Source organism: Collinsella sp. LCP19S3_F2 (assembly GCF_052121015.1).
In the GTDB taxonomy this organism is placed as follows: domain Bacteria; phylum Actinomycetota; class Coriobacteriia; order Coriobacteriales; family Coriobacteriaceae; genus Collinsella.
Map to the genome: position 1 here is coordinate 230,686 of NZ_JBQKFA010000002.1, position 57,671 is coordinate 288,356.

At 60.1% G+C, this 57,671-nt stretch carries 47 protein-coding genes, 1 tRNA gene and 1 pseudogene (1 of these 49 running past the window's edge); 39 read left to right on the forward strand and 10 right to left on the reverse strand.

The window, feature by feature from the left end:
• Both nifJ and arcC read left to right on the forward strand, forming a co-directional pair.
• Positions 1-3,300 carry the 3' portion of a pyruvate:ferredoxin (flavodoxin) oxidoreductase gene (gene nifJ, locus ACTQX9_RS02655; RefSeq protein WP_441540410.1) on the forward strand. Its footprint begins 240 nt before the window's first position, so 3,300 of the gene's 3,540 nt are visible here — the last part of the coding sequence; its start codon lies off the left edge, out of view; it ends in the stop codon at positions 3,298-3,300.
• Between the two features lie 683 nt (positions 3,301-3,983).
• Positions 3,984-4,946, forward strand: coding sequence for a carbamate kinase (gene arcC, locus ACTQX9_RS02660; protein ID WP_006235166.1), 963 nt, complete (start codon positions 3,984-3,986; stop codon positions 4,944-4,946).
• 311 nt (positions 4,947-5,257) lie between these two features.
• Here the strand turns inward: arcC and ACTQX9_RS02665 are convergent, their stop codons facing one another.
• Entirely contained in the window at positions 5,258-6,253 is a 996-nt protein-coding gene (locus ACTQX9_RS02665; RefSeq protein WP_441540411.1) for a C39 family peptidase, read from the reverse strand.
• 360 nt (positions 6,254-6,613) lie between these two features.
• On the opposite strand from ACTQX9_RS02665, the gene ACTQX9_RS02670 reads away from it, so the two are divergent.
• The 10 genes from ACTQX9_RS02670 (at position 6,614) to ACTQX9_RS02715 (ending at position 18,199) form a co-directional block, all read left to right on the forward strand.
• Positions 6,614-8,065, forward strand: a complete 1,452-nt coding sequence (locus ACTQX9_RS02670; RefSeq protein WP_427728889.1) for an APC family permease — start codon at positions 6,614-6,616, stop codon at positions 8,063-8,065.
• A 131-nt stretch (positions 8,066-8,196) separates the two neighbouring features.
• Entirely contained in the window at positions 8,197-9,474 is a 1,278-nt protein-coding gene (locus ACTQX9_RS02675) for a metal-dependent hydrolase family protein (RefSeq protein WP_154518625.1), read from the forward strand.
• A gap of 117 nt (positions 9,475-9,591) precedes the next feature.
• Positions 9,592-10,977 carry a sensor histidine kinase gene (locus tag ACTQX9_RS02680; protein WP_441540412.1) on the forward strand — a complete coding sequence of 462 codons (1,386 nt, stop codon included), beginning with the start codon at positions 9,592-9,594 and terminating at the stop codon, positions 10,975-10,977.
• Positions 10,978-11,017: 40 nt separating this feature from the next.
• Positions 11,018-11,752 carry a LytR/AlgR family response regulator transcription factor gene (locus tag ACTQX9_RS02685; RefSeq protein ID WP_154518631.1) on the forward strand — a complete coding sequence of 245 codons (735 nt, stop codon included), beginning with the start codon at positions 11,018-11,020 and terminating at the stop codon, positions 11,750-11,752.
• Between the two features lie 92 nt (positions 11,753-11,844).
• The gene (locus ACTQX9_RS02690) at positions 11,845-12,789 is read left to right on the forward strand and encodes a zinc dependent phospholipase C family protein (RefSeq protein ID WP_441540413.1); all 945 of its coding nucleotides are present in this window, start codon (positions 11,845-11,847) and stop codon (positions 12,787-12,789) included.
• A 101-nt stretch (positions 12,790-12,890) separates the two neighbouring features.
• On the forward strand, positions 12,891-14,150 hold the full coding sequence (locus ACTQX9_RS02695) for an MFS transporter (protein WP_427719512.1): 1,260 nt from the start codon (positions 12,891-12,893) through the stop codon (positions 14,148-14,150).
• A gap of 170 nt (positions 14,151-14,320) precedes the next feature.
• Positions 14,321-15,508, forward strand: coding sequence for a glycosyltransferase (locus ACTQX9_RS02700; RefSeq protein WP_441540414.1), 1,188 nt, complete (start codon positions 14,321-14,323; stop codon positions 15,506-15,508).
• Positions 15,505-16,848, forward strand: coding sequence for a histidine kinase (locus tag ACTQX9_RS02705; protein WP_441057233.1), 1,344 nt, complete (start codon positions 15,505-15,507; stop codon positions 16,846-16,848). Before ACTQX9_RS02700 ends, ACTQX9_RS02705 begins: the two co-directional genes overlap by 4 nt.
• 72 nt (positions 16,849-16,920) lie before the next feature.
• A complete protein-coding gene (locus tag ACTQX9_RS02710) occupies positions 16,921-17,637 on the forward strand; it encodes a LytR/AlgR family response regulator transcription factor (RefSeq protein WP_154518646.1) in 717 nt (238 codons plus the stop codon).
• A gap of 94 nt (positions 17,638-17,731) precedes the next feature.
• On the forward strand, positions 17,732-18,199 hold the full coding sequence (locus tag ACTQX9_RS02715; RefSeq protein WP_441540415.1) for a YfcE family phosphodiesterase: 468 nt from the start codon (positions 17,732-17,734) through the stop codon (positions 18,197-18,199).
• Positions 18,200-18,264: 65 nt separating this feature from the next.
• On the opposite strand, the gene ACTQX9_RS02720 is transcribed toward ACTQX9_RS02715, so the two are convergent.
• Together ACTQX9_RS02720 and ACTQX9_RS02725 are read right to left on the reverse strand one after the other, a co-directional pair.
• Positions 18,265-19,116, reverse strand: a complete 852-nt coding sequence (locus ACTQX9_RS02720; protein ID WP_441540416.1) for an IS3 family transposase — start codon at positions 19,114-19,116, stop codon at positions 18,265-18,267.
• Positions 19,117-19,136: 20 nt separating this feature from the next.
• Entirely contained in the window at positions 19,137-19,634 is a 498-nt protein-coding gene (locus tag ACTQX9_RS02725; protein WP_441540417.1) for a transposase, read from the reverse strand.
• 432 nt (positions 19,635-20,066) lie between these two features.
• On the opposite strand from ACTQX9_RS02725, the gene ACTQX9_RS02730 reads away from it, so the two are divergent.
• From ACTQX9_RS02730 to rbr, 4 genes are all read left to right on the forward strand, one after another.
• Positions 20,067-20,144: transfer RNA gene (locus tag ACTQX9_RS02730), tRNA-Asp, on the forward strand.
• A 338-nt stretch (positions 20,145-20,482) separates the two neighbouring features.
• The gene (locus ACTQX9_RS02735) at positions 20,483-20,968 is read left to right on the forward strand and encodes an RrF2 family transcriptional regulator (RefSeq protein ID WP_154518481.1); all 486 of its coding nucleotides are present in this window, start codon (positions 20,483-20,485) and stop codon (positions 20,966-20,968) included.
• 21 nt (positions 20,969-20,989) lie between these two features.
• A complete protein-coding gene (locus tag ACTQX9_RS02740; RefSeq protein ID WP_441540418.1) occupies positions 20,990-21,895 on the forward strand; it encodes an adenine glycosylase in 906 nt (301 codons plus the stop codon).
• 113 nt (positions 21,896-22,008) lie between these two features.
• Positions 22,009-22,548: a rubrerythrin gene (gene rbr / locus ACTQX9_RS02745; protein ID WP_154518486.1), complete on the forward strand. Its 540-nt coding sequence runs from the start codon at positions 22,009-22,011 to the stop codon at positions 22,546-22,548.
• Between the two features lie 239 nt (positions 22,549-22,787).
• Here the strand turns inward: rbr and ACTQX9_RS02750 are convergent, their stop codons facing one another.
• Positions 22,788-22,973, reverse strand: a complete 186-nt coding sequence (locus tag ACTQX9_RS02750; RefSeq protein ID WP_154518490.1) for a hypothetical protein — start codon at positions 22,971-22,973, stop codon at positions 22,788-22,790.
• Positions 22,974-22,999: 26 nt separating this feature from the next.
• Here ACTQX9_RS02750 and ACTQX9_RS02755 point away from each other — a divergent pair, with 26 nt between their 5' ends.
• The 7 genes from ACTQX9_RS02755 (at position 23,000) to ACTQX9_RS02785 (ending at position 30,847) form a co-directional block, all read left to right on the forward strand.
• Positions 23,000-23,422, forward strand: coding sequence for a hypothetical protein (locus ACTQX9_RS02755; protein WP_154518493.1), 423 nt, complete (start codon positions 23,000-23,002; stop codon positions 23,420-23,422).
• A gap of 123 nt (positions 23,423-23,545) precedes the next feature.
• Entirely contained in the window at positions 23,546-24,076 is a 531-nt protein-coding gene (locus ACTQX9_RS02760; protein ID WP_441540419.1) for a DUF6036 family nucleotidyltransferase, read from the forward strand.
• Positions 24,073-24,636 carry a hypothetical protein gene (locus ACTQX9_RS02765; protein ID WP_441540420.1) on the forward strand — a complete coding sequence of 188 codons (564 nt, stop codon included), beginning with the start codon at positions 24,073-24,075 and terminating at the stop codon, positions 24,634-24,636. Before ACTQX9_RS02760 ends, ACTQX9_RS02765 begins: the two co-directional genes overlap by 4 nt.
• A 51-nt stretch (positions 24,637-24,687) precedes the next feature.
• The gene (locus tag ACTQX9_RS02770; protein ID WP_441540421.1) at positions 24,688-26,043 is read left to right on the forward strand and encodes a DNA recombination protein RmuC; all 1,356 of its coding nucleotides are present in this window, start codon (positions 24,688-24,690) and stop codon (positions 26,041-26,043) included.
• Positions 26,044-26,170: 127 nt separating this feature from the next.
• On the forward strand, positions 26,171-27,973 hold the full coding sequence (locus ACTQX9_RS02775; protein WP_441540422.1) for an ABC transporter ATP-binding protein: 1,803 nt from the start codon (positions 26,171-26,173) through the stop codon (positions 27,971-27,973).
• A gap of 63 nt (positions 27,974-28,036) precedes the next feature.
• Positions 28,037-28,699 carry an endonuclease III gene (gene nth, locus ACTQX9_RS02780; protein WP_441540423.1) on the forward strand — a complete coding sequence of 221 codons (663 nt, stop codon included), beginning with the start codon at positions 28,037-28,039 and terminating at the stop codon, positions 28,697-28,699.
• Between the two features lie 159 nt (positions 28,700-28,858).
• Positions 28,859-30,847 carry an InlB B-repeat-containing protein gene (locus ACTQX9_RS02785; protein WP_441540424.1) on the forward strand — a complete coding sequence of 663 codons (1,989 nt, stop codon included), beginning with the start codon at positions 28,859-28,861 and terminating at the stop codon, positions 30,845-30,847.
• 212 nt (positions 30,848-31,059) lie between these two features.
• On the opposite strand, the gene ACTQX9_RS02790 is transcribed toward ACTQX9_RS02785, so the two are convergent.
• From ACTQX9_RS02790 to ACTQX9_RS02800, 3 genes are all read right to left on the reverse strand, one after another.
• Positions 31,060-32,049, reverse strand: a complete 990-nt coding sequence (locus ACTQX9_RS02790) for an FHA domain-containing protein (RefSeq protein WP_441540425.1) — start codon at positions 32,047-32,049, stop codon at positions 31,060-31,062.
• A gap of 35 nt (positions 32,050-32,084) precedes the next feature.
• Positions 32,085-34,094 (reverse strand): DUF6273 domain-containing protein, encoded by a 2,010-nt coding sequence (locus tag ACTQX9_RS02795; RefSeq protein WP_441540426.1) that lies wholly within the window; start codon positions 34,092-34,094, stop codon positions 32,085-32,087.
• Positions 34,095-34,238: 144 nt separating this feature from the next.
• Positions 34,239-35,195: an FHA domain-containing protein gene (locus tag ACTQX9_RS02800; protein WP_441540427.1), complete on the reverse strand. Its 957-nt coding sequence runs from the start codon at positions 35,193-35,195 to the stop codon at positions 34,239-34,241.
• Positions 35,196-35,517: 322 nt separating this feature from the next.
• On the opposite strand from ACTQX9_RS02800, the gene mfd reads away from it, so the two are divergent.
• The 4 genes from mfd (at position 35,518) to ACTQX9_RS02820 (ending at position 41,810) form a co-directional block, all read left to right on the forward strand.
• On the forward strand, positions 35,518-39,150 hold the full coding sequence (gene mfd / locus ACTQX9_RS02805) for a transcription-repair coupling factor (protein ID WP_441540428.1): 3,633 nt from the start codon (positions 35,518-35,520) through the stop codon (positions 39,148-39,150).
• A 56-nt stretch (positions 39,151-39,206) separates the two neighbouring features.
• Positions 39,207-40,070 carry a phosphatase PAP2 family protein gene (locus ACTQX9_RS02810; protein WP_441540429.1) on the forward strand — a complete coding sequence of 288 codons (864 nt, stop codon included), beginning with the start codon at positions 39,207-39,209 and terminating at the stop codon, positions 40,068-40,070.
• A gap of 45 nt (positions 40,071-40,115) precedes the next feature.
• Positions 40,116-41,141, forward strand: coding sequence for a threonine aldolase family protein (locus tag ACTQX9_RS02815; protein WP_118271027.1), 1,026 nt, complete (start codon positions 40,116-40,118; stop codon positions 41,139-41,141).
• Positions 41,142-41,219: 78 nt separating this feature from the next.
• A complete protein-coding gene (locus ACTQX9_RS02820; RefSeq protein ID WP_441540430.1) occupies positions 41,220-41,810 on the forward strand; it encodes a GNAT family N-acetyltransferase in 591 nt (196 codons plus the stop codon).
• A 21-nt stretch (positions 41,811-41,831) separates the two neighbouring features.
• Here the strand turns inward: ACTQX9_RS02820 and ACTQX9_RS02825 are convergent, their stop codons facing one another.
• Positions 41,832-42,554 carry a GntR family transcriptional regulator gene (locus tag ACTQX9_RS02825; RefSeq protein WP_427747834.1) on the reverse strand — a complete coding sequence of 241 codons (723 nt, stop codon included), beginning with the start codon at positions 42,552-42,554 and terminating at the stop codon, positions 41,832-41,834.
• Between the two features lie 206 nt (positions 42,555-42,760).
• Between ACTQX9_RS02825 and ACTQX9_RS02830 the strand changes: the two genes are divergently transcribed.
• The 9 genes from ACTQX9_RS02830 (at position 42,761) to ACTQX9_RS02870 (ending at position 51,949) form a co-directional block, all read left to right on the forward strand.
• Entirely contained in the window at positions 42,761-43,753 is a 993-nt protein-coding gene (locus tag ACTQX9_RS02830) for an SIS domain-containing protein (RefSeq protein ID WP_117648180.1), read from the forward strand.
• Between the two features lie 283 nt (positions 43,754-44,036).
• On the forward strand, positions 44,037-45,119 hold the full coding sequence (locus ACTQX9_RS02835; protein WP_441540431.1) for a DMT family transporter: 1,083 nt from the start codon (positions 44,037-44,039) through the stop codon (positions 45,117-45,119).
• A gap of 183 nt (positions 45,120-45,302) precedes the next feature.
• Positions 45,303-46,226, forward strand: coding sequence for a PTS mannose/fructose/sorbose transporter subunit IIAB (locus ACTQX9_RS02840; RefSeq protein ID WP_441540432.1), 924 nt, complete (start codon positions 45,303-45,305; stop codon positions 46,224-46,226).
• A 36-nt stretch (positions 46,227-46,262) separates the two neighbouring features.
• Positions 46,263-47,057 (forward strand): PTS mannose/fructose/sorbose/N-acetylgalactosamine transporter subunit IIC, encoded by a 795-nt coding sequence (locus ACTQX9_RS02845; RefSeq protein ID WP_154518546.1) that lies wholly within the window; start codon positions 46,263-46,265, stop codon positions 47,055-47,057.
• A gap of 13 nt (positions 47,058-47,070) precedes the next feature.
• Positions 47,071-47,904: a PTS system mannose/fructose/sorbose family transporter subunit IID gene (locus ACTQX9_RS02850; protein WP_441540433.1), complete on the forward strand. Its 834-nt coding sequence runs from the start codon at positions 47,071-47,073 to the stop codon at positions 47,902-47,904.
• Between the two features lie 198 nt (positions 47,905-48,102).
• A complete protein-coding gene (locus ACTQX9_RS02855) occupies positions 48,103-49,086 on the forward strand; it encodes an SIS domain-containing protein (protein ID WP_441540434.1) in 984 nt (327 codons plus the stop codon).
• 157 nt (positions 49,087-49,243) lie between these two features.
• On the forward strand, positions 49,244-49,873 hold the full coding sequence (locus ACTQX9_RS02860) for an HAD family hydrolase (RefSeq protein WP_154518552.1): 630 nt from the start codon (positions 49,244-49,246) through the stop codon (positions 49,871-49,873).
• Between the two features lie 206 nt (positions 49,874-50,079).
• Entirely contained in the window at positions 50,080-51,087 is a 1,008-nt protein-coding gene (locus ACTQX9_RS02865; protein WP_441540435.1) for a YitT family protein, read from the forward strand.
• A gap of 142 nt (positions 51,088-51,229) precedes the next feature.
• On the forward strand, positions 51,230-51,949 hold the full coding sequence (locus ACTQX9_RS02870; protein ID WP_427719478.1) for a GntR family transcriptional regulator: 720 nt from the start codon (positions 51,230-51,232) through the stop codon (positions 51,947-51,949).
• A gap of 24 nt (positions 51,950-51,973) precedes the next feature.
• Here the strand turns inward: ACTQX9_RS02870 and ACTQX9_RS02875 are convergent.
• Positions 51,974-52,039, reverse strand: a pseudogene (locus ACTQX9_RS02875) (hypothetical protein); the annotation flags it as partial.
• A 329-nt stretch (positions 52,040-52,368) separates the two neighbouring features.
• Here ACTQX9_RS02875 and ACTQX9_RS02880 point away from each other — a divergent pair.
• The 3 genes from ACTQX9_RS02880 (at position 52,369) to ACTQX9_RS02890 (ending at position 56,216) form a co-directional block, all read left to right on the forward strand.
• Positions 52,369-54,345 (forward strand): RecQ family ATP-dependent DNA helicase, encoded by a 1,977-nt coding sequence (locus tag ACTQX9_RS02880; RefSeq protein WP_441540436.1) that lies wholly within the window; start codon positions 52,369-52,371, stop codon positions 54,343-54,345.
• A 2-nt stretch (positions 54,346-54,347) separates the two neighbouring features.
• The gene (locus ACTQX9_RS02885) at positions 54,348-55,103 is read left to right on the forward strand and encodes a GntR family transcriptional regulator (protein ID WP_441540437.1); all 756 of its coding nucleotides are present in this window, start codon (positions 54,348-54,350) and stop codon (positions 55,101-55,103) included.
• A gap of 144 nt (positions 55,104-55,247) precedes the next feature.
• Complete coding sequence (locus ACTQX9_RS02890; protein WP_441540438.1) at positions 55,248-56,216, forward strand: SIS domain-containing protein; 969 nt, start codon at positions 55,248-55,250, stop codon at positions 56,214-56,216.
• 381 nt (positions 56,217-56,597) lie between these two features.
• On the opposite strand, the gene ACTQX9_RS02895 is transcribed toward ACTQX9_RS02890, so the two are convergent.
• Positions 56,598-57,575 (reverse strand): L-lactate dehydrogenase, encoded by a 978-nt coding sequence (locus tag ACTQX9_RS02895; protein WP_441540439.1) that lies wholly within the window; start codon positions 57,573-57,575, stop codon positions 56,598-56,600.
• Positions 57,576-57,671 lie beyond the last annotated feature (96 nt).

Sequence of the window (57,671 nt, forward strand, 5' to 3'; positions counted from 1 at the left end):
ACCACCACCTACACGGCTTCTCAGGGACTGCTCCTGATGATCCCGAACATGTACAAGATCGCGGGCGAGCAGCTCCCGGGCGTCTTCCACGTCTCCGCGCGTTGCGTCGCTTCCCACGCCCTGAACATCTTTGGCGATCACTCCGACGTCATGGCCTGCCGCCAGACCGGTTTCGCCATGCTCGCCGAGGGCAACGTCCAGGAGGTCATGGACCTCTCGCCGGTGGCTCACCTTGCCGCCATCGAGGGTAAGACCCCGTTCCTCAACTTCTTCGACGGCTTCCGCACCAGCCACGAGATCCAGAAGGTCGCCATGTGGGACTACAAGGATCTTGCCGAGATGTGCGACATGGACGCCGTCCAGGCTTTCCGCGATCACGCGCTCAACCCTGAGCACCCGCACACCCGCGGCAGCCATGAGAACGGCGACATCTTCTTCCAGAACCGCGAGGCCTGCAATAAGGTCTACGACGAGCTCCCTGCCGTCGTCGAAGGCTACATGAAGAAGATCAACGAGAAGCTCGGCACCGATTACGGCCTGTTCAACTACTACGGCGCTCCCGATGCCGATCGCGTCGTCGTGTGCATGGGCTCCTTCTGCGACGTGCTCGAGGAAGTCATCGACTACCTCAACGCTCACGGTGAGAAGGTCGGCCTGGTCAAGGTTCGCCTGTTCCGTCCGTTCTCCATCAAGCACTTCGTGGACGTTCTCCCCGAGACCGTCCAGAAGATCGCCGTCATGGACCGCACCAAGGAGCCGGGTTCCATCGGCGAGCCGCTCTACCAGGACGTCGTCTCCGCTCTCTACGAGGCCGGCAAGACGGGTATCAAGGTCGTCGGCGGCCGTTACGGCCTGGGCAGCAAGGACACGCCTCCCGCGTCCGCGTTTGCCGTCTTCGAGGAGCTCAAGAAGGACGAGCCCAAGCGCGAGTTCACCATCGGCATTGTCGATGACGTGACCAACCTGAGCCTGCCCGAGGCCGAGGATGCGCCCAACACCGCAGCTCCCGGCACCATCGAGTGCAAGTTCTGGGGTCTGGGTGGCGACGGTACCGTCGGCGCCAACAAGAACTCGATTAAGATCATCGGCGACCACACCGACAAGTACGTTCAGGCCTACTTCCAGTACGACTCCAAGAAGACCGGCGGCGTTACCGTCTCGCACCTGCGCTTTGGTGATTCCCCGATCCGCTCGCCGTACTACGTGACCAAGGCCGACTTTGTCGCTTGCCACAACCCCAGCTACATCGTCAAGGGCTTCAAGATGGTCCGCGACGTCAAGCCTGGCGGCACCTTCCTGGTCAACTGCCAGTGGAGCGACGAGGAGTTCGCCGAGCACATGTCCGCCGTGGCCAAGCGCTACATCGCGAACAACAACGTCAACGTCTACCTGATCGACGCGATCGACCTGGCCGCCAAGGTTGGCATGGGCAAGCGCACCAACACGGTGCTCCAGTCCGCCTTCTTCGCGCTGGCCAAGGTCCTGCCCGCCGAGGACGCCCTGCAGTACATGAAGGACGCGGCTACCAAGTCCTACATGAAGAAGGGCCAGGCCATCGTCGACGCCAACCACAAGGCCATCGATGCCGGCGCTACCGCCTTCCGTAAGTTCGAGGTTCCGGCCGACTGGGCTACCGCCGAGGACGCCGCTCCTGTCGAGCTTTCCGAGGAGACCAAGTCCGCTATCGCCCAGCAGGTCAAGAACCTGCTCGAGCCCATCGATCGCATGGATGGCGACAGCCTGCCCGTTTCTGCCTTTGTCGATTGTGCCGACGGTCAGTTTGAGCTGGGCGCCTCCGCATACGAGAAGCGCGGCGTCGCCGTGGTCGTTCCTCACTGGGACGAGACCAAGTGCATCCAGTGCAACCAGTGCGCCTATGTGTGCCCGCATGCCACCATCCGTCCGTTCGCGATGACCGAGGACGAGGCTGCCGCCGCGCCCGAGGCTACCCGTACGCTCGACGCCATGGGTCCCAAGGCCAAGGGCATGAAGTTCACCATGGCTGTGTCCCCGCTCGACTGCATGGGCTGCACCAACTGCGCCAAGGTCTGCCCCAAGGGCGCCCTCGAGATGGTTCCCACCGAGCAGGAGATGGATCAGCAGCCCGTTTGGGACTACATGGTCAAGAACGTCTCCGAGAAGAAGGAGCTCATCGCGGCCAACGTCAAGGGCAGCCAGTTTAAGCAGCCCTACCTGGAGTTCTCTGGCTCCTGTGCCGGCTGCGCCGAGACCGCTTATGCACGTCTGGTGACCCAGGTCGCCGGCGACCGCATGTTCATCTCCAACGCCACCGGCTGCTCCTCCATTTGGGGCAACCCCGCTGCCACCGCTCCTTACTGCAAGGACAAGGACGGTCACGGCCCGGCGTGGAACAACTCCCTGTTCGAGGACAATGCTGAGCACGGTCTGGGCATGGCCATCGGTTACGAGGCCGTCCAGAATAAGCTGATCGCCGCCACCCAGGAGCTCATCGCCGCTGACGGTCCGTCTGACGAGCTCAAGGCCGCCGGTCAGGCTTGGATCGACTCCGTCAACGACGCCGAGGCCTCCAAGACTGCTGCCGCCGCCTACGTTGCCGAGCTCGAGAAGTGCGGCTGCGACGCTTCCAAGGCGATCCTCGCCGACAAGGCTTACCTCACCAAGAAGTCCTTCTGGATCTTCGGTGGCGACGGTTGGGCCTACGACATCGGCTTCGGTGGTCTGGACCACGTCCTGGCTTCTGGCCACAACGTCAACGTCTTCGTCTTCGACACCGAGGTCTACTCCAACACCGGCGGACAGGCCTCCAAGGCTTCGAACCTGGGCCAGGTTGCTCAGTTCGCCGCTGCCGGTAAGGTGACCAAGAAGAAGTCTCTGGCCGAGATCGCTATGAGCTATGGTTACGTCTACGTGGCGCAGGTCGCCATGGGCGCTAACCCGGCTCAGACTCTCAAGGCCATCCACGAGGCCGAGGCCTACGACGGCCCGTCCCTCATCATCGGCTACAGCCCCTGCGAGATGCACTCCATCAAGAAGGGCGGCATGCAGAACTGCCAGGCCGAGATGAAGAAGGCTGTCGAGTGCGGTTACTGGAACCTCTTCCGCTTCAACCCCGAGGCTGCTGCCGGCAAGAAGTTCTCGCTCGATTCCAAGGAGCCCGCGGGCGGCTATCAGGAGTTCCTGATGAACGAGGCCCGTTACGCTTCGCTGACGCGTTCCTTCCCCGAGCGCGCCGAGGAGCTCTTCAAGGAGAACGAGCAGGCCGCTATGGACCGCTACGCTCACCTGCTGAAGCTCAAGACGGTGTACAACGAGGCCTAGGTCTCCCACCGCAGGATCTGAGGGCTAACCTTCGCGGACGTCCTCGGACATGAAAGAACCCCCGCTGCGCACTACGTGCGGCGGGGGTTCTTTCGTCCTGCGGAATGTCCGCGAAGGTTAGCCCTCAGATCCTGCTACGACTACGTCCTCGGATTGTGGGGCTGAATGAAGGACGTGGCTGAGGGGGCCTTTTGTCCCCTTCGCTGTTTCGCGGCTTTGCCGCGAAAGTCGCGCCACTTTGGGGATGGATGGAGGTTTTAGCTGTTGTTGCCTTCTGTCCCCGTGCTTTGGGGCTGGTTGCTTTTTGGAGCTCGTCTATATTCCTTATGCTGGATGAAAAGCCCCATGTTTTTGTTGGGCTGCATACTCGTCTTAAAAATGTATAGAATCTCGTATAGTGCGAGTAAGATATTGCGCTGTCTGTTTTGTGTTTAGCAAAGATATAGTTTGCATAATCTGGTCTAATCCCTGCTATATCAAAATAAAGTCGCACGTAAATAGCTTAGATATGCTTGAGCTGGGCATCTTTACGCTGAACGGGTAAAAACGACCGTTCACCGTTCAACTGTTTTCAAAATGAATAAAATGAGCGATAAAGAGAATATAAACCTTAATAAACTCGCGTATTGCACGAACGTGGGTTATTAATGGGATGTAGGCCTTTTACAGAAAGGATTCCAGCAATGTCTAAGCCTCTTGGCAAGCCCGATCGTATTGTCGTCGCCCTTGGCGGCAACGCCCTCGGCAACAACCCCGTCGAGCAGATCGAGGCCGTGAGCAACACCGCCCACGCACTCCTCGGCCTCATCGAGCAGGGTAACGAGATCATCATCACCCACGGCAACGGCCCGCAGGTCGGCATGATCCAGAATGCCTTCGCCGCCGCCCACGACGCCATCGGCACCCCCGAGATGCCGCTGCCCGAGTGCGGCGCCATGTCCCAGGGCTACATTGGTTATCACCTGCAGCAGGGCATCGGCCGCGAGATGCACAAGCGCTATAAGCGTTGGCACGCCGCCACCGTCGTCACCCAGATCGAGTGCGACCCGGATGATCCTGCGTTCAAGAACCCGACCAAGCCGATCGGCCCCTTCTACACCGAGGAGCAGGCCAAGGAGTTCATGGCCGAGGATCCCTCCAAGGTCTTCGTCGAGGATTCCGGCCGCGGCTGGCGCCGCGTCGTCGCCTCCCCCGATCCCAAGAAGATCGTCGAGGCCGACTCCATCCTCAACCTGCTCGACAACGAGTTCATCGTCATCGCCTGCGGTGGCGGCGGCATTCCCGTCGTCCGCGACTACGAGAACAAGGGTTGCTACAAGGGCGTTCCCGCCGTCATCGACAAGGACCTGGGCGGCGAGCTGCTGGCCGAGGACTGCGACGCCGACGTTCTGTTCCTGCTGACCGCCGTTGAGCATGTCGCCATCAACTTTGGCAAGCCCAACCAGGAGGAGCTCGAGGACCTCACCGCCGACGAGGCCGAGCGCCTGGCCGACGAGGGCCAGTTCGGTAAGGGTTCCATGGAGCCCAAGGTCCGCGCTGCCATCAAGTTCGCCCGTTCCCGCAAGGGCCGCACCTGCATTATCGGCGCCCTGGACAAGGCCGCCGAGACCATGGCCGGCCTCTCCGGTACCCGCATCCACGAGTAGCCTCTACTCTGTTGCCTCTCTTGTGGGCGCCAGGCAAAGCGCCCACAAACTAGCCTCTCTTCATGAGCCCCGCAGTCCGCTCCGACTGCGGGGCTTTTGCTATTGAGGTGACTGTTCATGAGAAGCGCTGAAGACCGCGGAAACCCGGCACTTGGGGACGTTCCTTTTCTGCCGGCATCTTGGGACAGTCCTTTTCGGCAGCGCGAGCGGTCGTCTGCAAAGACCGTCCCCAGTGGCTAGTCATTTAATGGCTGGTCATTTAAGTCTGTCCCCAATGACTAGTATTGGCCATTTAAGTCTGTCCCCAATGACTAGTAGTAGGCCCACATGGTTTCGATTTCGTTGAGGACTTCTACGATGCCCCAACGGCGGGCGCTACGGCTGGGCGAATTGGGATCGTAGACACCGATTCGGTCGGCGTCGTCAATGCCGTAGAGGACGATGTAATGACCCACGTTGGTAAACATGCCGGGACGCACGACGGCGATTACGGGAGCACCCGAGCGCAAGGCCTGGGCCATCGAGTCTCGGTCGTTGTAGAGCTGCGTCCCGTTAAGCCCCAGCTGCGCGGCGCCGCTCGTCATAAACGACCACTCGGTGGCACCGGTGGGGGCATAGTTGCCCGCCTCGGAAAGGGCGCACATATCGACCGGCGTCATATCGGTGCGCCCCGTTTTAAAGATGTAGATCATGGTGAGGCAGGTGGGTCCGCAGCCGTTTTGGCGGATAGTTCCGCCGGCGTAGGGCAGCTCCGACCATGCGGGGTCGATCTGGTAAATATGCGGCATGGTGCCGGCACTCCACTGCGAACGTGGGGTCGAAAAAGCAAACGAGTAGCCGGGTGCGACTGGGGCTTTGAGGAGCTTTTCCTCGGCGGTGGGCTCTAGGCCGGCAGAGCCATGCGAGGCACACGACCCCAGATACACAAATGCCAGACATGCCATGATGGAGCACAGGGCAAGACAGAGACGATGAATCTGCGGATTGGCGGCCTGGCCGCGTCCCAGCGGCCGTGGCTGCTTTGCGCCGCGTCCGCCGCGGGGCTTCGAAAAGAAACGGCTGATGTGATTGTCAGACTTTCGCCGATCGATTTTCTGCCGCCGAGGCACTTCGGCCCGGCGTTGACGGGTGCCCGAGCGTGGGCGATCCGCCTGACGCGTGCTGGTATTCTGCAGCATAGACGACGAGGGGCGATCCTGCGGACGCTGCGGCCCGTCGTTGTCAAAAACACTCCTGGATGCTGGCGTGGTACGCCCGGCAAGGCGAACGTTTCGCTGTCGTTCGCCGCCGTTGTATTCGTATGCCATTTGCACCGCCTCGTCTCATGTATAACCCGTCCATCCTACAAAAAAGACGTGCAGCAAATGAGGACATACACCAAAACCTCGGTAAGCGGCATGGACGGGAGCGAGCCTGGCGTCATAAAGCGACGCCCTCCGCGAGCGATTGAGTCGCGTCATCAAAACGGACGCCCGCACCGAGTGGCGCCCCTCGCCGTTCGTCCCAAAAACGGCGCCGCTCGTTTTGCAGTTCTGCCTTCGGTCGAGCTGCGAGTGGCGTTGCTGTGCCAAGGCCGTATCTTAAAGCCATGAAATAAAAAGTGCGCGGCAAAACAGGCCGTGCAAGGGGTGACGCCAAGGGGCGTCAGAAAGGAAAGGAGGGGAACAATGGCGGACAAGAACGCAGAAGTTGCAGTCGAGGATACCGGCGGCATGAAGAAAACGCTTTCGCTCTGGAACTTCTTCACCATCGGTTTCGGTGCCATCATCGGTACCGGTTGGGTTCTGCAGGTCGGCGACTGGATGGTCGTGGGCGGCGGTCCCGTTCCCGCTATGATCGCATTCCTCTTGGGTGCAATCTTCCTCGTGCCCGTCGGAGCTGTTTTCGGTGAGCTTACGGCTGCTATCCCCATCTCGGGCGGCATCGTCGAGTATGTCGATCGTAGCTTTGGCCGTACACTGAGCTACATTACCGGTTGGCTCCTGGCCCTGGGCAACGGCATCCTGTGCCCGTGGGAGGCCATTGCCATTTCGACTCTCGTGTCCGAGATGTTCGGTAGCCTGCCCGGTCTTGAGTGGCTGCGCGCCATCAAGCTGTACACCATCCTGGGCGCCGACGTTTACCTGTTCCCGACGCTGATCGCGCTCGGCTTTGCAGTCTACGTCATCTTCCTCAATTTCCGCGGTGCCAGCTCGGCCGCCAAGCTCCAAGCCTTCCTGACCAAGGCCCTGCTCTGCGGCATGCTACTCGCCATGGGCGTCTCGCTGTTCACCGGCTCGCCGAACAACGCCATGCCTGTGTTCTCCCAGGTCGCCGGTGCTGGCGGCGGTAAGGCCGCCACCGAGGGCACCAGCCTGTTCGCCGGTATCGTGTCGGTCCTGGTTCTGACCCCATTCTTCTACGCCGGTTTCGACACCATTCCTCAGCAGGCTGAGGAAGCAGCCGAGGGCCTTAACTGGAACAAGTTCGGCAAGATCATCTCCCTGGCCCTGCTGGCCGCCGGCGGCTTCTACATGGTCTGCATTTACTCGTTCGGCACTATCCTTGACTGGCATGAGTTTGTTAAGAGCCCGGTTCCCGCGCTTGCCTGTCTTAAGGGCATCAACATGCTCCTGTACCTGGCCATGCTCGTCATCGCCACGCTTGGACCCATGGGCCCGATGAACTCCTTCTACGGCGCCACGAGCCGCATTATGCTCGCCATGGGCCGCAAGGGCCAGCTGCCCGAGAAGTTTGCCGAGGTCGATCCCAATTCCGGCGCTCCCAAGCTCGCCTGCGTCGTTCTGGCCATCATCACCGTCGTCGGTCCGTTCCTGGGCAAGAACATGCTCATCCCTCTGACCAATGTGTCGGCTCTCGCCTTCATCTTCTCTTGCGGCATGGTCGCTCTTGCCTGCCTGCGCATGCGCTTCACCGAGCCCGACCTACCTCGTCCCTACGAGGTGCCCGGCGGCAAGTTTGGCATCAGCCTCGCCATCGCTGCCTGCGCCATCATCATCGGCCTGCTCGTGATTCCGTTCTCTCCCGCCTCCCTCAACATGGTGGAGTGGAGCATCGTGATCGGCTGGTTGGCTATTGGCCTGGCTCTCATGGCTTTCACCAATTCCCGTAAAAAGTAACGCCGAGCCGGGGCGGATTGGGTGCGCGGTGCCCTCTCTCCCGCGTACCGAACCCGGCATCACTTGGGTAGCTTTGTGAGGCCTTAACCCAACACGGCCTCACCCACTATATGGATCCATAAGGAGGAACCATGTCCACTAAGTATGCAATCGTTGGCGGCAAGCTCATCGACGGTACCGGTGCCGAGCCGGTCGAGAACTCCCTCGTTCTCGTCGACGATAACGGCAAGATCGAGTACGCCGGTGTTATGCAGGACCTTCCCGAGGGCGTTGAGGTTATCGACGCCGCCGGCAAGACTGTCCTTCCCGGCCTGATCGACACCCACCTGCACTTCTCGGGCAACCTGACCGACGATGACACCGATTGGGTCATGCAGCCGCTCCTCGAGAAGCAGGCCGTCGCCGTCAAGCAGGCCTACGACTGCCTCACCCACGGCCTCACCACCGTCTGCGAGATCGGCCGCTTTGGTATCCAGATTCGCGACTGCATCGACAAGGGCGTCTTTAAGGGTCCGCGCGTTCTGGCCACCGGCCTCGGCTTCTGCCGTGTTGCCGGTCACGGTGACTCCCACCACTGCACCCAGGAGCTCAACAAGGAATCCCATCCCTGGGGCGACCAGGTCGACGGTCCTTGGGATCTGCGCAAGGCCGTCCGTCGTCGCCTGCGCGAGAACCCCGATGCCATCAAGATCTGGGCTACCGGTGGCGGCATCTGGCGCTGGGACTCCGGTCGCGACCAGCACTATTGCTCCGAGGAGATCCAGGCCGTGGTCGAAGAGGCCAAGATGGTCGGTATCCCCGTGTGGAGCCACTGCTACAACAACCACGCCGCCGCCTACGATTCCGTTCGCTTTGGCTGCGAGCAGCTGATTCACGGCTTCGATATCGATGAGCGCACCATGGACCTTATGGCCGAGCAGGGCACCTTCTTCACCCCGACGATCGCCTTCCTGCCCACCTGGTACGCCACCTATCCTCCCGTCTACGTCCCCGAGCTGCACGACAAGTACGAGGGTACCCTGGTCGAGAAGGAGCTGCAGCGCAACTATGACTGCCTGCGCGAGGCCAAGAAGCGCGGCGTCGTCATGACGATCGGCTCCGACTCCTTCTCCTTCGTCACCCCGTACGGCACCTGCTCCATCGAGGAGATGTACGAGTTCGTCGACAAGATCGGCTTCACCCCGGTCGAGACCATCACCTGCGCCACCCTCAACGGTGCCAAGATGTGCCACATCGAGGACGAGACCGGTTCCATCGAGGCCGGCAAGTGCGCCGACCTGCTGGTCGTCAACGGTGACGTCGCCGCCGACATCCACGTGCTCAACACCGACAACATGGACGTCATCATGAAGGACGGCTGGATTGTCGAGGCCGGCACCTTCGGCGAGCCAAACAAGTACAGCGCCTAAGCTACCGTTTGTCGATGGCTGGATGTAAAACACAGTTTTTGATTGCATAATGCAATGGAGAGGGTCGCTTGCGGCCCTCTTTATTGCTATCGGTACTACGGACAAGAGGGGATGACGGTGGATTTAAACAGGCTGAATCTGGGCAAGAGTTACAACTCTACCAAGGTCTTTCGTACGGCCCAGCATGTGGTTCAGGCCATCCTACTCGGTGTTGTCGTTCCGGCGCTTATCTTGCTGCTTATCTGGGATTTAACCGATAATCCCAATCCCGTTCCAGGCGTTGTCGTTATTGCCGGCCTGGTCATGCTGTGCTTCTTCTTCTCGTATGTCTTTGTGGTCCCCGATGACCTCACATCGAGCGCAACCGACCGCACGCTCGCCATCGCATCAAAAATATTTGCCTACACGTCGCGCGGCCTTACGCCCGAAGCGGCCCTGGGTGCCTCTAAAATTATCCTGTCCGAGACCATCGCTTCTGCCATCTGCTTTACTGACGGCAGGCAGGTGCTGGCAAGCTGGGGCGAGGACTCGGCAAAGTGCCCTGCCGGAACCCCGGTAGTGCTCAAGACCACGCTCAACGTGATTGAGACGGGCGAGCAGAGCGTGTTTTCGCGTGATGCCTCCAATGAGACGGGCGGCTATTTTTCCCGTCTGCGTGCCGGTATTGTCGCGCCGCTTAGCGTGCGTGGTCATTGCGTGGGCACACTCGAGCTGTATTACCCACGCCTGAGCAGCATCGATATGCGCCAGACGGCGCTTGCCTCGGGTTTCGCCGATCTCATTTCCACGCAGCTCGCCAGCTTTGAGCTCGAGCGCCAAGATGAGCTCACGGCCCGCGTTGAGCTCCGCGCTCTGCAGTCGCAGGTCGATCCGCATTTTCTATTCAATACCATTAGCACGATCGTTTCGCTCGTTCGAACCGAGCCCGACAAGGCACGATCGCTGCTGATCGACTTTTCCAACTACTATCGTCAGACGCTTTCTGACTCCGATACGCTCACCACGCTCGAGCACGAGGTGGAACAGGGCACGCGTTATATCAATCTTATGCAGGCCCGGTATGGCGACGGCCGTCTGCGCGTTTCGGTCGACATCGACTTTGAGGTGCGCGACAGCCTGGTGCCGCCGTTTATCTTGCAGCCGCTGCTCGAAAACTGTATCAAGCATGCGCAGCGCGAGACCGAGCCGCTTTCCATTCGTGTTAGGGCTTTTGAGACCGATGACGGCTTGGAGATCATCGTCGAAGATGACGGCATCGGTATGAGCGAAGAAGTCTGCGCGCATCTGTTTGAGCAGCATCGCCGAGAGGAGCCCGAAAGCATTACCGCCGACGGCTCCGTCAAGCGAGGCTGCGGCTTGGCGCTCTTCAACGTGCTTCAGCGCATCCATTTCTTTTACGGAGAAGATTCTGGCATGCGCGTGAAGTCCCAGGAGGGCGTGGGAACGCAGGTCATCGTTGAGTTGAACGGCGAGCCGCATGAGCCGGCGCCGCTAACGGTGTAGCACGCGGTTGGATTGAGAGAAAAAAAGAGGGGAAGCGCATATGTCCGAAGGCTGGAATATCTTGGTGGTTGATGACGAGCCCCCAATTAGGGCTGAGCTACGCTATCTGTTGGAAAAGGATGCGCGTGTGGGCCAGATTGCCGAGGCGGGCAATGTCACCGAAGCCGTGGAATCGATTCTGTCGAACAAGCCCGACGTGCTGTTTTTAGACATTACCATGCCCGGTCGCTCGGGAATTGAGCTTGCCGAGACGCTTCAGAACCTAAAGACACCGCCGGTCGTGGTGTTTGTGACGGCATTTGCCGAGTATGCGGCCGATGCCTATAACCTCGATGCCGTCGATTACATCGTAAAGCCGGTCGAGGATGCTCGCCTGTCAAAGGCGCTCGATAAGATCGAGACCGCCCTGGGCGCTCGCCGTGTCGTCCATGCTCCGCGCCAGCCTTTGCGCCTGACGGTGGATCGTGGGGGTAAAAAGGTGTTCATTCCCGTGGCGGATGTCTGCTACTTTGAGGCGCGCGCCGATTTTTGCAACGCCGTCTGCGCCGAGGGAACATATCTGATCAATGAGTCGATTTCATCGCTCGAGCGGCGCCTGGCCTCCGAGGGCTTTATCCGTGTCCACCGCAGCTATCTGGTCAATTTGGAAGACGTGCACAATGTCGAGATCGGTTCTACGGGTCTTATGGAACTCAGGCTCGATCGCGTAACCTCGACGGTGCCCGTGTCCCGTCGTCGCGCTGCCGAGGTTAAGGCGCGCCTGGGGCTTGTGTAGACGGTCCGCATGCCATCGTTTGCCGACGCAGGTTTGGCATGGGCGCGCGGTGGGCATAATGGGTGACATCGAATGAAATCGAAAGGATCATTATGCCTGCGCTTATTACGCATCATCTGTTTGGCGAGGAAAGCATCGATCGTCTGCCGCAGGGCGTCATTACGTCCGACGAGGAACGCATTGCCTTTATCCTGGGCAACCAGGGTCCCGACCCGTTTTTCTTCCACATCCTGACGCCGCGCGTTTCCGACTGCACGCTGCTGGCGCAGGCCATGCATCGCTCGCGCATGTCGCGCCAGTTCTCGTGCCTGCGCGACGGCGTGTCCCATCTGCTCCCGCGCGATGCCAACTTGGGCCGCGCCTTTGCGCTGGGCCTGCTGTCGCACTACGTGCTCGACCGTAACGCCCATCCCTTTGTCTACGAGCAGCAGTTTGGCATTGTCGAGTCCGATCCCGAGCTGGGGGATTCGGGCAGCCAGGTCCATGCGGTGCTCGAAAGTGACCTGGACGTGTTGATGCTGCAGCTCAAGCGCGACGGGGCCACGGTCGAGGACTATCCGCCGGCGGGCGAGATCGTCACCACCGACCGCATCAATCGCGTGGCCGGCGTGCTGATGAGCTATGTTGCCGGGCGCGTGTACGGTATCGATATCCCAGCGGGGGAGTACGGTGCCGCCGTTGCCGACATGCAGCTGCTCTATCGCGCCATTGAACCGGCGGGCTCGGCCAAGACGCGTGCAATTGCCCTGGTCGAGGGCCTAGTACACGACTACTCCCTGCTCGATGGCCTTGCTCACCGCGTGACGACCGAGCCGCCCGAGCGCACCGGCAATCTGGGCCATCTGACGTGGAAGAATCCCTTTACCGATGAGGTCTCGAACGAGAGCTTCCCCGAGGTCTTTGACCGCGCGCTGGCCGATTACGAGTGCACGGTCACCCGCTTTATCGAGACCGGCGATATGGAGGCCGTGACCAACCACGTCAATTACAGCGGTCGCGTGCTCGGCGCTGACGAAGAGTTCGACCGCGAGGGGTAGGGTTCGTGCGTGTCCCTTTGCCGAATCCTTACCGGTGCCTCTGTGCAATTGGGGTACGATGAACTGACTGCATATCGGGCGAATACGAAGGGTCCCTGTCCATGAAATACACCAAGCTCGAGCGTAACTGGGTTATGTACGATGTGGGCAATTCGGCCCTCGTGTTGCTCAACACTTCGGTGGTGCCCATCTACTTTAACGCCATCAATACCGGTGCTTCCTCGGCCGACCTGGTGGTCGCTTGGGGTAGCGCGCAGACGATTGCCTCGCTGGTCATTGCCATGCTCATGCCCATTCTGGGCGCGCTTGCCGATTACGCCGGCAACAAGATTAAGTTCTTCTTGGGCTTCTTCCTCACGGGCTTGGTGCTTTGCCTGGCGCAGGCTATCCCAATGTCCGCCATGGCATTTTTGACCGTGTACGTGCTGTGCACCATCGGCCTTAACTCTTCTATGACGTTCTATGACGCCATGCTGCCCGACATTACCACTGACGAGCGCATGGACGCCGTGTCCAGCTCGGGCTATGCCTGGGGCTACATCGGTTCCACTGTGCCGTTTATCATCTGCCTGGCGCTTATCATGGGTGGTCCCGCTCTTGGCGTCCCCACCATGCTGGCAACGCGTCTGTCGTTTGTCATCACTGGTGCCTGGTGGCTCATCTTTACCCTGCCGCTCATTCGCACCTATAAGCAAAAGTACGGTCGCGAGCGCGGTCCCGAGGACACCATCGGCCACATCGTGGGCGGCGTGTTCTCCGAGGTCGTACACACCATGCGCGAGATCGCCCACAACAAGACCGTGCTGGTCTACATGATCGCGTTCTTCTTCTACATCGACGGTGTGCACACGGTCATTTCCATGGCAACCAGCTACGGTTCGGCTCTGGGCATCGACTCGACCCAGCTGGTACTGGCCCTGCTCGTTACACAGTTCGTGGCCTTTCCGTCCGCCATCATCTACGGCAAGCTCGCCGGACGCGTGGGCACGCTCAACATGATCCTGGTGGCGGTCGCCGCCTACATGGGCATTGTGCTGTTCGCCGCGTTTTTCCTCAAGACCGCCTTTGAATTCTGGGTGCTTGCCATTATGGTCGGCCTGTTCCAGGGTGGCGTGCAGGCACTCAGCCGTAGCTACTTTGGCCGCATCATCCCCAAGGAAAAGTCCAACGAGTACTACGGCTTCTTTGACATCTTTGGGCGCTATGCAAGCGTTATGGGCACCTTTCTGGTGTCGGTCGTCACCTCGCTGACCGGCAACCCGTCGCTGGGCGTTCTTTCCATTGCTGTGCTGCTGGTCGTTGGCTTTATGCTGCTGGCCCGCCTGTCTCGCATGACTCGAGCGGCAGAGCATGCCGCATAGGAGCGAGCGGCTATTGTGCCTGTCTGCGGTACTCTTTTGGGGTTATCCGCAATAAACATTGCGACTTGCGAGCAATGATTTGCCCAAGTGGGTATGATGGAATCAGCTAGGTCGCGGGGCGTCGCCTGTGTTTGGCGGCGCCTCGTTTTTGTGTTGCAGGGAGGGAAGGCATGAACGCCACGGTTGTGATTCCAACATATTGGGCGGGCGATGATGCCCATGCAAACGCTCCCGGTGTCTATGACCACTCGACGAATCTCAACGCCGCCAATCCCGAGCTCGATCACTGTCTTGCTTCGCTCGAGCAGGTACGCGATATTCCGCGAATCATCCTTTTGGTGGTCTGTCCCATCTCGGCCACGGCGGATGTGTCGAAGCGCGTACGCGAAATCGTCGACGCGCACCCTACGCTCAAAGTTACCGTAGTCACCAATACCCAGGCATCGCGTATCGCCGACCGCGTAGCGCAGATTGCGCCCAAGGGTTCGGGAGAATGCGTGAGCCTGCGTGGCTATGGCGCCATCCGCAATATGGGACTTGCCTGTGCCGCCGTGCTGGGTCACGATGCCGTCATCTTTTTGGATGACGACGAGACTGTCATCGATGCCGACTTTATGAAACGCGCGACTTACGCGTTGGGGCAGCAGACGCGTCAGGGCCTGCCGATCTTGGTTAAGAGCGGCTACTTTTACGATCGAGACGGATCGCCGCTGGCCCCCACGGACAAGGTGGGCATCTGCCACCGTTGGTGGACCAAGCGTATTGAGTTCAATCGCTGGATGAAAAAGGCGCTCTCGGGCACCCGTATTTCGCGTTCAAACTATGTGTGCGGCGGCCTTATGGCCCTCCATGCCCGCGCCTTTACCCGCGTGGCATTTGACCCGTTTATCACTCGTGGCGAGGACCTGGACTACCTCTTTAATATGCGCATGTTTGGCTACGACGTATGGTTTGATAACGAGTGGACCGTGCGCCATCTGCCGCCCGAGTCCGAGAAACGCTCGCCGCGCTTTATGCAGGACGTGTACCGTTGGTACTACGAACGTGCCAAGCTAACGTTTGCCGCGCACCAGAAAGAGCTCGTTCCCGTTACAGCCGCGTCTCTCATGCCCTATCCGGGCCCGTGGATTTCGCGCGAGCTTGACGATCGCGTGCGTAAGACTGCCATGGTCCGCAGCATGTTTACCCGCGAGCACGAGGGATACCTACGCATTTGGCGCCACGGTATTGACGAGGCCAGGACCTACGCACGCCAAAACGCCGCAAGCTACCTGCGTTTCCAGAGCTTCTGGCCCAAGATTATGGATGAGCTCTGGCGTGACGCCCAGCTGACCAGCATCCTGGAGGGGACTGAATGATCGACCGCCGCGCCCAGCGCGATAGTTCAATGTCAATCTTTCGCATCATTGCCGTATCCTGCGCCATTTGTGTGCTGGTGTACTTTGTTTTTGCCCTGGCGACTGGAATCGAGCCAATCGCGACCGTGGTCGCCTGTACGCTGCTATGCATCTTCCTGTGTATCTTTATCTTTTTGACGCTCAATCCCGATTCGGTTCGCTCGCAGTACACCGAGGAGACGCTCTCGGTGGCCTCGGCCATGCTCGAGGACATTAAAGGCGGTCTGACGCAGGAGTCAGCACGTCTGGTGTGCCAGCGCATTTTGCCCGAGACACGCGCCATGACAGTTGCCGTTACCGACGAGAGCAACGTACTGGCCTGCGCGGGCGAGTTTGAGGAAAAGCTGCTGCCCAATTCTCCCATTCATACGCTCGCCACGCGCTACGTTATCGAACACGGTATCGTCCAGTCGTTCAACCGCGTGGTGGACGTGGTGGGTTCGGATGGCTCACACAACCAGGTCCCCGCTGGCATCATCGCACCCATCAAGGTGGGCGACCGCACCGTCGGCACGCTCAAGTTCTATTACAAGACCCTGCGTGCCGTCGACCGTACCCAGTATGCGCTCGCCTCGGGTTTTGCCGAAATCCTGTCCACGCAGCTCGCCATTCACGAGCTCGAGGTGCAAAAGGAGCTCACGGCCCGTGCCGAGGTGCGTGCCCTGCAGGCGCAGATTAACCCGCACTTCCTGTTCAACACGCTCAACACCATCGCATCGTTTACGCGTACCGACCCGCTGCGGGCCCGCGAGCTGCTGCGCGAGTTCTCTTCGTTCTATCGCGCAACGCTCGACAATTCGGGCTCCCTCATTCCCGTGTCGCGCGAGGTCGCACAGACCAAGCGCTACCTGACGTTTGAGAAGGCGCGCTTTGGCGAGGATCGCGTGCTGGCGACCTTTGACGTGTCCGAGGACGTCGAGGACACGCTGGTTCCGGCATTTGTGATCCAACCGATTGTCGAGAACGCCGTGCGTCACGGCATGGGTGATGCCAGTGCGCTGAAGATTGACGTGACGGTGCGCAGGGATGGTGACGATGCGATTTTGATTTCGGTGGCCGATGACGGTGTGGGCATGGACGAGGGCATCGCTGCCAGACTGTTTGACGAGCGCTCTGCCCGTCCCGACGCCAGCTCCCCGCAGGGTGGCGGCGCCGGCGTTGCCATGCACAATATTTCGGAGCGCATTCATCGCTTTTATGGGCCGCACTCCTATACGCGCGTCGAATCGGCGCCGGGTAAGGGCGCTAAAGTGCTCCTACATCTCGATTTGTCGGAGAGCATCTTCGACATTCAAGAGTAGAATAATTGGTCACGGGCTTAACGCCGGTTGGCGTATGCCCGACGTAGTTAGTTGACGAAAGGTTTTATCCCCATGCTGCGTGCGATGATTGTGGATGATGAGGCCCCGGCCCGTTCGGAACTTCGCTTCTTGCTCGAGCAGACGGGCAAGATCGGCACGATCACAGAAGCGTCGAGCGTTCGCTCCGCCATCGAGATGCTTATGGAGAGTCGCGTTGATGTCGTGTTCCTCGATATTTCGATGCCTGGCGCTTCGGGTCTGCAACTTGCCGAGGCGCTGCATAAGCTTAAGAATCCGCCGGCGATCGTGTTTGTGACCGCGTACAGCGATCATGCGGTTGAGGCGTTTGATGTGGATGCCGTCGACTATCTGATGAAGCCGGTAGAGGAAGCCCGCCTGGATCGTGCAATCGAGAAGGTCATGCAGCGCACGAAGCCCGTTGCGGACAGCAAGGTGACCATCGAGCGCATCCCGGTGGAGAAGGGCGGCCGCAAGGTGCTCATCCCCGTGGACGACATTCGCTTCATTATGGCCAAGGACGATTACTCCTGTATCTATACCGTCGACGACCGTTTTTTGTCGACGACCTCGCTGGCACAGTTCGAGGCCAAGCTCTGTGATTTTGGCTTCTTCCGCGTTCACCGCCGCTATATCGTTAACCTGGCGTGTGTTACCGACGTCGAGACGGTCCCCTCGGGCGCTATCCAGCTGGGCATTACGGGCGTCGACGAACGCGTACCGGTTTCGCGCCGTCGCGTCGTACCGCTCAAGAAGGCCCTGAGCCTCTAGCACACCGGCCCCGCAGCCCTGTAGACCAAAATCGTCTGCGGAGCCGCGGGGCTTTTTGTATGAATGCACCAAATCGTTTTGCGGAAGGGATCCCATGAACAGTGCAAGCGCCAAGCGTATCGACATCATCTCGGACACCCACGGTTATCTGTCGCCCGCGCTTTTAGATGAGTTGAGCGGCGCGGACCTGATTATCCATGCCGGCGATCTTACGTCGGAGATGGACTACGAACATCTGCGAACCATTGCCCCCGTGCGAGCGGTTCTGGGCAATAACGACTACTACCGTGATTACGGCTCCGAAGTGGACCGTCTGGCGCTCTTTAGCTACGAGGGCCTTAAGTTTGCCGTAGCCCACTACCGCGAAGACCTCCCGGTGGGATCCGTGGACGTAGCCATCAACGGTCACACTCACGTAACCAAAGAGGCCCAGGTGGGCCGCTGCTTGGTCCTCAACCCAGGCAGCGCCAGCTACCCCAGGGGCACCCGGGGCCCCACCATGGCCAGAATGCTCGTCAAGGACGGCAAGATTCTCAGCACCAAATTTATTGACCTAGAGTAAACGCAACAAAAACGGGGGATGCAGATTTGAACTGCACCCCAAAACTTGGACGGCTTAAATAAGAACTACGCCGCAAGGGGCTGGTTCCGGAATTCCTCCGGGGTCAGCCCCTTCAGTTTAACCTGCCTTCGCCTCGTGTTCCAATGGGCGACGTACGCGTCCAGGTCCGCCTTGAAGGACTCGAAGTCGGGCCATGTCCTTCCCCGGAAGAACTCGTCCTTCATGTGGCCGAAGACCTGCTCGGTGGCGCCGTTGTCGATGCAGTTGCCCTTTCTGGACATGCTCTGGACGATCCCGGCGTCCTTCAGCCTCCCGCACCATGCGGCGTGCTGGTACTGCCAGCCCATGTCGCTGTGGAGCACCGGCGTCGCGCCCTCGGGCATCTTCGCCAGCAGCTGGTCGAGCAGCTCGGCCTGCTGCGCCATGTCCGGGCTGGTCGACGTCGACCACGCGACTATCTCCTTGCTGCCGAAGTCGTACACCGGCGCGAAGTAGGCCTTGCCCCAGGGCTGCTTGAACTCGGTGACGTCGGTGCCCATCTTCTGCCACGGCCCGTCGGCGGCGAAGTCGCGCCCGATGACGTTCTCGAACGTCTCGCCCACGACCCCCCTGTACGAGTTGTACCTATGGTAGTCGGTCTCGCGGCGGATGCCGCAGCGGACCCCCATCTCCCGCATCATCTTGAGCACGGTCTTGTTGGCTATGCGCGCGCCCAGCTCGGCGCGCAGGCACATGGCGACCTGGCGGTGGCCGCACCCGTTGGCCGTGCGCGAGAAGATCTCCGCCACCGCGTCCCGCAGCTCCGGGCGCGTCGGCCTGGCCGGGTGCGACAGCGCGTAATAGTAGCTGGACCGGGCCAGGCCGGCGCATTCCAGCAGGCTCCCCAGCTTGCACCCCTCCGCGCGCAGGGCGCTCACGGCCTCGACCTTCGCCCTGGTCAGAGCCCGTCCCTCTCGACCAGGGCACGCAATTTTTTTAGGTAGGCCACCTCGGTCTCGAGCCTTCGGCAGCGCTCCTCGAGCTCCTGCTCGCGGGTGCGCCCGCGCGACTTGGGGCCGGACCCCTTCGGCCTGCCCCTGGGCTTGGGCCTGAGCGCCTCGGCGCCGCCCTCGCGGTAGAGCGCGCACCATCTCTTGAGCGGCGCCAGGGACATGACCCCGAACGCCTTCATGGCGTCCTGCTTGCCCATGCCGCCGTCGACCACGGCCGAGGCGGCGGCGACCTTCTGCTCGTATGTGTACCTGGTCTGCTTGCCGTCCATGGATAGCAGCACCTCGCTTCCGAACGACCGGTATACGTAGAGCCATTGTCTCACGGTGTTGCGCGGGACCGACAGCGCCTTCGCCGCCGACTCGAAGCCGTGCCCTCGCTCGAAGAGCCCGATCGCCGCCTTCCTGGCCTCGATGTCGTGTTTCACTCTCAAGTCGACACGCATAAAAAGCCTCCCATTTCTCGTGTCCAAGAAATGGGAGGCAGTTCAATTGCATCCCCCGTTTTTCTTTGAGCCAAAGGCCGAAGTTCAACAACAACCATCAGACAACCCCGCCGAGGAGCACGCGGGCTAGCCGCGCAGCGGCGCACGCCCGCAAAACTGGTTGAACATAGTGACGGCAGGGAGGGTCTCCGGGGCCGGCTGGCGCGGGTTAAGTTTGTCGCGAGTTCCGCACGCAAAGGAAAGCACTTAATGTGCTTTCCGTCTTGCGCAGGACTGTAGAGCAGCAAACTTAACCCGCGCCAGCCGGCCCCGGAGACCCTCCCGGAGGGACCCAAAAAATATTTTCAAAAAAGTTGTTGCGCGGCGAACAGACTTCTGTGTATACTAATCCCCGCAGCGCACGCGAGCGGAAACAAACGCGAACGACTGCCTGGGGAGTTAGCTCAGTTTGGTTAGAGCGCCGGCCTGTCACGTCGGAGGTCGCGGGTTCGAGCCCCGTACTTCCCGCCAACGCAATTAAAGCCACGTCTTCGGACGTGGCTTTTGCGTTTAATAGGACAACCGCTCGGCCGTCCCTTTCATTCTGCTCCTTGTTTCCGAGATGCGGAAATGAATTAAGTATATCGGTTTAAACAGGGGGGTTTGTTGCGCAACACTCGTTCAACGAAACAGGGGGTTAGGTTATACTAAATTCCACTGCAGGCCTAATCTGATGCAATTTGCTTTGGATTCGACCTTCAGCGGACATCTAGTTCACTATTTGGTTGTCCCGGCGGTTATTTAGCGTCTCGACGTAAGCCCGGCCCCGGAGCCCGTTCGAGCTGTTCGTATTCCTTGAAAGGGGAAACATGGACATATCGAGGAAGACTGATTATGCCCTCCGCATGCTTGCGATGCTTGCCGAGGAGCCGGAGCGGTTGCTTTCTGTTCGCACTGCTGCCGAAGAGGTCAATGTTCCGTATTCGTTTGCCCGTTCGATCCAACACGGTTTGGTTCAGGCCGGTATTGTGGAGAGCCTGCGTGGCGTCCACGGCGGTATGCGTCTTAAGGTCAACCCGAGCGAGGTCACTATCCGTCAGGTCGTCGAGGCCGTTCAGGGCCCTATGGTTATGAATGATTGCACGGCACTCGATGGCGACTGTGCGCGCAGGGGCACGTGCTGCTATCATCCCCTGTGGGCTGGGGCCCAGGCGCTGATGCGTGACTACCTCGATTCCGTTTCGCTGGACGATGTCGTCGCTCGCCGCCAGTTCCCCGCCGTCGATCCCAAGTTCGCCGACCGCGACGCCTTTCCCGAGTATGCCGTTTGCGCGTGTGCTTGCCGGGAGGAGTAGCGCCGCATAAGGAGTATAGCTATGATTCAGGACCCCTTTCGTTCGATGATTCGTTCGGAAGGGGTTCTGCGTTATCGCGACCTTCCGTGGCGCCGCACACGCGACCCGTACATCATCTGGCTTTCCGAGGTCATGCTGCAGCAGACGCAGGTTCCACGCGTAGAGATGCGCATGCCGGCATGGCTCGACCGCTTTCCGACCGTGCATTCTCTCGCCCAGGCCGCTCCTTCTGATGTTTTGGACGCTTGGCAGGGTATGGGCTACAACCGTCGTGCTTTGGCGCTCCATAAGGCCGCGCAGCGACTCGTGGAGGACTGGGATGGGGAGTTTCCGCGTGATACATGCGACCTGGTCGCGCTGCCCGGTATTGGGCCCGCAACGGCGCAGGGCATTCGGTCGTTTGCGTTTGATCTTCCGGGAGTGTACCTGGAGACCAATGTGCGCACGGTCTTTCTGCATCACTTTTTTCCTGACGTTCCGTCTGTTCCCGATCGCGAGCTGGTGCCGTTGATCCAGGCGGCCTGCCCGGCGGCGCCCGGTACGGCGGCGGATGAGGCCGCTCCCTTTGCCGTGCCGCTCGACGATGCCGATACGCCGCGCGCGTGGTATTACGCGCTGCTGGATTACGGCGCGTATCTCAAAAAGACGCTGCCCAATCCGTCTAGGCGCTCGGCGGGCTATAGCCGCCAGTCCAAGTTTGAGGGCTCGCGTCGGCAAAAGCGTGCCCATATCGTGCGCATGCTGCTTGCAGCTCGCGACGGACAGCCGGCGGGCATAACGCTTGTTGAAGCTGTTGCAGGCGTTAACAAGATGGAGGCCGCAGCGGGTCGCGAACCGGTTGGTTGCGATTTTATTGCGGGCATTCTTGCCGACCTGGAGCGCGAAGGCTTTTGTCGTGCCGAAGGCGAGCGCTGGCTGAGTGTGTGATGACGCAAATTTGCAGGACAGGATAGTAAGGTTTAGATTCTCGGCATGAGGGTATCCTAAAGACTATGCCGCTCAAAGTCTGTGGGCGGCGCGTATTGAAGGGAAGTACACCTATGGATTTTGAGAATTCTCAAACCAAGAAGAACCTCGAGACCGCTTTTGCCGGTGAGTCCCAGGCGCACACCAAGTATCGTTACTATGCATCCAAGGCCAAAAAGGACGGCTACGTTCAGATTTCGAATATCTTTGCCGAGACGGCGGGCAACGAGTCCGAGCATGCCAAGCTGTGGTTTAAGTACCTGCACGACGGTGCTGTTCCGGATACGCTGGACAACCTGCGCGATGCCGCCGCGGGCGAGAACTACGAGTGGACCACGATGTATGACGAGTTCGCCAAGACCGCCGAAGAGGAGGGTTTTGCCGAGATTGCCGCGAAGTTCCGTGGCGTTGGCGCTGTCGAGAAGGCTCACGAGGAGCGCTATAACAAGCTCGTCGAGCGCATTGAATCGGGCGAGGTGTTTGAGCGCGAGGGCGTAAAGGTGTGGAAGTGCCTGAACTGCGGGCACCTGCATGTTGGTGCCAAGGCGCCCGAGGTGTGCCCGGTTTGCAACCATCCCAAGGCGTACTTTGAGGAGCAGGTGGTGAACTACTAGCGCTTGGCGCTGGCTGCTGCGGAGCGCGGGGCGGGAGGCCGGATTGCCTTCCCTCCCCGCTCACGGCTTCGCAGGGTCGCGTTGAGGGAAGGCAATCCGGCCTCCCTCCCCGCGCCCCGGCGTTGGGTCGTTGCGTGCTCGCTACAGAAAAGCTGATTAGAAGTTTGCGTGCCGCCCCTTTTGGGGCGGCACGTTTTTGTGTGGGGTCCCTGTCTTCACAATTTCCGTCAAGCTTTTGGTTAGGTTTTGGTCGGATGGCGCAAGGGCGAGAGGGCAAAAGATTGCTGGCGAAAAAAGCTCAAAGAAAGTGCTGGTAGGGGAGTTGTTGAACTTTTCGACAGTTTTCTGACAAAAGAATCTTTGCGGCTATTGCCGCGGATTTCGTTGCCGCGGCCGCGATGGTGCGGGATGCTGGGCGCAAGCATCGAATGCTCCTATTGAGGAGGCCAACATGGATCTGTTTCTTGAGACCCCGCAGCAACAAGCCGAGCGCATGCTGCGCCAACAGCAGCGGCTTATGGAGATGCAAATGCAAGGGGCAGCCGTCCAGCCTCCTGCGCAAAACGCCGCGCCCGCGGTATCGTCTGCGGGTGAGGTGGACCCAGGAGCCTATTCCGTACAACAAGATTCATATGCGCAGGAGCTTGCGTTCGACAAGCGTCGTGCGCGTCGCCGTCGCTGGGCCCAGCGCCTGCGTACGCTGGCGATGATCGTGCTGATCCCGTTGGGACTCGCGGCAATCTTCTTGGCCTCATATGCCCTTACGTGCATTCTCAACGGCGCTTCGCCCAGCGAAGTGCTCCAACATTTAACAGCTCTCGGCCAGCGCCTGGGCGATGTCGTAACAACCATCCGCGCCGGCTGGGAGAGTTAGCGTTTGTCACATTAGGACTTCTAGGGTGCAGGGATTATCGCCACGAGTAGAATTCTTGCATCCTGTGGGTCCTGTCGTGCGACTGAATAGTATTATTGATGATAATTAATAATAGGATTTGCTATGCATAAGCAGGATTTAGAGCAGACTCTTTTGGGTATTGACGAAGAGGCGGAGCTGGAAATAGGTCCAAGAGACGATAGACCGAGCGTTGTATTGGTGGGAGGGAGCGCCTTCATGCTTAACGATGTGACGAATCGGTCGGTTACACATGACATTGATGTGTTTGAGGCAGACAGGTGCCTCCGCGAGATCATAGCTCGATATCCCGAGGTGAATGGTATGGCGGTGGCATATTGTAATCAGATGCCATTCAATTACGAAGCTCGTTTGATTCCCTTGGATATTGGGGCGCGTTTTATCAGGTACTTTACGCCATCCTTGGAAGACCTAGCGGTAATGAAGCTCTATGCCTACCGTCCGAACGACATCGTCGATCTTCATAGCCAGGCATTCGTCGACCGACTTGATTGGGGACTGCTCGAACGGCTTATATTCGACGAGGGCGAGGCGCTGGCGTCGTCGCCTTCGGAGCGGAGTTATCAAGAGATGGTCTGCGCATACAGGCAATACAAAAAGGAGGTGCTCGGTTGAATCTGACCTTTGAGGGATTCTTAAAAGGCTATTGCCGAGAGCTATCCGGACAGCAGTCGCTCAGCTTTAGAAAACTGGTTAAGCAGGCGACGACGGTTGCGCCGCGCGTGGCGGAGCCCCTGTTTTTGCTCGCTTTGGCGCAGGGTAAAGCCGAATACGTTCTGGGCTTATCCGAGGGTTCGTGGATGGAAGAGGGTTACCGAGGCGTTTTGTCCTTGTACGCCCAAACGGGTAGCCTGGCATCTCTATGCGCCGAGGACAAACTCCCTAATCGTTATGCCAACGTTTGGCGTGCGTATAGAGCGGTGAAGGAAAAGCCAGTGGCGGACAGAAGGATCAACGCTCTGATGCGAAAAAGAACGTTGAGAGCGCTAGGGGAATCGGGCGTAACGCGCTACGGTCTCTGCCGCGATTTGAATCTGAATAAGGGAAACGTGTACGCATACTTAGCCGGCGATGACTCAAAGGTGAGCAGGGAGACGGCGCGCCGCATTATGGAATATGCGGAGGAGAGGGGTGCCCAAGAAGGGGCCGGGCGCCCGGTGCGTGTGGCGGGGTAAGATTGATCGCGGTTTTGATTGATGATCGATTGGGTTTGTTGGGCGGAGTCTATGTCTGCTGTTGATATTGTGCTGGTCGTGATCGCCTTGGTAGCGGTAGGAGTGGCTGTGGCTTGCGCCCTGCAGCTCAAGGGCCTTCGCGCCGAGCTGCGAGAGCGCAGCGATGGCGGTGCGGAGGCGCTGGCGGCACTCGAGCAGGCCAACAACGCGCTCGATGCCCTGAACGTCGCGCTGGCAGAAACCCGCCGCACGGCCAATGCCATCGCGCAGCAGCAGACGACAGATGCGGCCGTGGAGCAGCAACGTTACCTGAACATCGCACGCGAGTTTTCGCAAGCTGGTGACCGGATGGATGACCTGCGCCGCGAGACGGCCCAACAACTCGGTGCCAACCGCGAGGGCATCGAGCACCGCCTGGACAAGGTGCGCGAGACGGTCGATGCCCAGCTGGGTGCTATCCGCAAAGACAACAACGTGCAACTCGATCAGATGCGCGCGACGGTGGACGAGAAGCTCTCCCGCACGCTCAACGATCGCCTGTCGGCATCGTTTAAGCAGGTGAGCGACCAGCTCGAGGCCGTGTACAAGGGCCTGGGCGACATGCAGTCCATCGCCACCGGCGTGGGCGACCTTAAGCGCGTGCTGGGCAACGTAAAGGCGCGCGGCATTTTGGGCGAGGTGCAGCTGGGTGCAATCCTGGCGGACATCCTCACGCCCGACCAGTATCTGGAAAACGTCGCCACCAAGCCCGGCGCCTCGGAGCGTGTTGAGTTTGCCGTCAAGCTGCCGGTAGACGAGGACGATCCCGTGCTGCTGCCGATCGACTCCAAATTCCCGGGCGACGCATATGAGCATCTGCTCGACGCCCAGGAGTCGGGTGACGCTGAGGCCGTCGCCGCTGCGCGTAAGACGCTCGACGCCATGGTCAAGCGCGAGGCCAAGGACATCTGCGAAAAGTACCTGAGTGTGCCGGCAACGACCAACTTTGGCATTATGTTCGTGCCGTTTGAGGGGCTGTACGCCGAGGTTGTCAGTCGTCCGGGACTTATCGAGACCCTGGGTCGCGACTATCACGTCAACGTTGCCGGCCCTAGCACCATGGCGGCTATCCTTAACAGTCTACAGATGAGCTACCAGACGTTTAGGCTGCAAAAACGCACCGATGACGTGCTGCGCGTGCTTTCTGCCGTCAAGGCCGAGCTGCCGCGCTATCAGGCGGCGCTGCGCCGCGCCCAGCAGCAAATCGAGACCGCGGGAAAGACGGTCGAGGGCATCATCACCACGCGCACTAACGTCATGGAGCGCAAGCTCAAGGACATCGACGCGCTGGAAGACGCCGACCAAGCTGATGAGATCTTGGGACTCACGCCCGCGGGCCTTCTCACAGATCAAGAAGACAAGGAATAATTACAACAAGACGGTGGGGCGCCGGCGCAAACGCGGGCACCCCGCTGCTTTTCGCATCGTGCCTGCCTGAAGTGCGCTTTAGTATGCAACAATGACGTTTAGCCCCGCCAGATGTGAAAGGAAGCCCATGTCACAGAGAAGCACCAGTCCGCTCAAACGCTCAACCGTGCGCCGCACGCTACAGCGTTTTTGGGACGTCACGCGCACGCAGCCGCTGATCGTCTTTCTCTCGGTGCTCTCGTCGGCGGGCTACATCTTTTTGCTCACGTTTGCCAACACCTACGTGATGGCGCTTATCGTCGACCGCGTCCAGGCCGGCCCCGTGGCGGGCGACCGGGTGTTTGAGGTCTTTGGCCCCTACATTCTGGCGCTTGTGCTCGTTAACCTAGTGGGCCAAATCCTCTCCAAGCTGCAGGACTACACCGTCTACAAGCTCGAGATTGCGGGCAACTATCACTTGGCGCGCCTGTGCTTCGACACGCTCTCCAATCAATCCATGACATTCCACACCAGCCGTTTTGGTGGATCGCTTGTGAGCCAGACGAGCCGTTTTATGAGCGGCTACACGGGGTTGGTGGACGTGACGGTGTATTCGCTCATTCCCACTATCACCTCGGTTGTCTGCACAGTAGCGGCGCTCGCTCCGGTGGTGCCGACGTTTACCGTGATCCTGGTGGGCATTATGGTCGTCTACATCTCGTTTGTCTGGCTCATGTATAAGCGCATCATGCCGCTTTCGGCCGCGACGTCCGCCGCGCAGAACAAACTGTCGGGCGTGTTGTCCGACGCGGTCACGAACATCCTGGCCGTCAAGACCTGTGGGCGCGAAGACTTTGAGCGCGACCTGTTCGATAGCGCCGACCGCGCCGCGCGCGACGCCGAGACGGTTTCGATGCACGCCATGATGCAGCGCAACTTTACGACCTCGGGCCTTATCGTCATCACCATGGCCGTGGTGAGTGTGTTCGTCGCGGGCGGCAACGCGTGGTTTGGCATCTCTGCCGGCGCGCTTGTCATGATCTTTACCTATACGTACAACCTCACCATGCGTCTGAACTACGTAAGCTCCATGATGCAGCGCATCAATCGCGCGCTCGGCGATGCGGCCGAGATGACGCGCGTGCTGGACGAGCCGCGTCTGGTGGCAGACGACGAGAACGCTCCCGAGCTCAAGGTGGGCGAGGGCGCGATTGATTTTGAGCACCTGAGCTTTGCATACCGTGACGCCGCGGCGGGCGAGAGCGTGTTCGACGACCTGACGCTCCATGTGGCGGCGGGTCAGCGCGTGGGCCTGGTGGGCAAATCGGGCTCGGGCAAGACGACGCTCACCAAGTTGCTGCTGCGCCTGGACGACGTACAGGGCGGTCGCGTACTCGTGGACGGTCAGGATGTCTCGCGCTGCACGCAGCAGAGCCTGCGCCGCCAGGTTGCCTACGTGCCGCAGGAGGCGCTGCTGTTTCACCGCTCCATTCGCGAGAACATCGCCTACGGCCGCCCCGACGCCACCGACGAACAGATCCGCGAGGCGGCCCGCTTGGCCAATGCCCTGGAGTTTATCGACCGCCTGCCCCGGGGCTTTGACACCATGGTGGGCGAGCGCGGCGTTAAGCTTTCGGGCGGCCAACGCCAGCGCGTGGCCATCGCCCGTGCCATCCTCACCGACGCGCCGATTCTGGTGCTCGACGAGGCGACCTCTGCCCTGGACAGTGAGTCCGAGGCGCTGGTGCAGGAGGCGCTTGAGAACCTGATGCGCGGCCGCACCTCTATTGTGGTGGCACATCGCCTGTCCACCGTGGCGGCGCTCGACCGCATCGTGGTGCTGGCGGACGGCGAGATTGTCGAGGACGGTACGCATGCGCAGCTTGTCGAGGCAGGCGGCGAGTACGCAAGCTTGTGGGGCCGCCAGACCGGCGCATTTTTGGAGGCGTAAAGACCCCATACGTGGGACAATCGTGCCCATAGGTAAGTTATGCCGCCAATCCGAGGAGTCGTTATGCCACGCGAGACCAATGCCGCCAAACGCGAGCGCGCCGTTGAGGTGTGCGAGCGCCTTAACCGTCGCTATGGCCCGGTTGAGTGTTTTTTGGACCACGAGAATCCCTATAGGCTGCTCATAGCGGTGTTGCTCTCGGCGCAGACGACCGACGCGCAGGTCAACAAGGTGACGCCGAAGCTGTTTGCCCAGTGGCCCACGCCCGAGGCCATGGCGGGGGCGAGCGTTGCCGATGTGGCCGAGACCATCAAGTCGCTCGGCTTCTATAAGAGCAAGGCCAAGCACGCCGTGGAGGCCGCACAGATGATTGTCGCCGATTACGGCGGCGAGGTGCCGGCCGACATGAAGGAGCTTGTCAAGCTGCCGGGCGTTGGGCGCAAAACGGCGAACATCGTGCTCAACGTGGGGTTTGGCATTGTCGAGGGCATCGCGGTCGATACGCACGTCAACCGCATCGCGCACCGCCTGATGCTGAGTCCCAAGACGCACGCCAAAGAGCCGCTCAAGACCGAGCAGGATCTGCTCAAGATCTTGCCGCACGAGTATTGGGAATCGGTCAACCACCAGTGGATCACCTTTGGCCGCGAGATCTGCGATGCCCGCAAACCCAAGTGCGACGAGTGCCCACTGGCAGACCTTTGCCCTAGCGTACGGATGGTGTAATAGCTTTTTGCAAACTTTTTTGCAAAAAAGTCTCAAACCTTAGATATAGCTTGGTTGCGCAACCTTTTGAGTTTTTTCTCGGCTTGAATTAACCATGCAATTCAAATGTCTTCTTTCGCGAAGTGGTCGCGGAGAAGCAAGTCGGGAAAGGACGACCACATGAATAGGAAGCTTAACGCTGCTATCACAGCCGGTCTGAGCTTGAGTATGGTGCTTGGCTCTACGCCGGTAACCGCTATTGCTGCACAGATCCAGCAGCCTGCTGCCAAGAGCGCAACCGAGGCTAATGACTGGTGCGAGCTCAAAGTTTACGATGAGGCAGATGGCCAGCAGTTACTGGGGATTTCGGTTCAAAAGGGCCAAAAAAAGGTAACTGAGGCGCTCGAGGGTAACGTGCCTGCGAAGCCTGGCTACAAGATTGACTACCTCTACACTCGGACTGGTTTGCAGTTTAGCTACGACGAAGCAACGAATACCTGGTCTGGCAACGAGGCTACGGTGAACGACAACATGGATCTCTATGTACACTTCGTTGAGAAGCAGGAGACCCCCGCGGCCAAGCAGTTCACCGTCACCTACTACGACGGCGACACGGTCCTGGACAAGAAGACGTTCGACGAGGGTTCCTACGAGTACGTCAGCTACACCCCGCAGAAGGACGGCTACACCTTCGAGGGCTGGGCTATGAACGGTTCCAACGAGAAGATTGTTGCGACCAAAAACCCGCTTAAGGGCAATTGGGGCCTCACCGCCCTTTGGAAGAAGAACGACAGCAAGCCCTCCACGGAGAAGCGCACCGTCCTCGTCCAGTACTTCGACGAGGGCTACGATCCCATCATCCGCGTCGTCGACTTCGAGGGCTCCACTACTTGGATGAACCAGAAGCCGATGGACAAGCCTGGCAAGGTCTTCGTCGGTTGGAAGTACACGGGTGCCGACGATAGCGAGATCATCAAGCCTGGCCAGCCTCTTAACTACACGGATGAGAGCGTCAACCTGCAGGCCGTCTGGGCCGACGCCCCGGTCGAGTACGCTACCGTGACCTTCTACGACGAGGGCGACCAGCCGATCGGCAACGCCACCTATCAGGTCGGCTCCTTCAATTGGGATGCCATCACGCCCGCTCCCAAGGACGGCAAGGTCTTCGTCGGCTGGAAGTACACGGGTGCTTCCGACGACCAGATCATCGACTTCGCGACTACCCCCATCCTGGCCGACGTTTCTCTTCAGGCCGTCTGGAAGGACGCTGCCAAGGAGACCCACACCGTCAACTTCTATGACGAGGGCTACGATCCCATTATCCAGCTGGTTGATTTCGCCGGCTCCACGACTTGGATGAACCAGACTCCCGCCGCCAAGGACGGCAAGGTCTTCGTCGGTTGGAAGCTCGTGGGCGCAGACGACAGCGAGATCATCCCCGCTGGCACCGAGCTCAAGGGTGACTGGAATGTTCAGGCTGTCTGGAAGGACGCCGAGGCTGCCGTCCACACGGTGACCTATTACGACGAGGGCTACGAGCCCATCGGCTATGGTGAGATCCGGGCCGGCCAGTTCAACTGGGATCAGGTCAAGCCCGCTGCCAAGGACGGCTACACCTTCGTCGGCTACAAGTTCACCGGCGACACCGATGACCACATCATTGACTTCTCCAAGACTGCTATGCCCGACGCTGATGTGTGCCTGCAGGCTGTTTGGCAGAAGAATGCCGAGCCCACTCCCGAGCCGACCGAGAACGAGCATACCGTTACGATCTATGAGAATGGTAAGGTTAGCACGGTCAAGGTCAAGGATGGCGAGAAGCTTTCCAAGCCCGCCGACCCCGAGGCTGTTGCTGGCTACGAGTTCGTCGGTTGGTCGACTTCTAAGTCCGAAATGGCTCAGTATGACTTCGATCAGCCTGTGACCGGCGACCTCACCATCTACGCTATGTTTAACGCTAAGAAGGAGACCGTCGAGAACGGCAAGGCCGAGGATTCTAAGAAGCAGGTTGCTGCTGACAAGAAGGACGAGGCTAAGGCCGAGAAGAAGGACGCCGCTGCCCTTCCTACCACTGGCGACCCGATCTTTGTAGTGACCTCAGCTGCTTCCCTTGCCGGCGCCGTGGCTGCCGCCGTGGGCATGTACATGACCAAGCGTCGCGAGCACTAATCTCTGCTAGTGTTTACCTCCGGGCTTAATTAGCCCAAACCTGATAGCCGCGTGGGGACCCGACCCCCACGCGGCTTTTATGTTTTAGTTATCTTGCTGTGTTTTGTCGGCTCCTGCATCCGTATTTAGATGTCCGCGTCATATAAAGGAGCGCCGCTGCGATGCCTGCAGCGGCGCTCCTTTGCGTTGATTCTTATTGTATGTGCTCGGCCCTAGGCCAGCGCGCGTACGTTTGAGGAGATCTTCAGCACCAAAAACTCGGTCGAGGAACCCAGCTTGAGCAGGTCGCCGTCGTGGATAGGAATCTGACTGTCCTCGTCATCGGCGGTGCGCAGCGAGCGTGGCTTTTCGATAACGGTGGTCGTGCCGTTGCGTGTCACCAGCACCGTTCCGTTGGTGGAGTGCAGTCCGCTTGCGAGCCACGTGCCGTTAGAAAACGCTACACGCAGGTGCCGGCGGGACACATCGGGCCCTACGTTGGTGATGGCGTTTTGGTCGTGTGCAAAAGAGCCTAGTACCGTACCCTCGGGATTGAGGCTCAAAGGATAGATCGGCGGCAAGGCCGAGCCGTCTTTCGCAAGCCTGAGCAGCCCCAGTTTTGCAGGAGGCTCGTTGACCTTGCGGTTAGTGCCTTGTGCCTGGACGACCTCGGCGGTCTCGAGCGTGCCAAAGGTCTGGGCCAGTTGCGTTATGGCAAAGTCTTTGACCTCGGAGGCGGCGGCATTGGGATCAGCCAAGCATCCGCAGACCGTTAGCGCAAGGAGCTCCAAAAGGCGCCGGTCGCTTTGCTTGAGGCCCGGCATGACGGCGATGCGGTCAAAGATATTGCGCAGGATGGAACCATCGAGCCCCCAGTGTTCGAGCGACGTTGCCATGCGCTCGAGGGCGCGCGTCGTAATGACTTGCTGGCGAGCGTTGGCGGCCGCTGGACTGCTGCCGCTGCCGATTTTTGCAGCGGCAGCCAAGTTCTGGACGCTCTGCGAAAAATCGGCAAACATTTCGGGGTCGATCTTGTCGGTACCCGGAACGACGTGCACTACGCGTCGCGATAGAAACGTCTTTTCGGCGATGCGAAACCTAGGGGCCGGTTTGGCGCCCAGCGGCTTGTCCGAAACCAAGATGCGCGCTGCTTCTCGATTATTGATCTGCAGGTCGCACTTAAGGAAATCAAAGAGCACCTCGGAAGGTGTTTCCGCGCGCATGATGCGAGGCTCCTTTCTGGTATCCGGTGAAGGTGTTAGATGCAAAAGCCGGGTAGGACATAGGTCTTTTGGTCTGGTTTGTTTCCGGGCGTTGCCCAGCTAAACACGTCGCCGTCTCTTCCAACGCGGTTAAAGTACGTCGAGTTGGCGCCCTCGCTGCAGTCGGCGCTGGGGGTGCGCTCCCAGTAGCAGATCTTTTTGCCGGCGACGGTGCGGATCATGGCGTCGTTAGTGGTCAGACCGCTTACGCTCTGCTCGCGATAGAGCTGGTACTGCTCGCCTTCTCCGCTGTAGAGGGTAGAAAGGTACTCGTAGCCTTCTGCGAACGTTTCGGGCGCCTGATAGCCGCACAGCTCGCTCATGGACGGCAGCCACAGCTTGTCATCGGTGGCGGTGATGCTGGAGGCGTCTTTGGTGCCGCCGGTGTTGTTGGTGAGCTTTCGCACCGAGCGAATCTGATTGCGGAGATCCTCGGGCAGCGTAGCCATGCCCTTATCCGCCAACCATTCACGAAGCGACGATTGCTCCCAACCGCCCGTCGCGGCGCTGTCGTTTACGGCGCGCATGGCGATGGGGGTACGGAACATAAAGGTGATGCCAGCGGGAAGGCCGTCATCGGTGAGTGTGTCTGCCTTAAAGCCCACGATCTGGATTTGTGCCTTGGTCCCGTCGGAAAGCCTGACGGTCTTGGTGTTCTCGTTTTCGAGCGACTGCTTGCTGTTTACCAGGTGGTAGGTTTCGGCAATCTCGAGCACCTTTTTGCTGGAAGATGTTTCTTGGATTTTGCGGGAGATCAGGGCGAGTTCTTCCCAGGTGTAATCGTCGAGTGAAGGCTTGATGCCGTGCGCCAGGTCGATAACCCCCCAGCATCCCGTGGCAATGGCAGAGCCTGCTATGCCGGCAACGCAGACGCCGCCGAGCACGAGCGCAGCGCGACGCGAGACGACTGGGTGGCGCGTCTGAGCCTTGTCGGAGCAGGAAGGCTTCGGTTGCTGGCTAAAGTCGATCGGGGTGGGCAGCGGCGTGCGCGGCTCAAAATCGATGTCTTTAATCCAGGCATCGAGCTTGCCGACAATCGTAGACAGCGGCGCGCGCTGGGACTGCTCGTTATGGATGCCGCTCATGATGACATCGACAAGCATTTGGTCGCCGGGTACGCGTGCCTCAAGCGGCTCGTGCTCGTGCTCGATCTTGTACAGGTAGGGCGACTGGTCCATATGCTCGTTTAGGCGATATGGCGTGTGGCCGGCATAGAGCGTGTAGAGTACGCTGCAGAGCTCGTATGTATCGATGCTGGGCGACGTACGCAGCGGCGCCAGCTCGGGGATGTCGTTGGAGAGCATCTCGGGTGGGGCGAACTCGGGGGTGCCGTTGCGCCAGATGCCGGTGGACATGGTAAACGAGGGGTCTGAGCGCTTGATGCTCGAGCTGCCCAGATCGACCAGGCAAAGGTCAAAACTGCAGTGTGCAATCTGCTGGGCAAGGGACCGGAGCGTCGTGCGAATGATGATATTGCGCAAGGAGATATCACGGTGTACAAACGGCGCATCGAGCTTTTGGGCACCCAGGAGAATCTCTCCCAGGCGTTTTCCAATCGCGGCGACGGTGTTTGCGGGAATGTGGCCGCCCTCGGCGGGGTCGGTTAGCTCTGCCGCAGCATCGCGAAGGGGCAGGCCTTCAATCCACTCCATAACGATGACCGGTACGGAGCCGGTATAGCCGTAGCCATAGGTTTTGGGAAAGCCGTCCAACAGTGAGACGGCTGCAAGATTGCGATACTCCTCGGTAAGCGTCTTGATGTCCGAGGGGCTGACGGCGGAGCCGTCTTCATCACAGCCGCTGAGGGGCCACAGCGTCTTGAGCGCAAAGGTCTCGCCCTCGGTGTTGGCGACCTTGCGAAGATGGTGGGAACCGCCGCCGACTGCCCCGCAATCCAACAGGGTGGTAAAGCGGCGAATAGTATCGGGGTCTTCGGTGGTCGCAAACATGGCGTTTGGTTCAAAGGGGGACAACGCGATGATATTCATATCCGTGTCGTACGTCACGGGGCGATCCTTTCGAGAAAAAAGTGCATGGCGATAATGTTAGTGAAAAGGTAGCGCAACCGTTGCCTTAATCGAAAAGGTGCCGTTATTTGCATGGGTTGATGCAAATAACGGCACCTTGTGCGTCGAAGATGTGTGGGCGGGCTAGTCTGTGATGCGAATGACCAAGAAGCGCGTCGTGGCGCCCAAGCAAAGCGTGTCTCCGTTGTGAATCTCGACGGGGGTGTTGGCAAAGTTGGCGGGGCGCTCGCGTCTAGGCGGTTCGATAGCATGTCGGCAGCGATCGACGCCCGAGATCAAAAACGATCCGTTGGTGGAGCCGAGGCCCTGCGCAAGCCAGCGTCCGTCTTGGAGCCAAATGCGCAGGTGCTGACGCGAGACATCGGAATCGACGTCGGTGATGGCGTTCTCGTCGCTCGTCAGCGACCCGATAATGCTGCCCACCGGGTCCGTGGTAAGGGGACGCAACGGCGGTCGTGCCGAGTTGCCCACGACGCGCAGCAGCCCCAGGCGAATGTCTCCCGTGGGGCGCGCGGTTGTCGAGAAAAATGAGGTGACGGTTGTCTCGACCGTGCCGAGTGTCGAGAGCATCTGGTCGGACACAAAGGACTCGGTGTATTCGATGGCGCGGGCGGGGTCGCCAAGGCAGCCGGTAACGATAAAAAAGACCAGATGGATGTAGAGGCGGTTTTTAATGTCGCTATCGTCAGCGGTCTCGATGCGCTCGACGCCGTTTTTAAAGAGCATGCCGTCGACGCCGCAATTGGTAAGGGCATCCTGCATGTCTGGGGCGCACGATTCCATATAGCGTTTAGCGACCCTGCACAGCGATTGGGGGTCGGAGCCTCGGTTTTGTATGATGAGGTTAAGTATCTGGCGCGCACTTTGTTCAAAGGGCGCAAACAGCGACTCGGGAAGGTCACCGGGTTTGGCGTGAACGATTTCGCGTGAGATAAACGACGGGACCATCAAGCGTTCGGAGATGAGGCGTCCACCGTAACGGGCGTTGCCGTCCATGAGAATTTGCGCGGCGTTACCGTTGTTGATGCGACCGAGTGACTTGAGCCCGGTGTACAGTGCACAAGATGGAGTGTCGGCCATTTATTTTCACCCCCCCCTCATCAAAAAAGTGACATTGAATACGCAATTATCCTCAATTATAGGCGCTTTGCAGCTCGAAATACTCGCCAGGGGGCGCGGACGGTGTAAATTGCTGCCAGAAGACAGCAAATTAAAAAGCGGAAAGCGGATTAATAAGCTGGGAAACGCGTTGGCAAGACCGTTGTGGGCAACATTTGGCATGATGTCGCTTTGGCTTTTGGTCACGGGACCGTGCGGTACCATAAGCGTCAATGAACTTTGACGCACGACCCGCCGAGCTTGCCCCGGCGGGCTTTTGGCGTTGCGATGCCGGAGGAACAGCATGCTCATTCACCGTATAGCCGCGCAGCTCTACACTGCCGAGGCCTTGCAGACCGTCGAGGCCGGGCTCGACGCCGGCGAGGATGTGACGCTGGCCGTGTCGCAGTCGGGCCGCACGCTTATGGCGGCTGCTCAGTTTGCGCGCCGCCCGCGCCCTACGGTCTACATTGTGAGCGGCGAGGACGCGGCCGATCGCGCCGCGCGCAGCCTGGCCGCCTACGTGGGCCTGGCGCACGTGTGCCGCTTTCCCGAGCGCAAGGACTATCCGTGGCGCGAGCAGGCGCCCGACGATGCCGTGGTGGCACAGCGCTGCGAGGCTCTGGGGCGTATCGTGCGCGGGGACAACTGCATCATGGTTGCCTCGGCCCGTGCATTGCTGCGTTGCGTGCCGCCAGTCGAGAGCCGCTACTGGGAGTCCACGACCTTTGCGGTGGGCGAGGAGATTCCTTTTGACGAAGTGCCGCAGCGCCTGGTGGGCATGGGCTACACCAATGCCGGCGCCGCCGACGCACCCGGCCTGTTCCGCGTGCACGGCGACACCGTCGAGGTATTCCCCGCACAAGAGAAAGCGCCCGTGCGCATTGAGTTCTTTGGCGACGAAATTGATCGCATTCGCCGTATGGTGAGCTCTACGGGCCAAACCATCGGCAACGAGGACAGCATCGAGATCTTCCCGTGCCGCGAGCTGGCGCTTACCGACGAAGCCGTTCACAACATGCACGTGGCGCTCTATCGCGCAAGCCAGAGCGACAGCAAGCTGGCGGCGCTGCTCGAGATGGTTGATGCGCGCATCGTCACACCCGAGCTCGACCGCTTTTTGCCGGTGATGTACGGCCAGACCGTGAGCCCGTTGGCGCACGTGAGCGGCAAGGCGCTTGTGGTTCTATCCGAGCCGCGTTCGCTGTTCGACGACTGCCTGCGTGCCTACGAGGATATCGAGACGCGCGCCGGCGAGGCGGGGATTGACCGCTTGGACGGCCTGTACGTGCGCGCCCAGCAGCTCGACTTTGGTGCTCAGCAGCGCCTGAACTACGTGAGCCTGATCCGCGCCGGCGGTGCGGTTACGGCAGAGCTCAAGATTGAGCAGCCGGCTATCGCGGGCTCGGACAGCCGCTTTATGACGCGCGTTCAGGAAGTCGTGGGCAAGCGCTATGCCTGCGTGTTTGCCATTCCCGACCGCGGAGCGCGCGAGTCGATGGAGCTCACCTTTGGCGACGAGGGCATTACCTTTGAGGAGTCGCTGACGGCCGCCCCCGAAAACGCCGGTGTTATTGGCGAGCGCGTACGCGTGGCAGCGGCAGATTCTGCCGACCGTGCTGCCCGCCAGGAGGCCCATGCCTCGATCCGCGAGCGCAAGGCCGACGCGCTTAACGCCCGCTCGCTCGAGGCGGGCGCCGCCCAGGCTGCCGCCGGTGCTGCCGTACCCACCATCTCGCGCGGACGCGTGACCTTTGTGGATGCTGCCCTGCCGCAGGGCGTGGTGGTGCCCGATGCCAACCTAGCCGTGTTCTCGATCGCCGATCTCAATGCCCGCATGGACGGCAACCGCGCGCGCAGCCGTCGCAAGGTGGACATTACGCAGATCACGTTTCCGTTTAAGCCGGGCGACTACGTGGTGCACGCTACCCACGGCATCGCGCTCTTTAGCGAGATCGCGCGCCAGGAAGTGGGCGGCAAGGAGCGCGACTACTTTTTGCTGGAATATGCCGACGGCGACAAGCTCTACGTGCCGCTCGAGCAGGTCGACCGCATCACGCGCTATGTTGGTCCCGACGGCGACAAGCCGCGCCTGACTAGGCTCAACACCGCCGACTGGACGCGTGCCACCAACAAGGCGCGCAAGAACGCCAAAAAGCTGGCGTTTGACCTGGTCGATCTGTATACGCGCCGCTCGTCGATTACCGGTATCGCCTGCCCGCCCGATACGCCCGAGCAGATCGAGATGGAGGAGAGTTTTCCTTACGACGAGACGCGCGACCAGCTGGAGGCTATCGCCGATATTAAGGCCGACATGGAGGCGCCCAAGCCCATGGACCGCCTGCTGTGCGGCGACGTGGGCTTTGGCAAGACCGAGGTCGCCCTGCGCGCGGCGTTTAAGTGCGTGGACTCCGGCCGTCAGGTCATGGTGCTCTGCCCCACGACCATTCTGGCCCAACAGCACTACGAGACCTTCTTTGAGCGCTTTGCCCCGTTTGGCCTCGAGGTCGAGGTGCTCAGCCGCTTTCGCACGCCGGCGCAGCAGAAGCGCGCGCTCAAGGCGTTTGCCGAGGGCACGATCGACGTGCTCATCGGCACGCACCGCCTGCTTTCGGCCGATGTGAACCCCAAGAACCTGGGTTTGGTGATCATCGACGAGGAGCAGCGCTTTGGCGTGCAGCACAAGGAGCAGCTCAAAAACCTGCGCGAGCAGATTGACGTGCTCACGCTTTCGGCCACGCCTATTCCGCGAACCATGCAGATGGCCACGAGCGGCGTGCGCGACATGAGCCTGATCACCACGCCACCGACCGGGCGCCGTCCCGTGATCGTGCACGTGGGGGAGTACGACCCCGACGTGGTGAGCGCGGCGATTCGCCTGGAGGTGGGCCGCGGCGGCCAGGTGTACTACGTCTCCAACCGCGTCAAGACCATCGACGACGCCGTGGCACGCGTGCACGAGGCCGCGCCCGAGGCGCGCGTGGGCGTGGCGCACGGCAAGATGAGCCCGCGCGAGGTCGAGGACGTCATGATCGAGTTCGCGACCAAAAAGATCGACGTGCTCATCGCCACGACCATCGTGGAGAGCGGCATAGACAACGCGACCGCCAACACGCTCATCATCGAGGATTCGCAGCGCTTGGGCCTGGCACAGCTCTACCAGCTCAAGGGCCGCGTGGGCCGTTCTGCCACGCAAGCCTACGCGTACTTTATGTTCCCGGGCGAGCTGCCGCTCACCGAGGAGGCTACGGCACGCCTGACCGCACTCTCCGAGTTCCAGGACCTGGGCAGCGGCATGCGTATCGCCATGCGCGACCTGGAGATTCGCGGCGCCGGCTCGCTCATGGGCGCCGAGCAGCACGGCAACCTGTCGAGCGTGGGCTTTGACCTGTTTACGCAGATGCTGGGCCAGGCCGTGGCCGAGGCGCGCGGCGACGACGATGCCGGTGTGGAGGCGGCGAGCGTGGGTATTAACCTGCCGGCCGACTACTTCTTGTCCGAGGAGTACCTGCCGGCGGTGGATCAGCGCGTGCTCGTATACCGTAAGCTTGCGGCGGCCGAGGACCTGGAGAGCATCGACGAGGTGCAGGAAGAGACCGAGGCCGCGCATGGCGAGCTGCCGTTGGCGGGACTCAACCTGTTCAATCGCGCGCGAATCCGCATTCGCGGCGAGCGCCTGGGGCTCGAGAGCGTTACGCTCAGCGGCGGTCGCATCACGTTTTTGGGCGTCGACGTTCCCAAGAAGGTGGCCTATGAGCTTAAGACCCGCTATGGCGCGGTAAACTTCCCCAAGAGCCGCAAACTGTCGGTGCCCTACAAGGCGGGCGCCGGCGCGGGCAGCGGCCTGGGTCGCGGTCTCGACGCCAACGACGGCACCGGCCCCGTGGCCGCGGCACTCATGCTGCTGCAGCAGCTGGGCACGTCCGATGATGACTAACGGGTCGACGCCGTAAACGCCCCATTTGGGCAATCTGGTTCCATCGAAAGGAAAGCATGTTCGGGTACATCTATAAGAAAGATGCCGCTGCTATCGCGGTTATCCTTGCCCTCTGCCTGGGCGTGGGCAGCTTCTTCGATTATCAGATCTCGAGCGCGCTGTTCAACATCGGCAGTATGTACGGCCGCTTTATCGAGGCGACCGGCGAGCTGCCGTTTGAGCTGACGGCGAGCGTCGCGGGCGTTATGCTCGTGCGCGCGGTGCGTCCCGACTCCAGGGGGAGCAAATGGCTCGCCGTGCTCGGCATCCTCGTCAATGTTGGCCTGACCGGCTACGAGATCGTTTCGTCCCTGAGGGTTGGCGGCAAACTCATCGCGGCTCAGTTGGTGCTGACGTTTGTGCTGGCCATCGTCGCCAACCTTATCGTCTATCGCCTCACGCGCACGACCGAGCCCGACGAGCTCACACGCTGGGCGCTCATGGTGCTTGCCGTGTGGGTCGCTCAGGCCATCATCCTCAACGTGATCGTCAAGCCGCTGTGGTCGCGCCCGCGCATGCGCGTGGTCGAGGTGACGCCGGGGCTCGAGTTTCAGCCGTGGTGGGTGATCGGCAACCCCGACAAGCGGGCCTATATTGCCGCCGGTGTAGTCAAGGACGGCTTTAAGTCGTTTGCGAGCGGACACGCGGCGCACGCGGCGATCGGCCTTATGCTCGCCGGGCTTCCCGCAGCGGCCTTTAAGGAAAAGCCGTCGCGCCGTCGTGTGGTCTTTTGGACGGCGGCTGTGGTTGTGGCGTTCGTCGCGTTTGGCCGCATCGTGATCGGAGCGCACTTTTTGAGTGATGTGAGCTGCGGCTTTGCCCTGGTGCTGGCGCTTGAGTGCCTTGCCGCGCGCATTGCCTATCCCAGCGGCGTACAATAGCTCCGTTTGAATCATCTGGCCGATACCCGGTAAGAGAGGATTGCCATGCTCGCGTTTAACAACGATTATTCCCACGGCGCACACCCGGCGGTGCTGCAGGCGCTCGTCGACACCAATATGGAGCCGCAGCCCGGATACGGTACCGATGCACATACCGAGCGTGCCAAGCAGCTTATCCGCGAGGCCTGTCAGGCCCCCGATGCCGACGTGTTTTTTCTGGTGGGCGGCACGCAGGCCAACGCGACGGTGATCGACATGCTGCTCGCGCCGTACGAGGGCGTCGTTGCAGCCGAGACTGGCCACGTCGCCTGCCACGAGGCGGGCGCCATCGAGTTTGGCGGCCACAAGGTGCTCACCATCCCCGGCTACGAGGGCAAGATGCACGCCGAGGACCTTGAGAACTATATCCAGGTGTTCTACGAAAACGAGAGCTACGAGCATACGGTGTTCCCGGGTGCCGTGTACGTGAGTCTATCGACCGAGTACGGCACGCTGTACTCCAAGGCCGAGCTCGCGGCGATTCACGCAGTGTGCCAGAAGCGCGAGATTCCGCTGTTTGTGGACGGTGCTCGCCTGGCCTATGCGCTGGCGGCCGATGAGTGCGACATTACCCTGCCCGAGCTGGCGCAGCTGTGCGATGTGTTCTACATCGGCGGTACCAAGTGCGGCGCGCTCTGCGGCGAGGCTGTGGTGTTCTGCGGTATGCACGCCCCGGCGCATCCCATTCCGCGTATTAAGCAGCATGGCGCGCTGCTTGCCAAAGGCCGCCTGACGGGTGTGCAGTTTGAGGCGCTCTTTACCGACGGCCTGTATTTTGAGATTGGTCGCCAGGCGATCGAGACCGCTCAGGCGCTTCGTCGCGTGCTGCACGAGCGCGGCTACCAGTTCTTTTTGGAGACGCCGACCAACCAGCAGTTTGTGATTCTGCCCAACGAGGACATGGCCCGCATTCGCGAGCATGCCTCGATTGAGTACTGGGAAAAGTACGACGAGACCCACACGGTGGTGCGCTTTTGCACCAGCTGGGCCACGACGCAGGAGGACATCGACGCGTTGGCGGCTGTCCTGTAGCCTGATGTAGTGACAAGGGGCTGCCCTGCGCCTGAGCTTGGCGCAGGGCAGCCTTTGTTTTTGAGGGGGAAGGGTTGTATGACCGAAATGTCCGAGCCGACGATTCGCCTGGCGACGCCCGACGATGCGCCGGCGTTGCTTGCCATCTATGAGCCGTATGTGCGCCAGACGGCGATTACCTGCGAATACGAGGTGCCGAGCGTTGAGGAGTTCGCCGGGCGTATCGAGTGTACGCTCAAGCGCTACCCGTATTTGGTGATGGAGCTGGACGGGCGTCCGGTAGGCTATGCCTATGTGAGCCCGCTCAACAGCCGCGAGGCATACGACTGGTCGGTCGAGACGTCGATCTACCTGGCGCGCGATGTGCGCCACGGCGGGCTGGGCCGCAAGCTGCACGATGCGCTCAAGCAATGCCTGATTGCGATGGGCATCACCAACATGTGCGCCCTCATCGCCGTGCCGCACGACAAGGACGACGAGTATCTGACGCACAACAGTCAGGATTTCCATGCCCATATGGGATATCGCCTGGTGGGCACCTTCGACCGCTGCGCCCAAAAGTTCGGTCGCTGGTACGACATGTGTTGGATGGAGTTGGTCCTAGCCGAGCGCACACCCAACCAACCCAAACCAACCTGGTTCCCCGACCTCCCCAAACCTACCATTTAGGGACAGGTTTATTTTGGCAGGTTAGCCGATGGGCTCGGTGTATTTGGCGCGGTCGGTGCGTTGGATGCGCTTGGAGACATGGAGCGGTCGGCCGTCGGTGTCGTAGACGTAGTCGGTAATCAGGATCAGCGCCTGTCCGCGCTCAACGTTGAGCAAAAACGCCTCGTTTTGCGAGGCGTAGCACACCTCAAAGGTCTTATGCCCCTGTGCCGGTGCGCGATGGAACTCCTGTCGCAGCGTGGCGTAGAGCGAACCGTTGATATCGCGATCGATGAGTGTCTCGAAGCTTGGCGGCAGGTAGGTGGTCTCCAGGCACAGCGGCGCGTCGTCCAGGTAGCGCAGGCGGACAAGTTTGACGAGCTTGCTGCCCACGGCGGCGTCAAAGAACTTGGCTATGCTGCCGGCCGCCTTGGCAAAGCCCGAGTCCACGGTGCGTGTGGTGGGCTTCATGCCCTGGCCTTCGACCTGCTTGGTATAGCTCGAAAACACCAGGTTGTTCTCGTGGAGCGCGGGCGTGTCGGCCACAAAGGCGCCACGCCCGCGCTCGGTGCGCACCAGGCCCTCATCAACGAGCACCTTAAGGGCGTGGCGTACGGTGCTGCGTGACAGCCCCGATTCGTCCATGAGTTCCATCTCGGACGGCAGCTTGTCTCCGCGCGCATACGTGCCGGCAGCGATGCGATCGCGCAGCGTGCCCGCCAAGCGCTCGTATTGGGTCAGTTTCTTTTTAGATGTGACGCCCATATTGCCAACCTATATCTAACCTGTATGCTTACCTAAGCAAGCATGTATTTAATAAAACAATAAAACTGCTGGTAGCGAGCTACTGAAAACCACAGCAGCAAAATTTCTAAGACAAATATAGCATACAACTAGTCGACATAACCAAAACATGTATGTAACTTGTATGCCTGTGATGAGCATCAAACGAGAAGAAAGGCTGATGCACGATGACCACTCAGGAACAGGTTAAGGATGTCGTCTCCCAGGTTTTGGCCGACAAGGCAGACAAGGGCGGCATCAAGCGCGTCGTGTGGATTGGCGCCGGCGGATCCAACGGCGGTAACTATCCTGCCCAGTACTTTATGGAGCACGAGGCCACGCAGGTCGTGAGCTCCAGCTACACCAGCAACGAGTTCGTGCACGCCACGCCCGCCTATGTCAACGAGAACACCTTGGCCGTCGTCGTGTCCATGCGCGGCACCAAGGAGACTATCGTCGCCGCCCAGGTGGCCAAGGACCACGGCGCCAGCACCATCGCCATCTATGTTGACGAGTCCGCCCTCACCGAGGTCTGCGACTACAAGATCCAGTACGACAGCTTGGCCGTCGACGAGTCCTGCATGGGCCGCACCAACTCCGCCGTTGTGACCATGATCGCCATGGAGCTCACGCAGCAGACCGAGGGCTATGCCGAGTACGAGACCGCCATGGCCGCCTTCGACTTGGTCGACCCCATCTATCGCAAGGCCGTCGAGTACACCCGTCCGCTCGCTGCCAAGTGGGCCGAGCAGAACGCCGACAAGCCCTGCATCAACGTGATGGCTCAAGGTCCGCTTTTTGGTGCCGCCTACGTCTTTAGCATCTGCAACGTGCAGGAGATGCTACAGATCGACTCCTGCACCATCAACACCTGCGACTTCTTCCATGGCCCCTTCGAGATCCTGGACAAGCGCACTTCGCTGTTCCAGCTCATCAGCGTCGGCCGCAGCCGCTGCAACGACGAGCGCGGCATCCGCTTCGTCAACCAGTACGGTGGCGAGCGCGTCTATCAGCTCGACGCCAAGGAGCTCGGCCTCAACGACATCAAGGACAGCGTGAGCGAATACTTCAACCACCTGATCTTCGCGCCGATCCTCAACAACGTCTACATGCGCGCGCTCTCTGCCGTCACCCACAAGGACTATATGACGCGCCGCTACATGTGGAAGCTCGACTACTAGGGGATAGAGCGGCCTAACAGCTCGATGTCCTCATAAGTTGCGGTGGAATAGTTCCTGTTTGGGGGCTTGAAGCCTCTATTTAGGAACTATTTCACCGCAACAGCCAAATGATCCGCTGGGGACGGAGGAAAACGGATCACTGACGCAGACCAGCCCCTCAGTGATCCGTTTTCCTCCGTCCCCAGCGGATCATTTTCCGTTCGGCGATTTGTGGCTTGAAAATTGTATATAACGACTATAACGTAGTATGAAACATATTGGAAACAATACCGAGGAGGCTGCGTTGAAGAAAAGCAATCTGGGCTATGTGCTGGTGCTGATCGCCGCGCTTATGTGGGGCAGCATCGGAATCTTTGTAAACGGTATCTCGGCCATGGGCGTTTCGTCCCAGAGCATGGCTGCCTTTCGCTTGTTGGTCGGAGCGCTTATCTTGGCGCCGGTCCTGATGTTTATGGGCTGCCGCTCGGGTGAGGGATCTACCGTGGCTCAGGGTCCGCTGGCCCTGTTCAAGGCAAGCCCTAAAGAGCTTGTTCCCTGCGCGCTTGTCGGTATCGTCGGTTTGGCCGCCGCCAACACCTGCTATTACGAGTGCATGGGCGAGGTGGGCATGTCCACGGCCTCGGTGCTGCTCTACACCTCGCCGGTGTTTGGCGTCATGCTCGGCCGCGTGCTTTATCGCGAGGACGTGACCCCTAACAAGCTCGTTGCCATTGTCTTTAACATCGTTGGCTGTGTGCTTGCAGTGACCAATGGCGACCTTTCCGGTTTTCATTTTTCGGTTTGGGGCGTCACGTCGGGTGTGATTGCAGGCCTTTGCGGTGCGTCGCTCGCGGTGTTTAGCCGAATAGCAACCAAGACGGTCCACCCGCTGGCTGTCACGTTTTGGGGCTTTGTTTTTGGCGGTGCGGTTATGGCAGCTATCGCGGCTCCGTGGCCGGATGTCGCCGCGGCAATGTCGCCACAGCTGCTGCTGTTGTTCCTTGGCTTTGGACTCATCCCCACAGCCGTGGCTTACATCTTATATATGCAGGGTCTGTCCATGGGGCTCGAGACGTCGAAAGTTCCCGTCGTAATGTCATTCGAGACAGTTGTCACCGTACTGCTGGGCATTGGTGTCTACGCCGAGCCCGCCGGCGCGATCAAGGTCCTGGGCATCGTGCTGGTGCTCGCGTCCATCCTGATCATGAACACCGACTTCTCCAGGCTGCGCAACAGTGTGTTTGTCGGCCATGTCATTGAGAGCATGACCTTTAAGCCCAACGCGTGGTGGACGGAGAAATCGCAGGACATGGATCTGTTTAAGGAACGCACCGGCATCGCGCTGGAGCCCACCGTACAGGAAAGTCCCTGGTACTTCGTGCGATAGGGAATTGCGTGCGGCATCCGACCTGGGGCTGTCCAGCCAGTGCCCGCCTACCCAGCCCCAACGTTTCGAGTACGTTAAACCCGTAAACGGTCGATTTTTAACCGCGAACGGTCTTTATACTAATTATCAATATAAGTAGCGTATAAGACGTTATAATGACCATAACGAGAAGGAGGAGGCAAGATGAATCAGATCATTCTCGCATCTCATGGCGGCCTGGCCGCAGGCGCCAAAGACACGCTCGAGATGGTTCTCGGCGACGTGTCGAACGTCCACGTCGTGTCGCTTGCTCGTGACGACAAGGAGCCCATCACCAATAAGGTGGACGCCATGATCGCCACGTTCAACGCGGACGACACCGTCTATGTGCTGACCGACATGCTCGGCAGCTCGGTCAACAACAGCATGGTCGAGCTTTCCAAGAACGGCACGAAGTTCACGGTTGTCAGCGGTTTCAACATCCCGCTGGCGCTCACGCTCGCTATGAGCCCCGCCCCCGTCAAGGGCACCGAGCTTGCGGCCCTCATCAACGAGGCCCGCACTGGTCTGACCAACCCCAACGCACCGGTCGAGACCGTCGCGGCTCCCGCCAAGAAGGCCAAGGCGTCCCGTCACAGCTCCGGTCCCGCCAAGATCGTCCTCGCACGTCTTGACTACCGTCTGCTGCACGGCCAGGTCGTCTTTACCTGGACCACCAAGGTTCAGGCCGAGCGCATCATCGTCGTCGACAACGCTGCCGCCAACGATGACATCAAGAAGGGCGCTCTTAAGCTGGCCAAGCCCCAGGGCGTGCGCCTGAACGTCTTCACCGTCGAGCGTGCCCTCGCCAAGATGGACAAGCTCAACACCCTCGGCGAGCGCGTCATGTTCGTCTTTGGCAACACTGCCGAGATGCTGCAGTTCTGCCAGGGCTACAAGCTCGACGCCATCAACCTGGGCGCTACCGCCAACCACGACGGTGCCGATCAGGTCGGCGGCAAGGACAGCTCCGTCTTCTTCGACGCCACGCAGAAGGCCGACATCAACCAGCTGCTCGACATGGGCATCAAGCTCTATGTCCAGCAGACCCCCACGTATCAGAGCGTCGACATCGACGCCAAGCTGTAGTCAACCAGGCTTTTGCCTGACTGAAAGGAGAAGGGTATGAATACGTTCATCAGTGCGGTGCTCGTCGGCCTCGTCGGCGTGTTCTGCATGTGGGACTCCCGCCTGCTCGGTCGTCTTAACTTCGAGCAGCCCCTCGTTGGCGCTACGCTCGTCGGTCTGCTGCTGGGCGATGTGCCCACCGGCCTTGCCGTCGGTGCCGCCGTCGAGCTCGTGTCCATGGGCCTGGTGCAGGTCGGTGCTGCCGTTCCGCCCGATATGGTCCTGGGCGGCATCGTGGCCGCTGCCTTTGCGTGCCTGACCGATGCTTCCGCCGAGACCGCCATGACGATCGCCATCCCGGTCGCCGTCCTGGGTCAGCTCCTCGGCATCGTGTTCCGTTCCATCATCGCCGCCCTCACCCATGTGGCAGATAGCGCGATCGATAACGGAAAGTTTAAGACCGCCTACCGTATGCACATCTGCGTCGGCACTGGTCTGTACGCCGTCATGTACTTCCTGCCGATCTTCCTCGCCGTCTTTGTTGGCACCGACCTGGTTCAGGCCATCGTCAACATGGTCCCCGAGTGGCTGTCCACTGGTCTTAACGTTTCGACCAAGATCATGACCGCCTACGGCTTGGCCCTGCTGCTCACCATGATGATCAAGAAGGGTATGACTCCGTTCCTGTTCATCGGCTTCCTGCTCGCCGCTTACCTCAACCTGTCCGTCATCGCGGTCGCTCTGATCGGTGTGTGCCTGGCTGTCGTCTTCATGGGCTTCAAGTTCAACGGTTCCCATGCAGCCGCCGGTGTCGATTCCGACTACGATCCGCTCGAAGACGATGAAGACTAAGGAGGAACACACTATGGCAACCGCAACCAAGGACGTGTCCCTGAACAAGAAGGTCAGCCAGTTCTTCTGGCGCTCCTGGGCCATCCAGGCCTCTTGGAACTACGAGCGTCAGATGAACATGGGCTTCCTCTATGGCATGGTTCCCACGCTCGATCGCCTCTATCCGGATGAGTCCGACCCCAAGCAGCTTGCTGCTAAGAAAGAGGCTTACCGCCGTCACATGGCGTTCTACAACTGCACTCCGCAGACGAGCGCTTTCGTCCTGGGCCTCGCCGCCTCCATGGAGGAGGAGTACGCCAAGGATCCCGAGAACTTCGATCCCGATTCGATCAACGCGGTCAAGACCTCCCTCATGGGCCCGCTTTCCGGTATTGGTGACTCCTTATTCCAGGGCACCATCCGCGTTATCGCCTTTGGTCTGGGCGTTCAGCTGGCTCAGCAGGGCTCCATCATGGGCCCGATCCTGGCCATGCTCATCTCCATCGTGCCCTCCGTGCTGATCACTTGGTTCGCAGCCAAGATGGGCTATCAGGGCGGCCACGAGTACCTGAGCAAGCTTCAGGGCGGCGACCTCATGGAGAAGCTCATGTATGTCTGCGGCATCGTGGGTCTTATGTCCGTGGGCGGCATGATCGCTACGCTGATCGGCGCCACCACCCCGCTGCAGTTCGCTGACGGCACCGTCGTGATCCAGGACATCCTGGACGGCATGATGCCCCAGATGATTTCCCTTGGCCTCACCGGCCTTATGTACTGGCTCATCAAGAAGAACGTCAACACCGGTTGGCTTCTTGTGATCGCCATCGTGGGCGGCATCGCCCTCTCCGCGGCCGGCATCCTGGCCTAGTCGCGCCCAAGCGTCTAACCGCTTTCCCCGGGGAGCCTGCCTGGCATCCCATACCCCAGGCAGGCTCCCATCCCTAAATGTGTCAAAGGGACAGTCCCTATGTCACATCTTCAATGGGCCGGCGAATCGGTCCAAATCACGGTAATCCTGCGCACGTCCGGCAAAGTGGCGCCGCAAAAATCGAAAGGAATGTGTCAGATGTACGAGATCGACCTTAACCTCCCTAAGCAGATCGTCGCTGACGTCCTGTCCAACCACGAGATCCACAGCGTCGCCTTCGTTGGCTGCGGCGCTTCCATGTCCGACCTTTACCCCGCCAAGTACTTCCTGGCCAACAACACGGACAAGCTGAACGTTCAGATCTTCACCGCAAACGAGTTCAACTACGACACGCCTTCCTGGGTCAACGAGCACACCTTCGTGATCACCTGCTCCCTTGGTGGCTCCACGCCCGAGACCGTCGAGGCCAACAAGACCGCCAAGAAGCACAACTGCCCGGTCGTCTCCCTCACCAACAAGGCCGGCTCCGCTCTGACCGTTGACGCCGACCACGTCATCATCCACGGCTTCCACGCCAACTACGCTGCCAAGTGCGAGAAGCCCGGCTATGCCATCGCTCTTGCTCTCGAGATCCTTCAGCAGACCGAGGGCTATGACCACTACGAGGACATGATCACCGGCCTCACCAACGTCTTCGACCTCTGCGAGAACGCCGCTCAGTCCTGCAAGGGTCTTGCCAAGCAGTTCGCTCAGGACTTCAAGGACGACAAGATGATCTACTTCATGGCTTCCGGTGCCTCCGAGAAGATGGCTTATTCTCACGCCGCCTTCCTGTTCACCGAGATGCAGTGGATCGACGCCGCTGCCTACAACACCGGTGAGTACTTCCACGGCCCGTTCGAGGTTTCCACCGAGGGTAAGCCCTACGTCTTCTTCATGTCCGATGGCGCTACCCGTCCGATGGACGCCCGCGCCCTCACCTTCCTTAAGCGCATGGGCGCCAAGGTCGCTCTGATCGACTCCAAGGACTACGGCCTGGCTGACGCCGTGCCCGCGAGTGTCGTCACCTACTTCAACCCGCTGCTGCACCTCGCCGTTATGCGTGAGTACGGCAACCAGATCGCCGAGGCCCGTCAGCACCCGCTGACCATGCGTCGCTACATGTGGAAGCTTTCCTACTAATCACAAGTAAGTAGACCTTACGGGTTGATTGAGAGGGGATGGGGTTTTCGCCCCGTCCCCTTTTTTGCTTTGGGGGGCGTGTTTGTCGCGCCGCAAACCCCAGATAAAACCTACCAAAATAAACCTGTCCCTTTTTGGCAGGTGGAAGGAGGAGCGTATGATCAAGGCAGTGCTGTTTGACATGGACGGCGTGCTGGTCGATACCGAGTGGTTCTACAACCGTCGCCGCGTGGCGTTTATGGAAGAGAAGGGGTTCCACTTTGACGAGATCCCCGACCTTTCGGGGTCTAACGAGCCGGCCATTTGGAAGGCGCTGGTGCCCGACGATGTTGAGCTGCGTGAGCGCCTGCGCGTGGAGTACAAGCAGGTCTACAGCCCGCACCACCCCGTTCCGTATGCCGAGCTTCTCAACGAGCAGACGGAGCCGGTGATGCGTGAGCTGCATGAGCGCGGCGTGAAGTGTGCCATCGCGAGCTCGTCCTATCGCGAGCTGATCGACGAGCTGGTGGAGATTGCCGGCATCGCCGACGTGCTGGACTACACCATCAGCGGTCACGAGTGCAGTGCGTTTAAGCCCGACCCCGAGATCTACCAGCGTGCCATGGAGGCGCTGGGGGTGGAGCCTGCCGAGTGCCTGGTTATCGAGGATTCGCCTCTGGGCATCGAGGCTGGCAAGCGCTCTGGCGCCCGCGTCCTGGCGCTGCGTCCGCACGAGGGCGTCAACCTGGACCAGTCTGCCGCCGACGTTGTCATCGACAATCTGTGTGACATCCTACCTGCCATTTAGGGACAGGTTTATTTTGGCAGGTTTTATCTGGGCAAATGCCGAATTCGCCGTGAAGGGATCGCTCTCTTCACGGCGTTTTTCTTTTGAGCGGCCTCACGGTCCTTCTGATGGTTGTCGAGAGAGGGTGAATTGAGGCGCCCCCGCACGCTCCATGCTACAATCGCGGGCATGCCCCACAACTATATCTGCCTTCGAAAGGAGCCTGCGTGGCGGATGCCATCGATCAGCTCACGGACCGCGTGCTCGTACTCGGCCGCCTCACCATCGTCCGCCGTGCCATTACTGCCGTGGCAGTCACGGTCTCTGCCGTTCTCCAGACATTCCTGATCCAGGCGTTCATTCGGCCCGCTGACCTGCTTCCGAGCGGTTTTACCGGCGTCGCGGTCCTTCTCGATCGCGTTACCTCGCTAGGCGGCGTTCACATCGACATCTCGCTCGGTATGCTCGCACTCAACATCCCCGTGGCGCTCCTATGCTGGAACGGCATTAGCAAGCGCTTCGTCATCTTCTCGATGATGCAGGTCGTGCTCTCGTCGCTGTTCCTCAACGTCTTTCACTTTGCGCCGTTTTTAGGCGACAAGATCATGCTCATCATTTTTGGCGGCGTGGTCTCGGGCCTGGGTGCTGCCATCGCGCTTAAGTCCGGCGCATCCACCGGCGGCACCGACTTTATCGCGCTGTGGGTTTCCAACCACACAGGCAAGACCATCTGGGGCGTCATCTTTGGCTTTAACTGCTTTATCCTGGCAATCTTTGGTTTTATGTTTGGCTGGGACAAGGCGGCGTATTCCATTGTGTTTCAGTTTATTTCGACCAAGACCATCGACAGTTTCTATCATCGCTACGATCGTGTGACGCTGCAGATCACGACGCGTAAGGCAGACGAGGTCATGACTGCCTACATAAACCATTTTCAGCACGGCATTAGCTGCGCCGAGGTCGTCGGCGGATACAGCCGCGAGAAGATGTACCTGCTGCACACCGTTGTCTCGACCTACGAGAGCCAGGACATTATCAAGCTGGTGTGCGACGTTGATCCCGGCGCCGTGATCAACGTGTTCCACACGCTCAACTTTGTGGGCGGTTGGTGGGGCGGTCATGTCGACGAACCCATGCCCACGGCCGTTCCCGATCCCGACAAGCCCGCACGCATGGCCAGCAGGCAGGTGCGCCTCAGCGAACAGGACAGCTTGCAGCAGGGCGACGGCAAGTAAGGTATTTGGCATTTTGCCGGCTCTGCTCAATCCTGTCCCTTTTTGGTAGGAAGGGTGTATCGTTTTATCGTTATGAGGTAACATAAAACTAGACGTTATATACGTATTTGTTATCCCGATATTTCGATAAGAGTGATTAGATATGCCTGCACCCAAAAATGCGCCGCTGTACCAGCAGATTTACGACGAAATCAAGGATTCGATCGAGAAGGGTGTTTATGCACCCAAGGAGCGTATCCCGTCCGAGCTTGAGCTTGCCGAGCAGTACGAGGTGAGCCGTATTACGGTGCGCCGCGCCGTAGAGGAGCTGTGTTCCGATGGCTATCTGGTTAAACAGCAAGGCCGTGGCACGTTTGTCTCCACGCCGCACATCAACCGCCAGTTTCATGCCTCGATGCTGCAGACGTTTACCGCGCTGTGTGCCGACAATGGCATGAAGGCCGGCGCGCATGTAATCGATCGCCAGATCGTTCCGGCGCGCCAAAACGAGATGGAGTTCTTTGGCCTGCAGAAGGATGCGCTGCTGCTGCATATCAAGCGCGTGCGTACGGCCGACGGCGAGCCCATCTTTGAGGAGAACATCTTTGTGCCCTTTGACGCCTACCGTGAGCTGTTGACGGCCGATCTTGAGGACAAGTCGATTTTTGCCGAGGTCGAGCGTGTTGGTGGAACGCCGATTGCCTCGGTTGGCTACCGCACGGTCGAGGCCGTTCGCGCCAATGCCGAGCAGGCGGCCGAGCTGGGCATCGCTCCGCACGATCCGCTGCTCAACCTGCGTGCCGGCTTTACCGGTCCCAATGGCGAGCCGGTTTTGCTCGGCAAGCAGTACTACGTGGGTAGCCGCTACGTCATGGTCATATAAGTTACGCGGTTTTACCAAACCGCGTAACGGCTCGACGCTACGCCTTTGGTTCCGCCGTTCTAACGAACGGCGGACCGGTCGACGCTGCAAACGCCCCTAAGCGGCAATCTGACGTTCAATCGTCGGTCGCGTACAAAAGTACGCTTCCCTCCTCTTTCACGTCACCTTGCTCGCTTAGGGGCGTTTTCGCTGACTTATGCTCAACCTGCGACGTTTCCGCGCTTGTCAAGAATGTCCCCAATGACTACCCGCAGAATGAGCGTGGATAATCTCCCGTTTTTTGCTTGGTGACGGGCTCAAAGCGGGAGATTATCCACGCTCGTTCCCATCGGATTACATTGCCCGTGGCCGGCAGCCGTGTGCTGCTGTCCGCGTGGCGGCGTATAATCGGCGGCAGATGACTTGGACGTTAGGAAACCATGACCGATAGCATGCAGCAGATGGCGCTCGATACGCTCGGCGCCTATTTTGGCTACACCTCGTTTCGCCCGGGGCAGGACCGCATGGTCGATGTGATCCTTGCCGGCCGCGATGCGCTGGGCGTTATGCCCACGGGCGCCGGCAAGTCCATTTGCTACCAGGTGCCCGCGCTCATGCTGCCCGGTATCACCTTTGTGGTGAGTCCGCTGCTGTCGCTTATGGAGGATCAGACCCGTGCATTGCTCGCGGCGGGTGCGCGACCCAGCTATCTCAACTCCAGTCTTACTCCGGCCCAGCAAAACACCGTGCTCAAGCGGGCGCGCGAGGGCCGCTACCAGCTTATGTACGTGGCGCCCGAGCGTCTGCTCGAGCCGCGCTTTTTAGCTTTTGCGCGGGAGGCCGCCGCCGGCATTGGCGTGCCGCTCGTGGCCATTGACGAGGCCCACTGCGTAAGCCAGTGGGGCCAGGATTTCCGTCCCGCCTACCTGCAGATTCGCGAGTTCATCGATTCCCTGCCGCAGCGCCCCATCGTGGCGGCCTTTACCGCTACGGCGACCGAGCGCGTGCGTGCGGACATTCAGCAGATGCTCGGCCTGCAAAACCCCGCGACGGTGGTGACGGGCTTCGATCGCAAGAACCTCTACTTTGGCTGCGAGGAGATGGGCGACAAGGCCAAGGCCGCGTGGGTGCGCGACTATGTGATCGCACATTCGAGCGAAAGCGGCATCGTGTATTGCTCGACTCGCAAGACCGTCGATGCGCTGGCAAGCGAGCTTGCCGAGGCGCTGGGCTCCAGCGGCATTCGCGTTGGCCGCTACCATGCCGGCATGGGCAACGACGCCCGCCGGCAAAGCCAGCGCGCCTTTATCGACGACGATATCCAGGTAATGGTTGCCACCAACGCCTTTGGCATGGGTATCGACAAGCCCAACGTGCGCTACGTGATTCACAACAACGTGCCCGAGAGCATCGAGGCGTACTACCAGGAGGCGGGCCGCGCCGGTCGCGATGGCGACCCAGCCAGCTGCCATTTGCTGTGGAACGGCAACGATTTTCGCATGCGTCGCTTTTTGATCGATCGCGGCGATGCTGCCGACGAGGCGCTCGATGACGAGCAACGCGCGTGGGCGCTCCAGAATCGATACCGCCTGCTCAGCCAGATGGAGGGCTACTGCAATACCACCGGCTGCCTGCGCGAATACATGCTGCGCTACTTTGGCGACGAGGCTGCGGCCGAGCATACCGCCGCAGCCGGTGCTAGCGGTGCCGCCACGGACGACGCCGAGGGCTGCGGCAACTGCAGCAACTGCCTCACGCAGTTCGAGGTCGAGGACGTCACCGATATGGCCCGCGCCGCCGTGCGCTATGTGGCTACGCGTCCCATGCGTTTTGGCAAGTCGCTGATCGCCGACGTGCTCCACGGCGGCAACACCGAGCGCATTCGCCAGATGCATCTGGACGAGGACCGCGGCTACGGTGAGCTGTCGAGCGAATCGGTCGGGCGCATCAAGGACATCATCGGGCAGCTGTGCGGCCGCGGTTATTTGGCAACCTCACAGGGACAGTACCCGGTCGTGGGACTGGGACCGCGTGCCGGCGAGGTCGAGGACGAGGCGTTTGCCTTTACCGTTAAGCGTCGTGCATCCAAGCGCAAGGCCTCGGCCCGCGCCCGCCGTGCGGTGGATCTGCTACGCGAGGAGGCCGAGCTGGATCAGCGCCCGCGCGTGGGCGACGATGCCGAGCTGTTCGAGCGCTTGCGTGCACTCCGCAAGGAGATTTCGATCGAGCTGGAGATGGCGCCGTACATGGTCTTCTCCGATAAGGCCCTGCGCGGTCTGTGCCGCCTGCGCCCTCAGACGCGCGACGAGCTTATCCGGGTCAACGGCATTGGTGAGAAAAAAGCCGACGCCTTTGGCGAGCAGTTTATGGCGGCGATTGAAGAGTTTGAATCCGAGCATGCACGGGATGGAGCGTAACGATGGTAGCCGATAGCAAGACCGACCGTACTGACGTGTCCGCCGTGCCGCTGTACCAGCAGGTTATGGACGACCTAAAGGGCGAGATCGCGCGCGGCGTGTACGCTGCCGGCTCGCGCATTCCTTCCGAGATGGAGCTCGCGAAGTCCTACGGCGTGGGGCGCATTACCGTGCGTCGCGCCATTGAGGAGTTGTCGCGCGCGGGATATCTCAACCGTCAGCAGGGGAGGGGCACGTTTGTGTGTGCGCCCAAGCTCAAGCGCAAGATTGTCCAGAAAGGCGACGTCCAGAGTTTTACCGAGGCCTGCGCTGCCAACGACATGGCGGCCGGAGCGCGCCTGGTGTCGCGCACGGTGATTGCGGCGACGCGCGAGGACGCGGCTTTTTTTGGCGTGGAACCCGGCTGCGAGCTCATCGTGGTCGAGCGCGTGCGCACGGCCGATGGCGTGCCCGTCATGCTCGAGAACAACGCCTTTGTGCTGGCCGACCATCCCTATCTGCAGCAGCTTGCCGACGAGGACCTCGCCGACAATTCGATTTTTGCGCTCGTTGCCGTGCATTCGGGCCGCGCACCGCTCAAGTCCGATCCCTGTACCGTGGAGATCGCGCTCGCTGATGCTCAGACGGCCCCGCTGTTGGAGGTGCCGGTCGGCGAGCCGCTCTTTTATATGGAGGCGTACTTTACCGATGCGGACGAGCGGCCCTTGCTGCTCGGGCGCCAAAAGATCGTGGGCTCGCGCTACGTGTTCGACATCTAACGTCCATAGATAGAACAATACAGAACAAGTTCGGTGAAATGAATTCACCTGCGACAGCTTGCGTGCTATAAATAGGACAACATAGAACGACCGCAGGTACGAGCTGTCGACGCTCAAAGCCGCCACACAGGGAGGAATGTCACCGTGAACGCGCACGATCTGGTTCAGGAAATTATCGAGCGCAAGGGTAAGATCGAGAATGTCTTTTGGATCGCCTGCGGCGGTTCGATGATTGACCTTATGCCGGCCAATGAGCTGCTCAAGCGCGAGGCAACCACGTTTGCCTCGACGGTCTACACGGCGCGCGAGTTTTGCCTTATGGCCCCCAAGAGCCTAGGGCCGAAGTCACTCGTCATCGCCTGTAGCCACAGCGGTAACACGCAGGAGGTCGTCGACGGCTGCGAGATGGCGCTGGCCGCCGGTGCCGAGGTCGTGACTATGACTGACTACGCGGGCTCCAAGATCGATAACAGCAAGTGGACCACCTGGGTTTACCCGTGGGGCAAGGGCGAGTCGCAGGCCGAAGTTCCGCAGGGCATCGGCGCTCTGATCGCCGCCGAGCTGCTCGACCAGCAGGAGGGCTACGAGGCGCTCGCCGACATGTACGCCGGCCTTAAGCAGATGGACGCGCTGCTGCCCGCTGCCCGCGAGAAGGTCAACGCCGAGCTGGGCGATCGCTTTGCCGAGCTCTGCCAGCAGCACAAGTTCTTCTATATCCTGGGCTCCGGCCCCAACTTTAGCCAGACCTACGCCATGGCCATCTGCTCGCTCATGGAGATGCAGTGGCAGCACTGCTGCTACATCCACTCCGGCGAGTATTTCCACGGTCCCTTCGAGGCTACCGAGCCCGGCGTGTTCTACTTTGTGCAGCTTGGCGCTGGCGAGTGTCGCCCCATGGAGGAGCGCGCACTGGCATTTCTCAACACGCACACCGATACAGTCATGGTGCTCGATGCGCTTGAGTACGGCGTGGGCGAGGTGCCTGCCAGCGTGCGTTTGTACCTGGAGCCGATCTTCTTCTATGCGATGAGCCGTGAGCTGCGCGCCGCCCGCGGCAAGGTATTTGACCACAGTCCCGAGGTTCGCCGCTACATGGGCGTCGAGCAGTACTAGGTAACGGGGAACGCAATTTTTCATGACGGGGCCTTCGCCAAGCGCGGGCCCCGTTTGCGTCACGGCCCCCCTTTCTGTTTGTCGAAAACGAAGTCAAATACTTTTCTCGAGAAGTGAACGACCTATTTTGGACCCCCGAAGCATCGACATTTTTTGACGCCAAAACAGCAGGAAAATCTTAATGAAACTGCAGGAAATGGTCTCCACAAAGTGCCGATGCTTCGAGGGCTCGTTTTTGCTCGTTCACTTTTCGGGAAAAGTATTAGACCTAAATCTGCAAGCGTGTCGCGTGAGTCAAAAAGCGGGCCGCGCCGGTGGGTTTCCGGCGCGGCCCGCTTTACATTGTGTCCGTATGAGTGAGTTGTCGCATCAACCGGCGGACTACTTGGCGTCGTAGGCCTCGGCGTCCCACCAGTCGAGCTGGGCGATGTTGTCGCGGATGTGCTGACAGCTCTTGTGGAAGCCCTCGAGCTCGTGCTCGGAAAGGTCGAGCGTGTAGACCTCCTCGACGCCCTCGGCGCCGATCACGCACGGCAGGGAGGTAAAGATGCCCTCCTCGCCATACTGGCCGGTCATAAGCGTAGAGGCCGAAAGCACGGCGTGCTCGTTGTGCAGCACGGCGGCGCAGACGCGCGTGGCGGAGTTGGCAACGGCGTACTCGGTGCACTGCTTGCCGGCGTAAGTCACATAACCGCCCTTGCGTGCGAGCTCCTCGACTTCCATGTGGTCGAAGGCGTACTTGTCGGGGTTCTCGGCCTGAAGCTCGTTGAGGCTCTTGCCGGCGATGGTTGCGGCCTTAAAGGCGGCCAGCTGGCTAAAGCCATGCTCGCCGATCATGTAGGCGTCGATGGACTTGGGGCTCACCCCGACCTTCTTGGAGATCTCGGTGCACAGGCGGGCAGAGTCCAGGCCACAGCCCGAGCCGATGATCTTCTTGGGATCGTAGCCGGTCAGGTGCCACAGCTCGGTGCACACGACGTCGCAGGGATTGGAGATGCTCACGAAGATGCCGTCGAAGCCGGCGTCGACGATGCGCTTGGCAAAGGTGCGGGCGGCGTCGGTGGTAAAGAACAGCTCGCCGTCGCGGTTGCCGGCGGCCAGTGCGACCTTGCCGGCGGCGTTGACGATGACGTCGCAGCAGGCCAGCTCCTCGTAGTGGTCGTAGCAGTTGACGATCTTGGTGTTGTACGGAACAAACGAAAGGGAGTCGCGCAGGTCCTGGACCTCGGACGTCACCTTTGCCTCGTTGATATCGCAGAGGTACAGCTCATCGGCAATGCCCTGCATGAGCAGGCTGTTGGCGACATGTGCTCCTACGTGGCCCTGGCCGACCACACCGATCTTACGCGTCTGGTACATATTCATATCCTTTCGGCCGAGTATTTCGCATCGAACCATTGTAGCGTCCTGCTGCCACTTTGCTAGGCTAAAGCGCCGTTGATTTTTGGGACATGC

Excerpts from the sequence above, each read along its gene's own strand:
- arcC (WP_006235166.1), top strand. The coding sequence starts at position 3,984 with ATGTCTAAGCCTCTTGGCAAGCCCGATCGTATTGTCGTCGCCCTTGGC.
- ACTQX9_RS02665 (WP_441540411.1), bottom strand. The coding sequence starts at position 6,253 with ATGGCATACGAATACAACGGCGGCGAACGACAGCGAAACGTTCGCCTT.
- ACTQX9_RS02670 (WP_427728889.1), top strand. The coding sequence starts at position 6,614 with ATGGCGGACAAGAACGCAGAAGTTGCAGTCGAGGATACCGGCGGCATG.
- ACTQX9_RS02675 (WP_154518625.1), top strand. The coding sequence starts at position 8,197 with ATGTCCACTAAGTATGCAATCGTTGGCGGCAAGCTCATCGACGGTACC.
- ACTQX9_RS02685 (WP_154518631.1), top strand. The coding sequence starts at position 11,018 with ATGTCCGAAGGCTGGAATATCTTGGTGGTTGATGACGAGCCCCCAATT.
- ACTQX9_RS02690 (WP_441540413.1), top strand. The coding sequence starts at position 11,845 with ATGCCTGCGCTTATTACGCATCATCTGTTTGGCGAGGAAAGCATCGAT.
- ACTQX9_RS02695 (WP_427719512.1), top strand. The coding sequence starts at position 12,891 with ATGAAATACACCAAGCTCGAGCGTAACTGGGTTATGTACGATGTGGGC.
- ACTQX9_RS02700 (WP_441540414.1), top strand. The coding sequence starts at position 14,321 with ATGAACGCCACGGTTGTGATTCCAACATATTGGGCGGGCGATGATGCC.
- ACTQX9_RS02705 (WP_441057233.1), top strand. The coding sequence starts at position 15,505 with ATGATCGACCGCCGCGCCCAGCGCGATAGTTCAATGTCAATCTTTCGC.
- ACTQX9_RS02710 (WP_154518646.1), top strand. The coding sequence starts at position 16,921 with ATGCTGCGTGCGATGATTGTGGATGATGAGGCCCCGGCCCGTTCGGAA.
- ACTQX9_RS02715 (WP_441540415.1), top strand. The coding sequence starts at position 17,732 with ATGAACAGTGCAAGCGCCAAGCGTATCGACATCATCTCGGACACCCAC.
- ACTQX9_RS02725 (WP_441540417.1), bottom strand. The coding sequence starts at position 19,634 with ATGCGTGTCGACTTGAGAGTGAAACACGACATCGAGGCCAGGAAGGCG.
- ACTQX9_RS02735 (WP_154518481.1), top strand. The coding sequence starts at position 20,483 with ATGGACATATCGAGGAAGACTGATTATGCCCTCCGCATGCTTGCGATG.
- ACTQX9_RS02740 (WP_441540418.1), top strand. The coding sequence starts at position 20,990 with ATGATTCAGGACCCCTTTCGTTCGATGATTCGTTCGGAAGGGGTTCTG.
- rbr (WP_154518486.1), top strand. The coding sequence starts at position 22,009 with ATGGATTTTGAGAATTCTCAAACCAAGAAGAACCTCGAGACCGCTTTT.
- ACTQX9_RS02750 (WP_154518490.1), bottom strand. The coding sequence starts at position 22,973 with ATGCTTGCGCCCAGCATCCCGCACCATCGCGGCCGCGGCAACGAAATC.
- ACTQX9_RS02755 (WP_154518493.1), top strand. The coding sequence starts at position 23,000 with ATGGATCTGTTTCTTGAGACCCCGCAGCAACAAGCCGAGCGCATGCTG.
- ACTQX9_RS02760 (WP_441540419.1), top strand. The coding sequence starts at position 23,546 with ATGCATAAGCAGGATTTAGAGCAGACTCTTTTGGGTATTGACGAAGAG.
- ACTQX9_RS02770 (WP_441540421.1), top strand. The coding sequence starts at position 24,688 with ATGTCTGCTGTTGATATTGTGCTGGTCGTGATCGCCTTGGTAGCGGTA.
- ACTQX9_RS02775 (WP_441540422.1), top strand. The coding sequence starts at position 26,171 with ATGTCACAGAGAAGCACCAGTCCGCTCAAACGCTCAACCGTGCGCCGC.
- nth (WP_441540423.1), top strand. The coding sequence starts at position 28,037 with ATGCCACGCGAGACCAATGCCGCCAAACGCGAGCGCGCCGTTGAGGTG.
- ACTQX9_RS02785 (WP_441540424.1), top strand. The coding sequence starts at position 28,859 with ATGAATAGGAAGCTTAACGCTGCTATCACAGCCGGTCTGAGCTTGAGT.
- ACTQX9_RS02790 (WP_441540425.1), bottom strand. The coding sequence starts at position 32,049 with ATGCGCGCGGAAACACCTTCCGAGGTGCTCTTTGATTTCCTTAAGTGC.
- ACTQX9_RS02800 (WP_441540427.1), bottom strand. The coding sequence starts at position 35,195 with ATGGCCGACACTCCATCTTGTGCACTGTACACCGGGCTCAAGTCACTC.
- mfd (WP_441540428.1), top strand. The coding sequence starts at position 35,518 with ATGCTCATTCACCGTATAGCCGCGCAGCTCTACACTGCCGAGGCCTTG.
- ACTQX9_RS02810 (WP_441540429.1), top strand. The coding sequence starts at position 39,207 with ATGTTCGGGTACATCTATAAGAAAGATGCCGCTGCTATCGCGGTTATC.
- ACTQX9_RS02815 (WP_118271027.1), top strand. The coding sequence starts at position 40,116 with ATGCTCGCGTTTAACAACGATTATTCCCACGGCGCACACCCGGCGGTG.
- ACTQX9_RS02820 (WP_441540430.1), top strand. The coding sequence starts at position 41,220 with ATGACCGAAATGTCCGAGCCGACGATTCGCCTGGCGACGCCCGACGAT.
- ACTQX9_RS02825 (WP_427747834.1), bottom strand. The coding sequence starts at position 42,554 with ATGGGCGTCACATCTAAAAAGAAACTGACCCAATACGAGCGCTTGGCG.
- ACTQX9_RS02830 (WP_117648180.1), top strand. The coding sequence starts at position 42,761 with ATGACCACTCAGGAACAGGTTAAGGATGTCGTCTCCCAGGTTTTGGCC.
- ACTQX9_RS02840 (WP_441540432.1), top strand. The coding sequence starts at position 45,303 with ATGAATCAGATCATTCTCGCATCTCATGGCGGCCTGGCCGCAGGCGCC.
- ACTQX9_RS02845 (WP_154518546.1), top strand. The coding sequence starts at position 46,263 with ATGAATACGTTCATCAGTGCGGTGCTCGTCGGCCTCGTCGGCGTGTTC.
- ACTQX9_RS02850 (WP_441540433.1), top strand. The coding sequence starts at position 47,071 with ATGGCAACCGCAACCAAGGACGTGTCCCTGAACAAGAAGGTCAGCCAG.
- ACTQX9_RS02855 (WP_441540434.1), top strand. The coding sequence starts at position 48,103 with ATGTACGAGATCGACCTTAACCTCCCTAAGCAGATCGTCGCTGACGTC.
- ACTQX9_RS02860 (WP_154518552.1), top strand. The coding sequence starts at position 49,244 with ATGATCAAGGCAGTGCTGTTTGACATGGACGGCGTGCTGGTCGATACC.
- ACTQX9_RS02870 (WP_427719478.1), top strand. The coding sequence starts at position 51,230 with ATGCCTGCACCCAAAAATGCGCCGCTGTACCAGCAGATTTACGACGAA.
- ACTQX9_RS02880 (WP_441540436.1), top strand. The coding sequence starts at position 52,369 with ATGACCGATAGCATGCAGCAGATGGCGCTCGATACGCTCGGCGCCTAT.
- ACTQX9_RS02885 (WP_441540437.1), top strand. The coding sequence starts at position 54,348 with ATGGTAGCCGATAGCAAGACCGACCGTACTGACGTGTCCGCCGTGCCG.
- ACTQX9_RS02895 (WP_441540439.1), bottom strand. The coding sequence starts at position 57,575 with ATGTACCAGACGCGTAAGATCGGTGTGGTCGGCCAGGGCCACGTAGGA.